The organism is uncultured Shimia sp. (assembly GCF_913054185.1).
In the GTDB taxonomy this organism is placed as follows: domain Bacteria; phylum Pseudomonadota; class Alphaproteobacteria; order Rhodobacterales; family Rhodobacteraceae; genus Shimia.
In genome coordinates this window covers 1-56,344 of record NZ_CAJXIV010000003.1, presented here as the reverse complement: position 1 = coordinate 56,344, position 56,344 = coordinate 1, and the positions used below count along the sequence as shown (strand labels likewise).

The window sequence follows — 56,344 nt, the reverse complement described above, 5'->3', positions numbered from 1 at the left end:
AATCTGATCAATCCGATGCTCGCCGAGGGGCAGGTGCATGGCGGCGTGGCGCAGGGCATTGGTCAGGCGCTGATGGAGCATGTTGTGTTTGATGACGACGGCCAGTTGTTGACGGCGACTTTCATGGATTACGCGATGCCACGCGCCAGTGATGTGCCGATGATTGGGTTCACCACCGAGGCGGTGCCTTCAACCGCCAATGTCATGGGCATGAAAGGCTGTGGCGAGGCGGGCACCGTTGGGGCGATGGCTGCGGCCGCCAACGCTGTGCAGGATGCACTGTGGGACGCAGGTGTGCGCCAGGCGGACATGCCGTTCACGCCACATCGCGTGTGGGAATTGTTGAAAGAGGCCAGAAATACAGCTGCATAGACGCATATCAGAGTGGCTGGCTGGTAAGTTCACCAGCAGCCATACTCCGGCAGGGCCTCGCCGAGGGGTTGTCACACATGTGATCATTTTGGATGGCACTATGTCCTCGCTTGCGCCGGGGCAGGAAACCAACGCCGGGCAAACTTATATGCTTCTGCGTGAGATCGGTGCGGCGGTGTCGGTCTACTATGAGGCTGGGGTGCAATGGCGGTCCTGGCGACAGACCTTGGATGTGCTGATGGGACGCGGTATCAATCGGCAAATTCGGCGGGCGTATGGCTATTTAGCAAGCCGGTATCGGCCCGGAGACAAAATTATCCTGATGGGCTATTCGCGGGGCGCCTTTGCGGTGCGCTCGCTGGCTGGGGTGATTGACCGGGTGGGTCTGCTGAGGGCTGACTGTGCCACAGAACGAAATATTCGTACGGCCTATCGGCACTATGAACTGACACCGGACAGTGCAGCGGCCAAGGCCTTTGCGGTGGCGCATTGTCATGAGGAAACGCAAATCGAGATGGTTGGCGTCTGGGATACGGTGAAGGCGTTAGGCGCACGGGTGCCGGTGTTGTGGCGCATCACCGAGCGGCGTCATGCGTTTCACAATCATCAACTGGCCCCTGTTGTGCAGCACGGGTTTCACGCGTTGGCGCTGGATGAGACGCGGCAGGTGTTTGAACCGGAGCTGTGGCGCTGTCCCGATGACTGGGACGGGCGGGTGGAGCAGGTCTGGTTTCGCGGGGCGCACAGTGATGTGGGCGGACAATTGGTCGGCTTTGACGCGGCGCGGCCGCTGGCCAATGTGTCACTTGTCTGGATGTTGGAGCGGCTGGCAATGTGTGGCGTTGACCTGCCAAGTGGGTGGCGGGACCGGTATGTCACCGATCCGGATGCGCCTATGGTTGGGACCTGGCGGTCGCTGGGCAAGTATTTCCTGTTTCGCTCGCCGCGCCTGGTCTGTGCGGATCGCTCCGAGAGCATTCACCCAACTGCGCTGCCATATGTGAGTTCTGGTGACGTCAAGGGGCAGGTGTTGCAGCGGACCTGAAGCGGCTCAGTCGCGCCAATCGACAAACTCGTCCAGCGCTGCGCGATCCGTACGGAAGGTGTTGATACTGGCGGCGTCATCCGGATGGCCAAAAGAAATGGCAGCCAAGACGTTTCGGTCTTCGGGGATGTCAAAATGTGTGCGGATTGTATCTGAGAAAAGCGACAAGGCGGCTTGTGGGACCGTGCCGATGCCCTGCGCTTTGGCAGAGAGGCAAAAGGCGGTGATGAAGCCGCCGCAATCGAGCACGCCGTAGGGGCCAAGTTCCTTGGGGCAGGTGATCACCGCCACATGTGGTGCGCCAAACAGCGTGTAGTTTTCTCGCATTTGACGGGCGCGGCCTTCTCGGTCCCCACGACCAATGCCCACGGCTTCATAAAGTTGAAAGCCGCAGGTGCGACGGCGTTCAAGATGTGCACCGGTGTAGGTGTCCGGGAAAGGGTAGTCCGGTGCCGCGGCGCCGTTGTCAAAGGCTGTGGCCGTGGCCTCGCGAAAGGCCTCGGTCTGAGAGCCCGAAGTGACAATAACCTTCCAAGGCTGGGCGTTGCACCAAGATGGGGCTCGTCCGGCATCATGTAGGATGTGTGTAATCACATCTTTTGGCACGGGGTCTGATTTGAATGCGCGGCAAGAATGGCGGGTGTGCAGAAGCTCTTGCAGCGTAGCGTGATGAGACATCTCGGATTTCCCCAACAATTATTGGTTTTGGGCAATGATATAGCCAATCACGCCCGCAGCAATAGCGGCAAGCAAAACCGCAAAGGCGATCTTCCATTTCGAGTAGGGGCGTTCCCCTTGCACGCGGCCGGTTTGTCCATTCACAACAAAGCGATAAGACGTGCCGCGATACTTATATGCCGCCATCCAGACCGGCAGCAGTATGTGTTTAAACGTCACGTCGCTAACCGAAGTGGAGATGTTGTGGATGCGCTGGCGGTCGCCGCCGATGTCAAAGGCCACGTCACGACGGATCACGCGATCCATATGGTCGCGGGCCTCGTCATAACCTTGCTCGAGTTCAATGGAGTAGCCTTCGGCTTGAAAGCCTGCGAGGAACTCGGGCGTGTAGGGCTCAAGGGCGGAGAGATCCCAAGGCTGCAGGTTGTCGGTGTATTTCTTTGGCAAGGCTTTGGAGCCAAGCACAAGTATATCGTCAAACCAGCGTTTGACGCGGCCAGACGCAGGCGACCAGCGGATTTTTTGCACCTGCCGTTGCTCGCGTTTGCCATCCACCATGACGGTTTCGGTGACATAATAGATCGTGCCACGTTCACCCATGTAGGAGGATTTGGTATCGGCATCATAGGTCCAATAGGGGACATAGACGCCGTCCATTTTGCGGCCCTTTTTCGCGTACTCCTGCAAGCCATTGGGCGCAAACCAGAGTTTACCCAGCCAATCGTTCATGGCTTGATGTGCGATTTTTTCCGCAATTTGAAACGGCAATACGGCGCGCGGTTTGATCAGGCGGTGGGTACCGGTATCGACCACAACGGGCGTGGCACAGAACGGGCATTCGGTGGCGTGGATGTCGCCTTCAAACACAACATGTGCAGCGCAATTGGGGCAGGAGGTGGTGCGGGCCTCCACCATTTCGGCGGCTGGGAGCTGTTTGGCAAGCGCAGCTTTGAAATCCAGCTCGGCAATTGCCGTTTGTCGGTCGCCTTGCTCAGTGGCTTCTTCGTGCCCGCAGTGATCGCAGATCAGTTTGCCTTCGTTGGGCGCGAAACGGTAGTCCGCGCCGCATTGGGCGCAGGGGAAACGGGTGGTCTCTTTTGGCGCGGGGGGCGGAGTGGCTGACATGAAAGGCTGCTTGCTTTGAAATGGCTTGGGAAGAACAGGTGAAGCCCCGGCTAGAAAGCCGGGGCAAGGGAGTTACGCGCCGGGCGGCGGGGGTGGCAGGATGGTGAAAAGCTGCGCCAGTTCAGCGACGTCTTCGGCGTGTTTCCAGCCATCCTGACCTGCGGTCCAGACGTGGGTTTCGCGGGTGATGTCTCCGCCGGTGGCCATGCGGCCCAGGGCAGCTTTGGAGAAGGGGCCTTTGGTCTGGCCGTTTTCAGCGATGTGCCAAACGTGTTCGACCGGCGGGGGCGGAGGTGGTGCGGCGTTGGTTTGCGGGGCTGGAGCGGCTTGTGGTGTTTGGGCGGCTGGAGCTGCACCCCATGGGCCGGTTTGCGCCATCTGTTGGGCCATTGCCATGCCCATACCCATCCCCATACCAGCGCCCATGCCGGAGTTTGGCGTTTGCGCGGCGGCAGTCATGGCTTCGGCGGCGGAGAACTGGGTGTATTTGCCCAGATCGCCGACAATACCCATGGAGGTACGCTTGTCCATCGCTGCTTCGACCGCGGGCGGGAGAGAGATATTTTCGATGTAGAGTTCCGGGATTGCGAGGCCGTATTCGGCAATGGTGCCGGAGATTTCGGCGGCGACCAGTTTGCCAAGATCGGCAGTGTTTGCAGCCATGTCCAGAACCGGAATGCCGGAACCAGCCACCACGCGGGAGAATTCCTGCACGATGATGTTGCGGATCTGGAAGCTGATCTCGTCCATGGTGAACTCGCCATCGGTGCCAACGATCTCTGTCAGGAAGCGGGCGGGGTCGACCACGCGGATGGCGTAGGTGCCATAGGCGCGCAGGCGCACAGGGCCAAATTCGGGGTCCCGTACCATAATTGGGTTTTTGGTGCCCCACTTCAAGTTGGCAAAGCGGGTGGTGTTGACGTAGTAGATTTCGGACTTAAACGGGCTTTTGAAGCCGTGGTCCCAATGTTGCAACGTGGTCATCACCGGCATGTTGTTGGTCTCAAGCATATAGAGACCGGGCGTGAAGACATCGGCCAGTTGGCCCTCGTGCACAAACACCGCTGCCTGACCTTCGCGTACGGTCAACTTGGCGCCGTATTTGATCTCATGCCCTTCGCGCTCAAACCGGAAAACCAGCGTGTCGCGGGTGTCGTCCACCCAATGGATTACGTCGATAAATTCGCCGGTGAGGAAATCAAAAATACCCATGAGGTGGTCCTTTCAAAAGGCTGGCCGCGGAGGCGCTCAGAAGTTCTGTGCGGTCTGCTCGCGGGCCAGAATGTAAACAATAGGGCGGGCGTCGTCCACGCTCATGCCGATGCTAAGCCGGTCGTCATAGAGCATAGAGAGCAGTTTTTCGTCATGCGTGGTGAGGAGGGCAAACTCCTCGTCGTCGTTGAAGATCGAGGGGCGGGCTTCGGGGCTGTCATTGGCCAAACCAAGCCCCTGCGCGATCTCTTCGTGAAAGCAGGATTTGCGCAAAAGGTCAGGGTGTTCCGCACGTACAAGGGCGACGGCGGACGTGTAAACGTTGGGAGTGCTGTCAGAGGCCAGCGCCACCACGAAGCAATAGATATTGCGTGGTGGATTGGCGAACAGCGCTCGCGTTTTGGGGGAGGCGTTTGGTAACAAACTGTCGAGGCGTCTGTTGACCGTATCGCGGTCGTCCGCGCCCATAACCAACACATGGAAGTTTGCCTTGCCGCTGCTTTGGCGAACGGCGTGGCCGGTTGCGTTTGCCAAACGCGAAACGTAGGCGGCCACAGTTGCACGGTCTTTGGCTCGCTGCTCTTCAGGAACCGAAGGGCCAAATTCGACATTTATCTTTAAGGGCCCATTCCAGCGGCGTAGCTGACCCGCTTGACCAGAGGATCTTTCCAACCCGCCACCGCTATTATACTCATCGTAAAAGGCGATACGTTCAAAATTGCGGGCAAGGATGTCTGGTGTGAAGGGGGTGTCTGGGCCGCCGCCGTCGGTGCGCAGCAATCCGCGCGTCAAAAGGTCAGCCTGAACCTTGCTGTAGTAAGAGCGCAGTGCGGCGCTGGCTTCAGACGGGGGTGCAGGCGTTGGTTTTGCCACCGGCGGCTTGGTGATGCCGCCGGTGTCTTCGCAGGCTGCCAAGGTGATCAGCAGCCCCAAACCTATGCCTGCAAACCGTTTCACGTCGCAGGCACTGCAGTGGCTGTTGTGTCGCCGAGGCCGTCCTTGCGGGCTTTGGCAGAGGCCAATGTGTCGCGCAGTTCAGCTTCCATTTTCTTCATGTCACCCTCCGCGGCGGCACGCTTGGCTTTGCCTTCATCCGCGATCTGCAACGACTCATTGATCGTGGCAATCAGCTCGGCGTTCGCGATTTTTACAGCCTCTATGTCAAACACGCCACGCTCCATCTCGGTGCGCACAGCTCTGTTGGTTTCACGCAGGTTTTTGGCGTTGGCGGTCAGCAGCTCATTGGTCAGATCGTTGGCATCGCGCACAGCGGCGGCGGCCTCGGCGGAGCGTTGGATGGTGACGGCTTGCGCCAATTGGGTTTCCCAGAGTGGCACGGTGTTGACCAACGTCGAGTTGATCTTGGTGACCAGAGATTTGTCGTTTTCCTGAACCAGTCGGATCGACGGCAGCGACTGCATAGTGACCTGACGGGTCAGTTTGAGGTCGTGCACACGGCGTTCCAGGTCATCGCGTGCGGCGCGCAGGTCGCGCAACTCTTGGGCCTTCATAACCTGTGCGTTTTCGTCTGCGGCAGAAACTTCAGCCTCTTTGGCGGGGATGTCATTGGCATCCAGATCGGCAATCTTCGCCTCTCCGGCTGCAATGTAGAGTGCCAGTTCGTCGTAGAATGCGAGGGTTTTCTCGTAAAGCACATCCAGCGATTTGATGTCTTTCAGAAGTTTGTGTTCGTGATCAAGCAGATCGTCGGTGACACGGTCGATCTGATCCTGCACGTCTTCAAAACGGGCGGTGAACTTGGCAAATGGCGCGGCCTTACCAAACAGTTTCTCCCAAAAGCTGCGCTCGCGGCGGATGTCCAATTCGGAGACGGAGAACCCGCGGATGGTGGTGACGATGTCGCGCAGGCTGTCGCCTGCTGGGCCAACATCTTTGTTGCGCACGTCTTGCAGCATGGCTTGCGAAATTGTCTGTAGTTCTGCCTGAGCACCGGAGCCAAAAGACACAATAGAGTTGGTATTGGTCATGTCCAGCTCGGCCATGCGCTTGGTGATCTCGGCAGAAACCGGCGCGTCCGCTTCGGCAAGAGGCACAATGGCGTTGGCCTCAACCGGTTCGGGAAGCGCAACGGTGGCTTCGGTAATTTCCGCCAAGGCTGCTTCGGCTTTTTGTTTTACGATTTCAGACATTTAAATCCACCCTTCCGGTAGGTCACATGTGTTGTCAGCTGTCGCGGCGCAGGCCTTCGCGCTCTAGGCGCTCGCGCAGCACATCAATTTCGATGGTCAGGTCGCCACGATCCTCAAGCAGGAGTTTCTGCGTGCGGGCGGCGAAGTTTTCTTCGAGATCGTCCAGCAGCGCGAGGTAGTCGGCACGGGCCTGCGCGTCCTGGGTTCGGCTGTAGATGTCGGCAAATTTCACGGTCGCGTCTTTGGCGCCCAACAAATAAACGCCGAGGTAGCGACGCGCTGCGGTTAGATCCCGTGGGTCTTCTTCGACCGTGCGAAAGAGGTCGCGGGCGGTGGATTGGAACGCCGCCACACGACGCTCCACATTACGGTCGCCGGCGCGGGCCACGGCATCACTCATGGCGCGCAGGTGCTCTTCGGCTTCTTCCACAGCGCGGGCAACGCGGTCGGTTTGGTGCCGGTTGGTGCCTTCCATGCCTTTGTCTGACATCGGGTCGAGGCCAAAGGCAAAGCTGTGCAATAGGCCGCCAACAACGGCAAAGATACCCGCTCCGACAAGACCATGGCTTGCAAAACCGGCGACAGCGAGGCCGAGCCCCGTGAGTACTGAGCCGAGCAGTTTGCGGGGCAAGGCGGGACGGCGGGCCACTTTGCGCGCGTCGTAGGCCTCTTGTGCAAACATGCCTTCGCGGGTCATCCACGCGGCAAGCAGCAGAGTACCAAGTGCCACCAGATACTGTGCCATCACGATGGGTTCAGATGTGAAGGCCTTCCAGATCAGTGGAAGGGGCGCGATAAAGAGCAGGTTGACCCGGCCCCCAGCGCGGCTGCGCTTAGCATTGCGAAAACCATCCTCTTTGGCAGAGGTCTGTGTGCCACTAGGGCTATATTTCCCACCAAATTTCTGAGCCATCAGCCGCCTCCTGTGAAGGAGACGTAGAAGATCAACAGAACCAACAGGCCGAAGGCCAGCTTCTGCAAACCGGTTGATGACATAATGGCTCCACCCTGCGCTAAGTTATGGAGAAATCTAAGAACTCTACCGCAAGATGGCTAGGGGGAAGTTTTGGTAAAGCGGCGCATTGCCGAGGCAGGGAGCCTGCGCACTTGATTAGTTGCGGCGGCGAATAGGTTTGCGACGCTTTTCTTCGGGCACTGCGCCTTCGAGGCCCAATTGGTCACGCACAACACGACGGCGCACCTCTTCGACTTCGCCGGATTTAAGTTGGCCAAGCTGAAATGGACCATAAGACACACGGATCAGACGGTTCACGGTCAGGTTGATGGCTTCCATGGCACGGCGAATTTCGCGGTTTTTGCCTTCGCGCAAGCCAATGGTCACCCAGGCGTTGGCGCCTTGTTGGCGGTCCAAGGTGATCTCCATCGGCTGAAACCGTTCTCCCTCCGCCACGATGCCTTTGCGCAAGGGCGCAAAAGTCTCTTCCGTTGGGCGACCGTTGATTCGCACGCGATATTTGCGCAGCCACCCTGTGCTTGGCAACTCCAGCTTACGCTTCAAGTCGCCATCGTTGGTGAGCAGCAGGAGGCCTTCGGAATTGAGGTCAAGCCGTCCAATAGTCATCACGCGAGGCAGGTTTTCAGGCAGGTGATCAAAGATGGTCTCGCGGCCCTTTTCGTCGCGGTTTGTCGACACAAGCCCGGTTGGCTTGTGGTAGAGCCAAATGCGTTCCGGATCAGGCTCGCCGATCGGTTTTCCGTCTACGGTGATGCGGTCTTTGGTCGTCACGTTAAGGGCAGGGCTGTCGAGCTTACTCCCGTTTACCGATACGCGCCCTGCTTCGATCATGCGCTCTGCGTCACGGCGTGAGGCTACCCCCGCGCGGGCCAGCACTTTGGCGATGCGATCGCCTTCGCGTTTGGGCGTGTCGGATGCCGGTTTTGCAGCTGCGCTACGCGGCTTGGATGGGCGCGATTTGGGCGCGTTTGGCTTCGCGGATGGGCGACGGGAGGAGGGAGGCTTTTGAGACATGTCCCCGTGTACCTGTGAAACGGGGATTGCGAAAGGGGGCTTGGCAGGGCAAATCATACAACATGACGTTCACAACCCATATGGATCTTGCGCTTGAGGAAGCCGGCGCTGCCGCGACGCGGGGAGAGGTGCCGGTGGGGGCCGTGATTGTCGGGCCGGATGGGGCTGTGCTGGCAACAGCAGGCAACCGGACACGGGAAGACTGCGATCCAACTGGGCACGCGGAAATCCTTGCGATGCGAGAGGCTTGTGCCAAGGTCGGCAGTGAGCGGCTTGTTGGCTGTGATTTGTACGTGACGCTTGAGCCGTGCCCGATGTGTGCCAGCGCAATCAGTCAGGCGCGGATTGCGCGGGTGTACTATGGGGCGTCTGATCCGAAGTCCGGCGGCGTGGCGCAAGGGCCGCGCGTGTTTGCACATCCGCAAAGCCACCACGTACCAGAGATCTATGATGGCCTTGCGGCGGAGGAATGTGAGGCGTTGCTCAAGACGTTTTTTGCGGAGCGTAGGTGACGCCAGCTACAGCTCAATAGCTTGCATCACTTCTGGCTCGATCACGTCCACTCCCGGCAGGCCGGCGGACAGCACGTCCGCGGATTGCGCCAAAATCGGGAAGGTCTTGTAGTGGCAGGGGACTACGGTGTTGAAATTGAAATAGCGTTTGGCGGCATAGGCTGCGCCCGCCATGTCCATAGTGAAATGGCCGCCAGCTGAAAGAATGCCCACGTCGGGTTTGTAGTAGTCTCCCATCCAATCCATGTCGGCCATGATATCTGTGTCACCGGAAAGGTAGATCGTGCGGCCTTCGGCGCGCAGAATATAGCCAACTTCTGAGCCTGCCGCCTTTGGGCCTTCGTCAGAGCCAAATGTTGAACTGTGTGAGGCTGGCACCATAGTCAGGGTCACATCATCGCTGAGATTGACTGTGCCGCCCTTATTGAAACCAACAGTCTCTAGATGCTCGTGTTCATTCCAGTAAGACATCAAATCGTACTGTCCAACGATCGGGCAGGACAGTTTGCGCGCCAATGGCAACATATCGGCGACATGGTCAAAATGCGCGTGGGTCAGGATCAGATGCGTTCCGCCTGCGACTGCGGCCTCGTGTTGGTTTTCGGGCAGGACCGGGTTGCCGGTGAGCCAGGGGTCGATCAGCAACACCAGATCGCCGGTTTCGATGCGAAATGAGCCATGTCCAAGCCAAATCAGTTTCATGTCAAAATCTCCTGTTGAATTGAGGTCAGAGTAACAGCGGCACGGCATTTGGAAAGGGTTTGCCGCAGCGCAAATCCGGCCAAGCGCTTGCACCATAATCCCGTGCACGCTAAAGGCTGAGGGCACGTCCGCAACGAGAGAGTCTTGCCCCATGTCGATTGACGAAAGCACCGCCGCCAAAGTGGCCAAACTGGCCCGTATCAAGGTTGAAGAAGATGCCCTGCCTGCGCTGGCACAGGAATTCAATGCCGTGCTGGGTTTCATTGAGCAACTCAATGAAGTTGACGTGGAGGGTGTGGAGCCAATGGTGTCTGTTACCCCGATGCGTTTGAAACGTCGTGAGGATGTGGTGACTGATGGCGACCAACAGGAGAAAATCCTGAGCAATGCGCCGGATGCGCGTGAAGGCTTTTTTGCCGTTCCCAAAGTGGTGGAGTGATCCGGTCCCGTGCCGTTGATCCCCTGACAATAGAATTTGCCCCATAAAGAGAGGCGCCCGATATGACCGATCTGACCAAACTCACTCTGGCCGAAGCCCGTGATAAGCTGCGCGCTGGTGATGTGACTTCCGTTGAGCTGACCGAAACCTTTCTGAAAGCGATTGATGACGCGGATGCGTTGAACGCCTTTGTGCACAAGACGCCGGAGATTGCGCTGGAGCGTGCCAAAGCGGCGGACGTGCGGATTGCTCAGGGTGATGCACCAGATATGTGTGGTCTGCCAATTGGCATCAAAGACCTGTTCTGCACCAAAGGTGTGCCAAGCCAAGCCGCAAGTGCGATTTTGGAAGGCTTCAAACCAGAGTATGAGAGCACCATCTCGCAGAAGTTGGAAGATTCCGGCGCTGTGATGCTTGGCAAACTCAACATGGACGAGTTTGCGATGGGCTCGTCAAACGAGACTTCGGTTTACGGCAATGCAATCAACCCATGGCGGCGCGGCAATGACGATGCGGCACTGACACCAGGTGGGTCGTCTGGTGGATCTGCCTCGGCAGTGGCCGCGGATCTGTGCCTTGCGGCAACTGGCACGGACACTGGTGGTTCTATCCGCCAGCCAGCGGCGTTCACGGGTATCACCGGTATCAAGCCGACCTATGGCCGGTGTTCTCGTTGGGGTGTGGTGGCCTTTGCTTCCTCGCTCGATCAGGCAGGGCCAATGACCAAAGACGTGCGTGACGCGGCAATCATGCTCGAAGCGATGTGTGGTCACGATGAGAAAGACAGCACCAGTGTTGATCTTGTGGTGCCAAACTTTGAAGCCATGCTAACCGGCGACATTCGCGGTAAGAAGATCGGTATCCCAAAAGAATACCGTATGGACGGCATGCCGGCGGAGATCGAAAAACTCTGGGCAGACGGCACCGAGATGCTGAAAGCGGCGGGGGCGGAGATTGTTGATATCTCCCTGCCGCATACCAAATACGCCCTGCCAGCGTACTACGTGATTGCGCCAGCAGAAGCTTCTTCGAACCTCGCGCGCTATGACGGCGTGCGCTACGGCCACCGCGCCACTCTGGCGGCGGGCGACGGCATCACCGAGATGTATGAAAAAACCCGTGCTGAGGGCTTTGGCCACGAGGTGCAGCGCCGCGTGATGGTGGGCACTTATGTGCTGTCCGCTGGTTTCTACGATGCCTACTACAACCGTGCCCGTCGTGTGCGGACGCTGATCAAGCAAGACTTCGAGAACGTCTTTGCCCAAGGCATTGATGCGATCCTGACGCCTGCGACACCGTCGGCGGCTTTTGGTCTAGGTGAAATGACCGATGCTGACCCGATCCAAATGTACTTGAACGATGTCTTCACCGTGACTGTAAACCTTGCTGGCCTCCCGGGTATTTCGGTACCAACGGGTGTGGATACGCAGGGTCTGCCACTTGGGCTGCAGCTGATTGGCCGTCCTTGGGAAGAGGGCGATTTGCTGAACACCGCCTACGCATTGGAACAGGCTGCAGGTTTTGTGGCCAAACCAGGCAAATGGTGGTAAAGCTGCTGCAAAACTAAGAGCAGTTAAGGCAGATCATGAAACGTAGCATTGGGGCCATTTGTGCGCTGGTAGCGCTTAGCGCGTGCCAGCCGCCTGTACCGGACAGCGCCGCAGGCGTATTTTATGACGAGGTGACGGGGGAGCATCGAAATACCGCGTTGCCTCCGGCCAATGCGGTGTCGCAGGAAACCATTCCGGATGCGCCACAAGTGGCGACGATCCGACCTGCTGCCCCTGCGCAAACAGCCGCTGCCACGCCGCTTATCACTACTACTACGGCCAAGCCGCAGACCGCTGCAGCAACGGCCAGTACCGTGCCATCTGCCAGCACCGTGGCACCTACAAACAATGATGCAGCCAGCATTGCCAGCGAAACCACAGCTGCACTGGCCGCGGCATCAGCAAATTCTGGCGTGCAGCCGCTGGACGCAAGTCCAAGCAATCCTGCGCCGCAGGTGTTTTCCAACCCGGGAATTTCGGACGAAAATGACTTTGCTGCTGTAGATGGCCGTCGCTCTATTGAGGCGGATGCAGCACGGCGCGCGCAAAACAAAGCCAATTATACGGTGATTCAGCCAACTGCGGTGCCGGTGCGCACGGGAGATGTTGGGCCAAATATCGTGGCCTATGCGCTGGAGACGAAACACCCGCGCGGGACCAAGATGTACAGCCGTCTGAAAATTGGCGGTGCGTCTCGGTATGACAAGGCATGCGCCAAATTTTCCAGCGACGAGGCTGCGCAGCGGGCGTTTCTGGAAAAAGGTGGTCCAAAGAAAGACCGCCTTGGCGTTGATCCGGATGGTGACGGCTATGCCTGCAAATGGGATCCCAGCCCGTTCCGTGTGGCGGCCGGCAACTAATCTATGCCCTCAAAAACGGACATTTTGCATCAGCCCTCGCCAAACTTTGGCGAGCGGCGAGATGGCCAACGGCCAGAGCTGATTGTGATCCACTACACGGCCATGGATAGCGCCCAGGCGGCGATTGACTGGCTGTGCAATCCAGAGGCGGAAGTGTCGGCGCACTATGTGATTGCGCCGGACGGGCACGTCACGCAACTGGTGGCGGAAGAGATGCGTGCCTGGCACGCGGGCGTCGGGAGCTGGCAGGGCCAAAGCGATGTAAACTCTCGCAGTATTGGTATTGAGCTCTCCAACAAAGGTGATCATCCGTTTTCGGCCAAGCAAATGGACGCGCTGGAGGTGCTGCTCAGAGGCATCAAGAAGCGCTGGGGCATTGGCCCGGACGGTGTGATTGGTCATTCTGACATGTCTCCGGGCCGCAAAATTGATCCCGGTCCAAAGTTTGATTGGCAACGGTTGGCCCGCCAGGAACTGGCCATTTGGCCGGATCAAGGGAATGCCGATGCGGATTGGGAGAGCTGTGCCAAGAATGTTGGCTATGATCTTGAGAATCCGAATTGTTTTGCCGCATTCCGAGCGCGATTTCGACCGTGGGCGGAGGGGCCGTGTGATGCTGAGGATGCGCGCATTGCAGCGCGGTTGGGGCTGGTTGCACGCAGAGATTGACGCCATTGCACCGAAGCCCTATTGCGGGGACGCGCAGAGAGCTGGATGGCCGTGGGGGCGTAAGCCCGCGAGGAAAGTCCGGACTCCACAAAGCAACGGTGCCGGGTAACGCCCGGCCGGGGAAACCCGAGGGAAAGCGCCACAGAAAACAGACCGCTCTCGCTTGCGAGAGTAAGGGTGAAACGGTGGGGTAAGAGCCCACCGCGCGGCTGGCAACAGCGGCGGCACGGCAAGCCCCACCGGGAGCAATGCCAAATAGGGACCGCGTGTGCGCAAGCACAGGAGCGCTTTGCTCCGAGCAGGTCCGGGTTGGCAGCTTGAGGTGTCTGGTAACAGGCACCCTAGATGAATGGTCATTGAACTGGCTTCGGTCGGGGAACAGAATCCGGCTTATAGGCTCTCTGCGCGTCACCTTCCCATTTTGCGCAAGACAAACAGAGGCTTGCCACAATAGGGTGTTGGCAAAACACATGAGGCCGCCATGAGTATTGTTGAAGAAATTGCCCTGCGTCAGAGCATCCGCTTGGGACTGCTTGTGGTGGGGCTATTGGCGGCAGTAATTTATGCGGTGGCCTTCTGTCACCGCCCACCAAGCATTTGGAAGACGGTGATAAAGACCATCCCAATGCCGGCCTTTGCGGCGGCTGTGGCGGTGAGCTTTGGGTCCTGGGCGGTGGTGGTCGCACTGCTGTTGTCTGCGCTCGGGGATCTGGCGCTGTCGCGAGATGGTGAGAAAGCTTTTCTGGTTGGTTTGATTTCCTTTGCGGCGGCGCATGTGGCGTATGTTTTCTACTTTTGGGACATTGGCACCGGGCCGCTGGCGATACCTGTACTGTTGGTGGTCTTGGTGGTTTTCGCTTTGTCGACGGAGCGTTGGCTGAGCCCCTTTACCGGTAATCTGCGCTGGCCGGTCAGAGCCTATGTTGTGATTATCTGTGCCATGGGTGCGACGGCCTTTGGGCTGGCGGATCGCCCTTTGGCGATGGCTGGTGCCATCGCCTTTATGGCCTCTGATTCATTGCTGGCGATTCAGTTGTTTCGCATGAAGCCGGATGCGGCCCTGCAACGCATGGTGTCGATTGCCCTATGGGTGCTTTATGCCGGTGGGCAGTTTTTGATTGTGGCAGGTGTGGGGTGGGCGACCCCGCTCTTTTAAATCCCCCCAAATCAGACTAACTGGAAGCAAGCAGTTCCGGAGACCACTATGGCGTTTTTCTCAAAGCTCAAAGACAAGCTGTTCAAATCGTCGTCCAAACTGGACGAGGGGCTTGAGGCGATTGTCGAAGATGGTGGTGAAGAGTCTGAAGCCGCTGAGGCTGTAGAACCCCCTGCAGAGCAGTCTGCGCCCGCGCCAGTTGAAGCGGTTACGGCGCCTGTTGTGGAAGAGCCGGCACCTCAACAGCCAAGTCTACTGGGGCGTTTGACTGGGCAAAGCCAAAGCAGGCCTGTGGTTAAGCGGGTTCTGGATGACGACATGCTGGAGCAGCTCGAAGAGTTGCTGATTGCATCAGATATGGGCGTGGATACCGCGCTGCGCGTGACCGCCAATATTGCGGAGGGTCGATTGGGGCGGCGCGTGTCTACGCAAGAGATTAAAGACATTTTGGCTACGGAAGTGGCACGGATCATGGAGTCCGTGGCGCGTCCAATGCCACTTTATCCCTCCAAGCCGCAGGTTGTGCTGGTTGTGGGCGTGAACGGCTCAGGAAAAACCACCACCATTGGCAAGCTGGCGAGCCAGTTCCGGTCGGCAGGAAAATCCGTGGTGATTGCGGCTGGGGATACCTTTCGTGCGGCGGCGGTAGAGCAGCTTCAAGTTTGGGGCGAGCGGGCTGGTGTGCCAGTACTGACAGCGCCAGAGGGTTCTGACCCGGCGAGCTTGGCCTATGATGCGATGACGAAGGCGGAAGCTGAGGGTGCAGACCTGCTGATGATCGATACGGCCGGGCGGTTGCAGAACCGGCAGGATTTGATGGAAGAGTTGTCCAAAATTGTGCGGGTGATTCGCAAGAAAAACCCGGATGCGCCGCACAATACGTTGTTGGTGCTGGACGCCACCACTGGCCAAAACGCGATTAGCCAAGTTGAAACGTTTCAAAAGTTGGCGGATGTGTCTGGCTTGGTGATGACCAAACTTGACGGCACTGCAAAAGGCGGAATTCTTGTAAGCCTTGCGGACAAATTTGGCCTGCCGATCCATGCGATTGGAGTGGGTGAGCAGATTGATGATCTGCAACCGTTTGACCCGGAAGAGTTTGCAGCGGCCTTGATTGGCTTGGAGCAAGGGTGAGTTTGCGCCGTTCCTGTGAGGGCATGACGTGAGCGCCTGGCTGGTCTCCTTGGAGGGCACGGCGTCTGGTCAGCAACTGGCCTTAACATTGGCCTTGCTCGCAGCTTTTCTGCATGCGGTGTTTGGCGCGCTTCAGAAAGGGCGGCATGATCCCTGGCTAACTCGCGGCGCGATTGATTTCAGCTATGCAGCAATGGCTGCGCCGTTTGCGCTGTTTGTCGTGCCTTGGCCGGAGCCACATATGTGGCTGATTTTTGCGGGCGCGTTTGTGATCCACACCGGGTACAAGCTGCTGCAAAGTTGGGCCTACACCAAAGGTGCTTTCACCGTTGTCTACCCGGTGGTGCGCGGAGTGGGGCCGTTTTTTACGGTCATCGGCGCCTATCTGATTTTTGGCGAGACCTTTAGTGGCGTGCAGTGGTTTGGGGTGGCTGTGCTGATGGCTGGCATTTTGGGGCTGGCGGTTTACAATATGGTGTTCATGACTGACGGGCGCGAAACTCTGGTTGCGGCAATGGTTATTGCCGTGTTCACCGGCTTTTTTGTCGCGCTTTACACCACGTATGATGCCTACGGCATCCGCGCGACCGCAGATCCATTCACGTTCCTGGCGTGGTTCTTCTTGATTGATGGGCTGGTTTTCCCTGTGCTTGCAACATTGAAATATCGCTCCATGGTCACACCGCCTACGCTTGGGCCTCTGATGGCACGTGGGTTTATTGGTGGTCTTGTGGCCTTTGCGAGTTTTGGCTCAGTGATGCTGGCAACGCGGTTGGACAATGTTGGCGAGGCGGCTGTGTTGCGGGAAACGTCACCGGTGTTTGCAGCACTGATTGGCTGGTTGGTGCTAAAAGAGACCGTTGGGCCGCGCAGGATTGCCTTGATGGCATTGATTGCGCTGGGGGCTGTGATAGTGGAAGTGGGCAGGTAATAGGAACGCGACATGGCTGAGAATACTTCTGTTAAAAAGATCCATCCGATGCTCAAAATGGGCTTGGAGCTGGGACCGATTGTGGTGTTCTTTGTCGCCTATTTGCGGCTGCGGGACCAAACCATAGAGATCGGCGGCACAGCCTATGACGGATTTATTGTTGCCACCGCCGGCTTTATCCCACTTTTGATCCTGACCACGGGGATTTTGTGGAAGCTGACTGGGAAGCTCTCAAAGATGCAGGTGGCCACTTTGGTGCTGGTGGTCTTGTTTGGTGGTTTGTCGGTGTGGCTCAACGATGAGCGGTTCTTCAAGATGAAGCCGACGATGATCTACCTGTTGTTTGGCGGTGCGTTGGGTGTGGGACTGTTGCGTGGACAAAGCTATTTGAAGATCGTGATGGAAGAGATGATGCCTTTGAAAGAAGAGGGCTGGTTGTTGCTCACCAAACGGTTGACGGCGTTTTTCATCGGGCTTGCGGTGCTCAACGAAATTATCTGGCGCACCCAGAGCACGGACACCTGGGTGTATTTTAAGACCTTTGGTCTGACCGCGGCGGTGTTTGTCTTCTTTATGACCCAAGGCAAAATCTTTCAGGACTATGCTTTGGAAGAAGAGGCGGAAGAAGGCTAGGGGCTCTGCCCCCGGTGCCGCAAGCGGCGCCTCCCCCGAGGTACTTTTAGAATGAGAAAGCTGTGCCTTTAGGTGTTTGCGCCAAAGAGGTCTTGTTGCACCCATGTGTCGGACCGGTCGGCGCGCAGATCTGCGTGTAATGCGCGGCCACGCCGTAGAGCTGGGCGCTCCCACAGCGTTTTGAGCCAACGGGCCATTTGAGGTTTGTCCTCCAGAGTTTGCTCTTGGCCTTCCCACAAAGAGGCCCAGCCCCACGCCGCCATGTCTGCAATGGAGAAGAAATCACCAGCGAGATATTCATTTTTGGCCAGGCGGAGATCCAGCACACCATAGAGACGGGCAGCTTCATCGCGATAGCGCGCCTTGGCGTAGGCAATGTTTTCTGGCGCGTATTTCAGGAAGTGATGGGTTTGGCCAGCCATGGGGCCAAGTCCACCCATCTGCCACATCAGCCATTCCTCAACGGCGACTCGATCCTGCTCTGACGTGCCCACAAATTGTCCGGTCTTACGCGCGAGGTAGAGCAGGATGGCGCCACTTTCAAAAACCGTGATCGGGTTTCCGTCTGGTCCGTTCGGGTCGACAATTGCAGGCATCCGGTTGTTGGGGGCGATTTTTAAAAAGCCCTCCGTAAACTGATCACCTTTGCCGATGTTGATGAGATGGGTGTTGTACGGCAGGGCCATTTCCTCCAAGGCAATGGAAATCTTCCAGCCGTTGGGGGTGGGCCAATAGTAAAGGTCAATGGGGTGCGACATGTCCGGTCCTCAGAAAGTGACCGTTATGATGCCGGTTTCAAGCTGTGCTGCAAGTGGGACTGTTAAGGTTGGGACGCACTGCGCCCAAATAGGTGCGCGGGGTCAGCTGTGCCTGAAGTGTATGCAGTGGTAACGACGTGGGATTGCGCAATAAATTCGCGTAAAACGCCATGGCGCCGGGGCGTAGGTATGGGGACCAGTGGCAAAGCCAATGTGCGGGTGGATCAATGACGTGCCCAAGGGCTGCGAGCCGTTTCAGGCCGGGCTGGTCGTCCAGCCGAATGGTCAGCGCGTTTGGCGCGTCAAAGCCACGGCCGATTGAGCGATCGTGTGCACGGCTTCGGCCCAGAAGTTGCTCAAACAGGATATCGTAAAACGCGTTTTCGCCACTGACTACATTGAAGAGCTCTGCGCCATGCCCGGCGTCCGTGCGCAGGGCTGCGGCGGCGGATGGGCGAAAGACTGCGCCGTTCAATAGAATGATCCGACCTATGTCGCCCTTTGAGAGGCGATGCAGGGCTTGAAGCGCAACGTAGGCGCCCATTGAGTGGGCCACCAAATTCACGGGGCGGTTCGGTTCCTGCCTGCGGAGCTGTTGGACCAGAATCGCCAGCGCATGAGACGCGCGGATTGCAGAGCGCAGCGCTTGTTTCAGGGAGCCGCGCGCATTCCAACCAAAGGCAACCCCAACACCACTGTCGGGTTTTGGAGAAAGGTATCCGAGACGTTTGGGCCAACTCACAACTTTGGAACTGGAAGCATCTAGCGGCGCAAAGATATGCGCATGTGGGCATCGGCCAGGGTCATAAGGGCGGAATTTGTACCCATGCAACATGATGGTCACGGGGCCACTGGTGTCCAGTGCACGGTTGAGCACAGGTAATAGCGGGGCATCGGTACCGTGTAGTACCGGTCTGCGGTGTTCTGCGTTGATCCGAATGAGCGCCATTGCTGCTCCCCCCTTCACCTTCAGGCAGTGTCGCGCAAAAATGTGCAGATTGGGTAAAGCCGGCGTAACGCAGTATCGAATGGGCCTGTGTGTCTTGACGTATCGGGCGTTGCGGCGTACTTCGCCTGTGTGGCGATTTGTTACCGGATTGCGGGCCACGTTAAAAATGCCGCTAAAGAGGTCAGGACGAAGGAGCCCCTTCCGCTTGGCCGGAACGGGGCTTTTTATTTGGGTCAGTGAGAGTGACCCGGGAGAGATAATATGAGCGATTGGAACAAACGCACAAAGCTGGTGCATGGTGGGACGCGGCGCAGTCAATATAATGAGGTGAGTGAGGCCATTTTCCTTACCCAGGGTTTTGTCTACGAAAGTGCGGAACAGGCTGAGGCTCGCTTTATTGAGACTGGCGAAGATGAGTTTATCTACGCGCGTTACGGCAACCCCACTGTTGCGATGTTTGAAGAGCGGATTGCGGCGCTGGAAGGCGCAGAGGATGCCTTTGCCACAGCCAGCGGTATGGCGGCGGTGAGCGGCGCATTGACCTCGATGCTGAAAGCTGGCGATCACGTTGTGTCCGCTAAGGCGTTGTTTGGTTCCTGTATTTACGTATTGCAGGATGTTCTGGGTCGGTACGGTGTGGAAGTGACTTTTGTGGATGGCACGGAGCTCGCGGCCTGGAAGGCAGCGATGCGTCCGGACACCAAAGCGGTGTTCTTTGAAAGCATGTCCAATCCGACGTTGGAGGTGATCAATATCACTGCCGTGGCGCAAATTGCCCATGAGGTTGGCGCAACTGTGGTGGTGGACAATGTGTTTTCCACGCCAGTGTTTAGCGAAGCGATTTCGCAAGGTGCCGACGTTGTGATCTACTCGGCCACCAAACACATTGACGGTCAAGGTCGCGCGCTGGGCGGGGTTGTGCTTGGCACCAAAGACTTCATCCGTGGCACGCTTGAGCCCTACATGAAGCACACCGGCGGCAGCATGAGCCCGTTCAATGCCTGGGTGATGCTGAAAGGCCTTGAGACGATCGACTTGCGGGTGCGGGCACAAGCCGAGAGCGCTTTGGCAATTGCCGCGGCTTTGGAAGGCCATCCAGCGTTGGAGCGTACGATCTATCCGGGCTTGGAAAGTCACGCACAGGCCGCTTTAGTGACCAAGCAGCTTGGCGGCAAAGGTGGTACTGTGTTGTCTCTGGATATCAAGGGCGGGCGCGAAGCCGCGTTTAAGTTTTTGAATGCGCTGAAAATTGCCGTGATTTCCAACAACCTTGGCGATGCGAAGTCGATTGCGACGCATCCGGCAACCACAACACACCAGCGTCTGCCTGATGAAGTGAAAGTGGACCTGGGCATCACACCGGGATTGGTTCGGTTCTCAGTTGGGTTGGAAGACACCGACGATCTGATCGCAGATATTCAGCGGGCGGTTGAGGCTTCACACGCCTAAAGCCTGGGTTTGGCAGCAAGTGTACAATGAGGCGCCCGGCAACTTGGTCGGGCGCCTTTTGCGTCTCTCGCGACGAGTTTGATCTAGGGTGTCGTTTTTTGGTTATGGGTTAACGAAATTGGCATTTTATCGACGGGCACACTAAGTTAATCAGGCGACAGCAGGGAAAAGGCGCTTGGCCATGAATGTTCAGACTTCCAAGACCCAAACACAATTGACGCGGGAAGACGCTGAAGAGGCGTTGGAGCGGTTGCGTGCATGGGCACAGCAGGCGTCGGTGACTGAGATTGCCGAGTTGGATCCGGCGGTTGCGCGTTTGCTTCCAGATCAGCCGCTTGCGAATTACCCAGAGTTGTCGCGCCAGTACCCCGGGGATTTTGAGGCGACGCCAGAGTATCGGGCGACTTTGCCGGATTTGCAAAACGGCCCTGAGAGTCTGATCAAAGGCGAGAAGCAGCAAATCCAGCACGTCGGGATTTCGAACTTCCGCCTGCCGATCCGATTTCATACCCGGGACAATGGCGACATCGCGCTGGAAACCAGCGTGACAGGAACAGTGAGTTTAGAGGCCGACAAAAAGGGCATCAACATGTCCAGAATTATGCGGTCGTTTTACAAACACGCGGAGAAGACGTTTAGTTTTAGTGTGATGGAAGCCGCGTTGGCGGATTATATTACGGATTTGGAAAGCTTTGATGCCCGACTTCAAATGCGGTTTTCTTACCCGATGAAGATCAAATCCCTGCGCTCTGGGCTCGAAGGATATCAATACTACGACATAGCGTTGGAAAAGGTACAGCAAGGTGGCGCGACACACAAAATTATGCACTTGGATTACGTGTATTCGTCAACTTGTCCGTGTTCGTTGGAACTGAGCGAGCATGCACGCATATCTCGTCGCCAGTTGGCGACACCTCATTCGCAACGCTCCGTGGCGCGGATTTCGGTAGAGATAGTTGACCGTCCCCGTGTCTGGTTTGAAGACCTGATTGACCTGGCGCGGGAAGCCGTGCCCACTGAGACACAAGTCATGGTTAAGCGGGAAGATGAGCAGGCTTTTGCGGAGTTGAATGCAGCCAATCCAATTTTTGTGGAAGATGCGGCCCGGCTATTTTGTGAAAAGTTGAAGGCGGATCCGCGGATCGGGGATTTCCGCGTCATTGCGAGCCATCAGGAGAGCCTGCATAGTCATGACGCTGTGTCGGTTCTAACCGATGGCCCGTTGTTTGCCTCACAAAGTATCGATCCAAAACTGTTCACAACGCTGTTTCACGTTGGGTAACGCGGCACCGTAGCCTGTAAGCGTTGTATTGTTTACACACAAGAACAGAGGGTTAGGTAATGCGCGTTGACACCATGTCCGTCAAACGCGCTTGACAGCGGCTGGCGCAACCGCCAACCCTGCGCCCATGCTGGACTTACGACCCGTTGGATATGTGATCGGCCTTTTGGTGGCGATGTTGGGCGTGGCCATGTTTGTGCCCATGTGCGTTGATCTGTTGGATGGCACGGCCCATTGGGAAGCCTTTTTTGTTAGTGCTACCGTCACTTGCCTGTCCGGCGGCATGGTGGCCCTGTCCTGTCACAATGGACGGGGCGACGGCTTGTCCTTGCAGCAGACCTTTTTGCTGACCACTGGCGTCTGGCTTGCGCTTCCTATGTTTGGCGCCTTGCCATTTATGCTGGGTGCGACGGAAGCGCGGGTGGTGGATGCTTTTTTTGAAGCGATGAGCGGGCTGACCACCACTGGCTCCACAGTGTTTTCTGGATTGGATGAACTGCCGCGTGGGATGTTGTTGTGGCGCGGTCTGCTTCAATGGCTTGGTGGCATTGGTATCATTGTTGTCGCCATGGTGTTTTTGCCGGAATTGCGGGTTGGCGGCATGCAGATATTTCGTAGTGAGGGGTTTGATACCTTCGGGAAAATTCTTCCGCGTGCCACGGAAATCAGTAGCCGAATTTCGGTGATCTACATAACACTCACCGTGGCATGTGCTTTGGCCTATGTCATTACAGGCATGACCCCGTTTGATGCAGTGGTGCATGCGATGACCACCATCGCGACAGGTGGGTTTGCCAACTACGATTCTTCGTTTGGCGCCTTCTCCATTGGGACAGAATATGTTGCGGTGATCTTTATGCTGCTCGCGGCGCTGCCGTTTGTGCGGTTTGTTCAAATGACCGCGGGCAGTGCCAAACCTCTTCTGCAAGACACGCAGATCCGAGTGTTTTTTATGACCGTTGCCGTAATTGTGATTATGCTGACCAGCTGGCAGGTGCTGAGCAATGGGCTTGGCAGTGAGGCCGGCTTTCGCAAGGTGCTGTTTAACACCACCTCAATTGTGACGGGCACAGGCTACGCCAGCGCCGACTACATGCTGTGGGGTGGCTTTCCCGTTTCGGTACTGTTTTTTGCTGGACTGATTGGTGGTTGCGCAGGGTCGACGGCCTGTTCGATTAAAGTGTTCCGCTATCAGCTTCTGTTTGCCACGATCAAAACGCAAATCCTCAAAATTCAGCACCCAAGCGGCGTTTTTACACCAAGTTTCCAAGGGCGCAAAATTAACGATGACGTGTTGAATTCCGTTATGAGCTTCTTTGTGTTCTTCACGGTGACACTGGGTGGACTCGCAGTGATTTTGGGCATGACCGGGCTGGATTTCACAACATCGCTGTCCGGAGCGGCTGCCGCGCTTGCCAACATCGGTCCAGGGCTGGGTGACATCATCGGCCCTGCGGGAAATTTTGCGACGCTAAATGATGCGGCCAAATGGCTGTTGGCGGCGGGTATGCTGATCGGCCGGCTAGAGCTTTTGGCGGTCTATGTACTCTTTACGGTTCAATTCTGGAGGGCCTGATGGCGGCAATTGATCAGGAGATGCGTCCTTTGGGCGCGCAGATTTCTCACATGCTCAAAGCACGCGGCGTGGATGTCATTTTTGGTATTCCGGGTGTGCACAATGTGGAGTTGTATCGCGGCATTGAAGAGGCTGGGATCACCCATGTTTTGGCGCGTCACGAGCAAGGTGCGGGTTTCATGGCGGACGGCTATGCGCGGGCCAGCGGCAAGCCGGGGGTGGCTTATGTCATCACAGGACCGGGGGTGTGTAATATCATGACCCCGCTAGGGCAGGCCTATTCCGATAGTGTCTCGGTGCTGACGCTGGCGAGTTGTCTGGATGACCATGTTGGCCATCGTGGTCAGTTGCATCAGATGCGCGATCAACGTGCAGCAGCAGCAACCGTGTGTGATTGGGCAGAAGAAGCGCGTAGCGAAAGTGCAGCCTATGGTCTGATCGATAGGGCTTTTGTGGAGTTCAGCACAAAGCGGCAGAGATCGAAGTACATTCAGGTGCCGATTGCCTTGTTGGGAAGCCTGGCAAATGACGCGCCAAAAAAGGCACCGGGGGACCACGCCAGCAGCGGAGGGCAGCAGGTGCCTGTGTCATTGGGTGGCTTTGAGCAGGCTTTGGCGGACGCCGAAAGGCCGTTGTTTGTTTTTGGCGGCGGACTTGTTCAAAACGGGGCGCCAGCCGATCTGACACCAATTGAAATTCTCGTGCGTGATCTGGTACGGCGCAGTGGTGCGGCTGCCTTCATGACCTATGCCGGATGCGGGCTGTTAAGTGCGGAAGAGTCGCTGAGTTTTGGCACGTATTTGGGACGTGCCGAAAGCAAACGCATTATTGGCGAATCGGATTTGGTCATAGTGATTGGGTCAGAACTCTCTGAATGTGACTTGTGGCGTGATGAGTTGGGCCACAAAGGTATGATGGTTCGGGTCGATATTGATGCTGAAGTTTTGGCAGATCGTCATCGTGCGGATATCACCTTCCACTGCGAAGGGCGTGCATTTGTGGAGACCATACTGGCAGCATTGCCGGCGGAAATCGCGGAGCCAAGGTGGAGCGCAAGGGACATCGCAGCTGCCAAATTACGCTTCCGTGCGGAGACCGATGCGGAGCGTCCAGGTATTGTGGGCATTTGCGACGTACTCGCAGAGGTGATGCCGGATGATGCGATGATCTATTCGGACATGACGCAATTTGCCTATGTCGCCAAAGAGGTGTGGGAGATGTCCCGCCCCGGGCACTGGCACCATCCCAGTGGGTTTGGCACGCTGGGCTATGCGCTGCCCGCCTCGATTGGTGGCGCAATGGCACGGTTGGGGAAGCCAACGGTGTGCATCGCTGGCGACTATGGCTTTCAATACTCGGTGCAGGAGTTGGGCGCTGCAGTGGAGATGAAACTGCCAATCCCGATTCTGCTGTGGGACAATCACAAGCTCAAAGAGATCGAAGATAGCATGGTTGCAAGCCAGATCGCGCCCAATGCCGTGGTCGCCGTGAACCCGGATTTCTGTAAGCTTGCGGAGAGTTATGGTTGCTTGGCGACGGAACCAAAGACTTCAGAGGAATTACAAACTGCGGTGACACAGGCGTTCGGCGCGGATCGCCCGACGTTAATCCGGATGACCGCTGCGCTGTCAGCATCCTAGGAATATCATCGGTCACAATTGAAAAGGGCGACTCTGTAAAGAGCCGCCCTTTGTTGTTTTCATTGAGGTGGCGGCTACCAGCAGCTCACCAGCACAGTCATGTCACTGGCCTGTTTGGTCAGATCTTCGGGCGCCATGGACGCGCCATTGGACGACAGATCGGCCTGAATACCTTCCTGCGCCAGTAGCGTGCGGATGGCGTCGCTGTTCACGGCAAAGTTCACTTCTTCTGGCAGTTGCTGCGCAGACTGTGCGTCGCGTGGCAACAGCATGCCGAATACGGAACCGCCCGCGTCAAACACAGGGCCACCCCAGTCACCTGGCTGCACGTTGAGCGCTAGGCGGGTGAGCTCTTGTTCTCCACGCAGGCCTTTTACGTCGGCGAGTTGGCCAAACGTCAGGGTTGGGGCGCCAAGCGCGCCTTCGTAGGAATAGCCTGCAACAGCCACTTCTGATTGGATGCGCGGCGCACCTTCACGCAGCGTGGCCACGTCGATTGGGGCCAGCGAAGAAGTTGGGCTCAGGATTGCAATACCAAGCGCCTCGTCGATGACAGCAACCTGCGCGTCATAGTCTTCTTCAATGGTTACTTTGGTGCAGTTCTGCACGGCCTCGGCTGTGGTCACAACGTGGCCCTTGCGATCAATGAAGAAGCCGGAGCGGGACTGCTTGGGCTTGCGCACCTGCAGGCCGGAGATCAGGTCGATGTTCTGTGCCGTGTCATCTCCGGCGGCTGGATCCAGCACACCGCCAATGCGGGTGAAGCTGGCTTTCATCTCGCCAAGAATGCGGGTGCGGCGCTCTTCGTCACCTGCGGGCCAAACCAAAGTGAAGCCTTTGATGTGGCCATCTTTCAGAGAAACCTCTGTGTGGCTGACGGTGTTGGCGTTTTGACCGGTAAGCACGAAACTAGACTTCTTGCGTTCGCGTGGACCGTCCAGCGGGACAATCTCCAGCGTCTGCATAATGTCGTAAAGTCCAAACAGCGTGTTTTGATCGCCTTCCTGGCTGATCAGTAGGACCTGAGCAGGAATGTTGCCTGCCGCTTCATATTGCACGAAGGGATACTCGGAGGTGGTTTTTTGCACCGCGCCCATTGGCACAATCATCTCAATGCCTGCATCCAGATCGCTGACCAATTGCAGGTTCATGCCCTTGAGCACAGCAAAGTATTGTTGGCGCAGGGTGTCGCGCTGCAGTGTGGTCATCACGCCAGTTACGTCAAAACCGTTGTCGGCCTGCCAGTTGGACATGGAGGCGCGGGTGCCACGCCCATATGAGCCATCGATGGCGGAATTGTAGTAGCCTGCCCACTTCAGCCACTCTTGCAGGAATTTCTTTTCGTCACGGGACAGAGCGGCTTCACTGGCGCGGGCTTCGCGGACAGTTTCATCCGGCTGCTGAGGAACCACTGGGGCCACTTCCGGTTCCGGCTCAGCTGGTGTTTCCACAATCACAACTTGCGTGTCTTGTGTCACATTTTGCACCGATTGCTGGCCAGAAAGCGCAGCTTGCGGGTTGTTCAACTGGTTGGCACCTACAGGCCAGAACTGGCTGCGGTACTCACGCGCAGTGGCCAAATAGGCATCCACAGGAATTACACCCTCGGCGCGATAAACGCGCAAAACGTTTTCCGCATCTGCGCGAAGGTAGGGGCCAAGTGCGACGGCATACCAGCCGCCACCAAGGGTAAAGCCGTTTACATCATCCATACGTTGGGCATAGGAGCGGATGTTTTCGCTGGCTTGCGTCAAGCTGGGTTGGGCTTCGAGCTGTACCCAAACGATGTCATCTGAGGATTGAGCAATGGCGGAGGTGACACTGAAAAGCAGTGCCACAAAAAGCGACAGAATAGTGCGCAGCATGTTGGTGGTAGTCCCTGAAACGCGTGACAATTGTTAATTAGAGGCTCTTCTATCAGGTTCGGCGCAGCTTGCACTCATAATTTGGTGAACTCTGGCTTTGTCGCCATGTTGACCCCGTGCAAGCTTGCGCATAAGCAAGACCCGCGTTTGGAAAGGGCTTTCACCATGGCACATAACGACAGCAAACCACGTAGCTTCCAAGAGATCATTTTGCGGCTCCAGAATTACTGGGCCGAAAAGGGCTGCGCAGTGTTGCAGCCTTACGACATGGAAGTGGGCGCTGGTACCTTTCATCCGGCGACAACTTTGCGGTCGCTGGGCAGCAAGTCCTGGGCGGCGGCCTATGTACAACCGTCGCGTCGTCCCACTGATGGCCGCTACGGCGAAAATCCAAACCGGTTGCAGCACTACTACCAGTATCAGGTGCTGATCAAACCAAGCCCACCCAACCTTCAAGAGCTGTATCTCGGCTCGCTTGAAGCAATTGGTGTCGATATGGAAACGCACGACATTCGTTTTGTTGAGGACGACTGGGAAAGCCCGACGCTTGGCGCGTGGGGCCTTGGCTGGGAGGTTTGGTGTGACGGCATGGAAGTCAGTCAGTTTACTTATTTCCAGCAGGTTGGCGGCCACGACTGTCACCCGGTGTCGGGCGAGTTGACCTATGGTCTGGAGCGTCTGGCAATGTATGTGCTGGGCGTCGATCACGTGATGGACATGCCGTACAACAATCCACAATCTGAGGTTGCCCTGACCTATGGCGATGTGTTCAAGCAAACTGAGCAGGAATACAGCCGCTGGAACTTCGATGTGGCCAACACGGACGTACTGCTGAAGCAGTTCGAAGAGGCTGAGGCAGAGTGTGAGAAAGTTCTCGCGCAGGAGCACGTCGATCCGAAAACTGGCAAGCGCATCATCATGGTTCACCCTGCTTATGATCAGTGCATTAAGGCGTCCCACCTTTTTAATCTGTTGGACGCGCGCGGCGTGATTTCCGTGACCGAACGACAGGCCTATATTGGCCGCGTGCGCGCGCTTTCAAAGCAATGCGCCGATGCGTTTGTGCAGACAGAGGCCGGTGGCTACGCGGCGTGAGCCAATTAGGCCAAACCTGGTAGCAAGACTTTAGCGCCGTCGGCCACCATACCGACGGCGATTGCAATCAGCACCATTCCCATCAGGCGCGTCATGATGGTGCGGGCTGTGTTGCTCAAGTAGCGACCAATGTTGCCGGCAAAGTAAAACACAACGGCGATCATCAGTAGCACCAACAGGACACAGCCTGAATAAATCGCCCAGTCAGAGGGTTGTTTCACTTGTTGCGCATAAAGGATCAGCGTGGTGATCGTTCCCGGTCCAACCAGCATGGGAAAAGTCATCGGGTAAAAAGCTATGCTGTCCGCGTCAGCTTTTTGCATGACTTCGCGCTCGCGTTCGGTGCCGTGGTGGGCCGTGCTGCGCCGTCCGTTGAGCATGACAAAGCCAATTTGCACCAGAACCATGCCACCCGCTACGCGGAACGCATCAACCGAGACGCCAAAAAAAGTAAGGATTGCGGTGCCAGAAATTGCGATGATCACACAGGACACAGCGGTGTAGGTGAGGATTTTGGTGGCTGCGCTGCGTTGCTCGGATTGGTGCAGGTCTTCCGTCAGGCCAAGGAACACCGGCAAGTTGATGAAGGGGTTCATAACGGCAAATAGGGCACCAAACATGGCGATGGCAAAGCTTTCGGACATGTATACCCCTTTGAAGGTCGTGCAAAATCGCTTAGATCAGCGCCAACAGTGCCGTGGTCTTACCCACCACGCAATAGAAACAATACCCGTTGGGGGAAGGTAAGAGCATGACAGGAAAACTATTTGGAGGGCTTATTGTGCTGACAGCTTTGGTTGGTGGCGTCGCCATGTATTGGTTGCAAGTCTATGGGTATTACGATGCCGTGCCCGCATCGGATATGCAGGATGACGTGCAATTGACCCTTTTGGTAAATGGTCAAGCCGAGCCCATTCTGTATGAGGACTTTGAAGCCATCGACAGCGAGAGCTCTCCTATTCGCTATCGTGCGTGTTTCACCACCTCGATGAGCGAAGCCCTGCTGACCGAAACCTACGAGATGCTGGAGAAAGCTGAGCCGCGCAATGCACCGAAGTGGTTTGAGTGCTTCGATGCCAAGGAGATCGGGAAGTCGCTGGAAAACGGCAAGGCACTGGCGTTTTTGGGTGAAAAAGACGTGTTGTATGGGATTGACCGCATTGTTGCGATCCTGCCGGATGGGCGCGGGTTTGCTTGGAATGAAATCAACTCCTGCGGCGAGATTGCTTTTGACGGCAAGCGTTTGCCCGCGCATTGTCCTCCTCGACCAACGGAGTGAGCTTTATGGATCAGGTGTTTGTTGTCCCGGAAATGATCACGGCAACCTTAGGGTTCGCGGTGTTTTTGTTGGGTGCGCGCCTGACGCGAAAAGTTGCTTTCTTGCGGGAGTTCAATATTCCTGAGCCAGTCACAGGGGGGCTGATCGCGGCCGCGATTTTCGCGATCTTTACCGCCGTGTCCGGCGTGGGGTTGAGCTTCGAGACGGCTGCGCGCGACTACTTTCTTGTTGTGTTCTTTGCAGGCATTGGCTTGAACGCGCGATTGTCCGACTTGTTGTCTGGCGGAAAAATCCTTGTGCTGCTGTTGGTGCTGACACTGGGTACGATCATTGTGCAAAACGTAGTGGGCATTGCAGGGGCCACCATGTTTGGGTTGCCTGCGCAATCGGGGGTTTTGTTTGGCTCAGCAGCCTTGATTGGTGGGCATGGGACAGCCATCGCATGGGCGCCAAATGTTGCTTCCGCGACGGGTTTGAACAGTTCTGCGGAGCTTGGCGTTGCAATGGCAACTCTTGGATTGATTGCAGCGTCTTTGGTGGGCGGACCAATCGCCAAGTTGCTGGTTGGCCGACACAGGTTGAAGTCGACCCATGAAGGGGAAGGCGATGTGGTGGGGGTGTCTTTTGAGGAAGAAAGTAATGCAACCGAGATCAGCCATGTGACTCTGATGCGGGTGATGTTGTCGCTTCATGTCGCGATCATCCTAGGCTACGTCTTACATGAGGTGCTTGAGGAAATTGGCCTGATGCTTCCGCTGTTCGTGCCGTGTTTAATTGTCGGTATTATCCTCGGTAATGCGCGCATGTTACTTGCCCCTAAAGCGCCTCCAGTGGCGCGCACGCCAACACTGGCAGTGCTCTCCGAATTTGCATTGGGTGTGTTTTTGGCGATTTCCTTGATGACGCTGGATTTTTCCACATTGAGTGGCGCCGGTTTGGCGATTATGGCCACGGTGGGAGCACAAACGCTCATCACTGTGGTTCTCGTCATTTTTGTCTTATTCCCAATTTTGGGACGTAACTACGACGCGGCTGTTCTCGCTTCGGGATTTGCCGGGTTTTCACTTGGCGCGACCCCCACGGCCATTGCCAATATGACAGCTGTGACCAAACGATACGGTCCTGCGCCGATTGCTTTTGTCGTTTTGCCCTTGGTTTCAGCCTTTTTTGTCGATATCGCGAACGCGATTGTTATCCAATCCATCGTGAACTTCTAAGGACCCGTCATGCCTGATCTGTTGATCGAACTTTTCTCCGAAGAAATTCCCGCGCGTATGCAGGCGCGGGCTGCTGCTGATCTCAAGAAAAAGGTCACGGATGGTTTGGTTGACGCCGGTCTGACCTATGCCCATGCGCGAGCCCTTTCCACGCCGCGCCGTTTGACGTTGGCGATCGAAGGCCTGTTGGCGGAGAGCCCAACGGTGAAGGAGGAGCGTAAGGGGCCAAAGGTTGGCGCGCCTGATAAAGCCATCGAAGGTTTCTTGCGGGGCGCTGGTGTATCCCGCGATGATTTGGAAGAGCGCGACACGCCAAAAGGGGCGGTTTACTTTGCGAGCATCACCAAGTCCGGTCGCCCGGCGGCGGACATCGTCTCGGAAGTATTGGAAGACGCCATTCGCAACTTTCCATGGCCTAAGTCGATGCGCTGGGGCACAGGGAGCCTGCGTTGGGTCCGTCCATTGCACTCCATCCTGTGTGTTCTGAGCGCGGAAGATGGGCACGCGATTGTGCCACTTGATATTGATGGCATCAAAGCGGGTGATACCACAGAAGGTCACCGGTTTATGGGCAGCGGTCGTTTCACCGTACATGGGTTTGAGGACTATGAGGTCAAACTCAAACGAGATCATGTGATCCTGAATGCCGAAGAACGCGCTGAGACCATCTGGAATGACGCGACCAACATGGCGTTTGCGCAAAGTTTGGAGCTTGTCGAAGATCAGGGATTGCTTGCGGAAGTGGCTGGGCTGGTTGAATGGCCGGTTGTGCTGATGGGCGACATTGCTGAGGATTTCCTTGGCCTGCCACCTGAGGTTCTGCAGACCTCGATGAAAGAGCATCAGAAATTTTTCTCGGTGAGGAACCCCAAAACCGGTCGCATTGAGAAGTTTGTGACCGTGGCCAACCGCGAAACCAAAGACAACGGCGAGACCATTCTGGCCGGAAACCAGAAGGTGCTGTTTGCGCGCCTGTCGGACGCAAAGTTCTTCTGGGAGAACGACATTCGCGTGGCCTCTTCCGGGGCGGAGGCATGGCTCGACAGCTTGAACAACGTGACCTTTCACAACAAGCTGGGCAGCCAAGGTGATCGCATCGCGCGCATCGCGGCCCTGGCCAGCGAAGTGGCACCTGTGACCGGAGCCTCCTTTGGCGAAGCGGATAAAGCTGCACGTTGGGCCAAGGCGGATCTCAGCTCCGAGATGGTCTACGAGTTTCCGGAACTGCAAGGCCTGATGGGGCGTTACTACGGAGAAGCTGCAGGTCATTCCGCAGCAGTGGCAGCAGCAGCGGAAGAGCATTATTCGCCGCTTGGACCATCCGATGATGTGCCAACTGCGCCGGTGTCAGTGGCGGTTGCCATAGCGGACAAGCTTGATACGCTGACCGGTTTCTGGGCGATTGATGAAAAGCCAACCGGCTCCAAGGATCCGTTTGCGCTGCGTCGCGCCGCGTTGGGTGTGATCCGATTGGTGCTGGAAAACAACTTGCGCCTTTCGCTGGATGCGCATTTTGATCGTCAGCTGTTGCGTCACAAGGCGCATGAAACACAAGACGACAAACTGGCGGCGGTTCTGGCCAAAGATTTGGAGCAGGAGATCGCGGAGCATGGTGTGCTGGGTGCCGTTGTGCACACTGTAAAAGCAGCCATTGACGGTGATCTACCAAAGCACATTGAAGCACTGCGGGAGACCCTGCCGGATACATCTGCGGATCTGCTGTCGTTCTTCCATGATCGTTTGAAAGTTTACCTTAAAGATCAAGGCATTCGACACGATGTGATCGACGCATGTATTGCCATGCCGGGCAACGATGATCTTGCGCTGCTGGTCGCACGAGCCAAAGCATTGCAGGACTTTGTTGGCACCGAAGATGGTGAGAACCTGCTGCAAGGTTTCAAGCGGGCCAACAATATTTTGAGCCAAGCCGAAGAAAAAGATGGCGTGGAGTACTCCTATGGCGCGGATGTGAAATTTGCCGAGGACGACAGCGAAAAGGCATTGTTTGCGGCGCTGAATACTGCGGAAGAGGCAATTGCGTCGGCCCTTAAAGCAGAAGACTTCGCCTCGGCGATGGGAACTATGGCCACGCTACGTGCGCCAATTGATGCGTTCTTTGAAGCCGTGCAAGTGAACAGCGACAATGACATTGTGCGCCGCAATCGCCTGAACCTGCTGTCGCGCATCCGCGTGATTTGTTTGCAAGCCGCAGATCTCACCCGCGTCGAAGGCTAACAACCTCAAAATTGTCGCGGCGGAACAGCAAAGGCTTGTTTCGCCGCGACGGCCGACTATGCTGCGTTGCACAACAAAAAGGTGCCGCAGTGCAGCAAAGCGATCCGCATATCACCCTGATCACCCCTGATGCGCCCCTGAGCGCCGCCACACATGGTGGACGGGCCAAGTGCTTGCAGCGACTTGTGCGATTGGATTTGCCGGTGCCAAAGACTGTTGCGCTGTCCTTTGATGCGGTGCATGGGCTCGCTGCGGGCGATGTTCCGGATATGACTAATGTGCTCGCGGCGTTTTCGAAGCGCCAACTGCTCTGCGTGCGCCCAAGCTCGGAAGATCCCGACTGGGGTGGCCCAGGAGCCATTCTCAATATTGGGATGAACGACAAGCGCCTCTCAGAATTGAGCGACAGCATCGGAGCAGAAGCTGCAACGAAGCTCTATTTGAAGTTCATTCAGTCTTACTCGACCCATGTGGCAAGGCTTGATCCGGATATCTTTGATGATCTGAACAGTGGCGCGCCGGACGCGGTCGCCGATTTTTTGGCGGCTTATGAAGATGAAGCCGAAGAGGCCTTTCCACAGGATTTGGACACCCAGTTGGCTGGCGTATTGCGATCTATGGCGCGAGCCTGGGAAGGCACTACTGCACGGCTGTTGCGCCAGGCCAAAGGTGCCCCGGCGGATGCTGGGTTGGGCCTGGTCATTCAGGCAATGGCGCTAGGTGTTGGTCGTGGCGAAAGCGGCAGTGGTGTTTTGCAGTTGGTAAATAGCGACACAGGGCTTCCACAGTTCACCGGACGTTACCTGAGCCAGTCGCAGGGGCGCGATGCTTTGCAGACAGGGGCTGCTGCTCTGTTTTTGCAAAAAGACGACCGTGGGCCTTCGTTGGAAGAAAAAGCGCCGACGGCGTTTGCGCAGTTGACCGAACATGCGGCGTTGATGCGACGCAAGTTGCGCGAAGAGATGCAGTGTGAATTTACCTTGGAAAATGGCGAAATCTGCATTTTGGATGGCGTACGCGTGCAACGGAGCGCTCGGGCTGCGGTGCGGATAGCGGTGTCATTGGCCGAAGATAATATCATCCCCCGTGAAGAAGCGGTGATGCGGATTGAACCCCGTGCGCTCAATGAGCTGCTGCATCGGCAAGTTGACCCCGACGCGGAGCGCGACGTGGTTGGCACTGGGATCGGCGCGAGCCCTGGGGCTGCGACCGGCAAAATTGTATTCACTGCCGCCGAGGCGCAAGCGAGCGCGGCGCGCGGCGAGGCATGTGTGTTGGTGCGTCGGGAAACCAACCCTGAGGACATTCGCGGAATGCATGCCGCAAGTGCGGCTCTAACCGAGCGCGGAGGCATGACAAGCCATGCGGCGGTGATTGGTCGTGGGCTTGGTTTGCCGTGTGTCGTTGGCGCGACCTCTATGAGGTTCCAAACCCGCAAGAAGCGGATCGTGGCGGCTGATGGACGTATCTTCAAAGAAGGTGATGTGATCACCGTGGACGGTACGAACGGGCAAATTTTGGGTGGAGAACCTCGGATGCTCGAGGCGGAGTTGGACGATTCCTTCCAAACCTTGATGGATTGGGCGGACGAAAGCCGTGACATTGGGGTGCGTGCCAATGCGGACACGCCCGCAGACGCAAGAACGGCTCTCGCCTTTCAGGCAGAAGGCATCGGCCTGTGCCGCACCGAGCATATGTTCTTTGAGGCCGATCAGCTGATTGCGATGCGCGAAGTCATTTTTGCCAATGGGCCCGAAGATCGCAGTGTGGCGTTACAAGCTTTGTTGCCGATGCAGCGCGACATGTTTGTTGAATTGTTCAAACTCATGGCGGGGCGTCCGCTGTGCATTCGTCTATTTGATCCGCCTTTGCACGAATTTCTCCCGACAGATCGATCCGGCCTGCGTGACTTGGCTGAGGCGTTGAATTTGCCGTTATCGGATGTCACTCGGCGCGTTGAAGCGCTGATGGAATACAACCCGATGCTTGGCATGCGCGGCGTTCGTCTTGCGATAACTGTTCCGGAGATTCTCGACATGCAGGCGCGAGCTATTTTTGAAGCCACGCTCGATTCCTGCGGCGACAATGACCCGGTTGTTCCAGAAATTATGATCCCATTGGTGTCGGCCAAACGTGAGGTCGAATTGGTCAAGACGCGGATTGATGCAATTGCGGCCGCTGTGAAGACAGAACGGGGGCGGGAGTTTGAGTATCGCCTTGGCGTCATGGTGGAAACCCCGCGGGCGGCGTTGCGGGCCGAGGACATTGCCCCGCATTGTGAGTTTTTCAGTTTTGGTACCAACGATTTGACACAGATGACTTATGGGCTGTCGCGCGATGATGCCGGGCGATTTATGAGCCCCTACGTGCAGCAGGGCGTTTTCCCGGAGGATCCTTTTCACACGCTGGATCAGGAAGGCGTTGGCGAATTGCTGCGATTGGGAGCTGAGCGAGGCCGCCGCGCGCAACCGAACCTAACCTTGTCGGTTTGCGGGGAACATGGCGGGAGCCCCGAATCGATTGCCTTCTGTCGAGAGATTGGGTTGGACTATGTGTCCTGTTCGCCGTTTCGTGTACCTGTTGCCCGACTGGCAGCAGCACAGTTGGCAATTTCAGATAAGCTGCAATAAAATAAGAGAAAAACTGCGAAGTTTACGATGAATCTGTGCCGTGCCCTTGGTGCGGCATCGTGCGTAATTGGACCATTTGCATTTTTTCCTTTAAGAGACGGCTCGTTAACAGCTGCCAGGGGCGACTTGCCCGCTAAGAGGTTCCGATGCGTCGATTGATTGTTTGTGTTATTGCATTTGCTTTGACGGCCGGAATGGGTGCCGCCGAAGCTACGCCTTCTAATGTCAAAAACAAAACAAAGCCGCGCCAGCTGGTGCTGTTTGATGGCAAGTCGTTGCGCGATATCTTTAGCTCAAAGAAAGCTAAGCCTACCGAGATTAGCTACAGCCGCGCGTTTATTGATAGCCTGCCAAAGGTGGGTGACGAACACCGCAGCGCGGAATGGCAATGCCTGTCGGAGGCGCTTTATTTTGAAGCACGTGGTGAAAGCGTAAAAGGGCAGTTCGCGGTGGCAGAAGTCATTATGAATCGCTCAACGCACACGTCTTTTCCAGCCAGTGTTTGTGGCGTGATCAACCAAGGCACCGCCAGCGGTCGCAAATATCAGTGTCAGTTTACCTACAACTGCGATGGCATCACCAACAAGGTCCACGAGCGGGATGCTTATGAGCGTGTGGGCAAGGTTGCACATTTGTTGCTCGACGGCGCCCCAAAGCAGTTGACGGATGGGGCAACCCATTACCACACCAAGGCTGTCAATCCCCGTTGGGCGCGCACCTTCCCGCGAACCACAACAATTGGCGTACACCATTTCTACCGTATGCCGACCCGTCTTTCTAAAAACTAACGTTTTACGAGAAGCTAGGCGGTTCAACGGTGTATTGTGCCGTTTTCCCCTATGGTCCGAGCCGATTTGTCCTGCTAATTGCTGCGCATCCCTCGTTGGATGTAGCTAAACTGCGTGGACCAAACACATGAGCAACGAAATTCGCCTGGCATTTGCCCATCCCTCGGAACGTGCGGAGGCGACATCTGGGGCGGACCCCTTGGATCGGATTTCGTTGCGGGACCACATCGTTGAGGTCGAGATTGGCGCCTTTCAGGCGGAGCGGGGCGCAACACAACGTGTGTGTTTCAACGTTGTTGTCGAAGTGCTGCCGACAAGTGCCGCTGTTGCTGACGATGACGTGGATCGCATCCTATCCTATGACAAAGTCACAGATGCCATTGCTTACGAGTTGGCGGCGGAACGTTTAAACTTATTGGAAACACTTGCCGCACGAGTGGCTGATCGCGTGCTTTTGGAGCCCCAAGCACAGCGGGTTTTTGTGCGAATTGAAAAGCTGGACCGAGGCCCGGGTGCTCTTGGTGTAGAAATTGTGCGCTCACGAAAAGCGCATTTGGCACCGGTCGAGACATTGACTGAGGAAAGGCCACCAACGCCTCGAGTTGTGTTTTTGACCAATGAAGCACGGAGCTCCGAAAACCTGAATGGTTGGATTGGCCAATTGAAAGCTGCTGAACACCCGTTGATTTTGTGTGTGGGTGCGCCCGAAGCAGCGATACTGCAGACCGGTTTGGATCTGACACAGCGGCGGATAGATCTGTTGTCCATTGAGCAAAATGCTTGGATGTTGGCGACCCGCGACAAACGGTGTGTGGTTGTCGCTACACGGACAGAACTTGATTGGGCCATGAAAAATGGCCAAATATGTGTGTGGGCTCCCTCCAAAATCGTGCTGGATGCGGTGGATGGGCCAAGCGCTCCGCCAAGTGATGCCTTAAGGCTTGCCGCTTGGTTCGCGGCCGAGATGCAAGCAGCTGATTTTTGGGTAATTGGTGAAATTTCGGATGATGAGTTTGCGGCTGAGACCGCTGCACACCAAATTAGCTGCACTCAGAAAGTGCTTTGACACTTGTTTTTTGACCTTGGTTTTTGCAAGCAGCGGATATGAAAACCTATTATCGCCCGATTGTTCAGACAGATCTTGCCCGCCCAGCGGATGCCAAGACACTTGCGGGCGGATGGTGCTGGTTTACCGAAGTAGAGACACTCATGCGTGGTCAACACGCCCAGGTGTTGCCAGCAAGAGCAGTGCCGTCAGATGTGTTGGCACGCCTTTGTACGCCGCGTTCCTCGATTTGTGACCTAGACATGTCGGTGCCTCATCTCATGGGGATACTGAATGTTACGCCTGATAGCTTCTCGGATGGTGGGCGGTTTGAAGAGGCTGATGCGTCGCTTGAGCAGGCTCGCAGCATGGTTGAGGCGGGCGCCGATTTGATTGACGTGGGGGGCGAAAGCACAAGGCCTGGCGCGACGTTGGTCCCCGTAAGTGATGAAATCGCGCGCACGAGCCCAGTCATTCATGCGATTGCCGATAATTTTTGCGTCCCAATCAGCATCGACACCCGAAAAGCGGAGGTAGCAAGCGCCGCCGTTGCGGCAGGGGCATCTCTGATCAATGATGTGTCCGGCTTCACCTATGATCCTGATTTAGCGCAAGTGGCCGTTGATGCGGGCCGGCCTGTTTGTGTCATGCATGCACAAGGTGATCCGGCAACAATGCAGGAAAATCCGACATACGACGATGTGTTGCTCGACGTTTATGACTTTCTTGAAACACAAGTTGAGCGGCTTGCCAACTTGGGGATTGCACGGGAAAAAATTGTTATTGATCCGGGTGTTGGATTTGGAAAAACTCTTGCGCATAACCTTGCGTTATTGGCACGTGTGAGCTTGTTTCACGGCTTGGGCTGCCCAGTCCTTATCGGGGTATCACGAAAGAAATTCATCGGTACAATCGGCAAGGCTTCGCTTGCGCAAGATCGTATGCCGGGATCTGTGGCGGTTGCGCTTGAAGCAGTCGCGCAAGGGGCGCAAATTGTGCGTGTACATGACGTGGCGGAGACCCGTCAGGCTTTGAAACTGTGGCAGGCAGTGACGACAGGAGACTACAATGACGCGTAAGTTTTTCGGGACCGATGGGGTTCGCGGAACCGCCAACATCTATCCGATGACAGCAGAGATGGCATTGCGCATTGGCGCGGCGGTCGGGCGATATTTCCGCAACGATGGCACCAATCAGCACCGGGTGGTGATTGGCAAAGACACGCGATTGTCTGGCTATATGTTTGAGAACGCTCTGACCGCGGGTTTAACCTCCACCGGGATGAACGTGTTTTTGCTTGGCCCTGTGCCAACGCCGGCTGTGGGGTTGCTCACGACATCCATGCGGGCCGATTTGGGTGTTATGATTTCCGCGAGTCACAACCCAGCGGATGACAATGGCATCAAATTTTTTGGACCTGACGGGTTTAAGCTGTCTGATGAAGTCGAGCTTGAGCTTGAGAAGTTGATTGAAGCTGGTGTGGAGCCAGCTCAGGCTCCCAACATTGGCCGCGCACAACGAATAGACGACGGGCGTTTTCGCTACATTGAGCGGGTGAAAAGCTCACTGCCACGCGACTTGCCGCTGCGCGGCGTGAAAGTGGTGATCGACTGCGCCAACGGCGCGGCTTATCGCGCCGCGCCGGAAGCACTGTGGGAGCTAGGGGCGGAAGTGATCACCGTTGGTGTCACGCCAAACGGTTACAACATAAACGAGAATTGTGGGTCCACCAGCCCGCGTACCGCACAGGAAGCCGTTGTGGCGCATGGCGCGGACGTTGGGATCTGTCTTGATGGCGATGCGGACCGGGTGATGATCATCGATGAAAAAGGCAAAGTCGCCGATGGTGATCAAATCATGGGGCTTCTGGCCAGCCAATGGGCTGAACAGGGGCGTCTCAAAGGTGGCGCACTGGTGGCAACTGTGATGTCCAACCTTGGGCTTGAGCGGTTTTTGGACTGCAAAGGCCTGCGCCTGGAGCGCACGGCTGTGGGCGACCGATACGTGGTCGAAGCAATGCGCAAAGGTGGTTATAATTTGGGTGGCGAGCAATCCGGGCACATCGTGATGACGGACTACGCCACCACTGGCGACGGTCTGATGGCCGGCCTACAATTCCTCGCGGCAATGGTGGAAAGCGGGAAAAAGGCATCGGAATTGGCGCAGGTGTTTGAAACCGTGCCGCAGATGTTGAAGAACGTACGCTATGGTGCTGGACAGACACCGCTGGATGCCGCGTCTGTTAAGGCTGCCATTGCGGATGCCGAAGCCGCTTTGGTCGGTCAAGGTCGTCTGCTGATCCGCAAATCCGGCACAGAGCCACTTGTGCGAGTCATGGCTGAGTGTGAGGATGCGCAGCTATTGGAGTGCACCGTTGACAGTGTTGTCGATGCAGTTCAGGCAGCCGTGGCCTGATCCATTACACGTTTTTTGATCCAAACAGTCGTCGCAAAGCACCGAGTTGGCTCAACGCAACACCTGACAAAATTAGAAGCGTTGCCCAGATCATCGATCCGGGCAGCGGCTCGCCCATCAAGGTCACACCAAATACGACGGACCAGAGCGGCACTTGATAGTTGGTCAGGCTCATGAACACAGGCCCAGCAGTGCGGATCACCACGATGCGTAACAGACTGGCCCCGGCGGTGGGCACCAGGCCCAGAAGTGCGACCAAAGCCAGGCCTTCCATAGGCGGCATTGGTGGTGGTCCGTGTTGCACAAAGGCGATGGGGATCACGACCAAGCTGCCAAAAATCAACGTTGCTGCTGAGAGACCAACTGGATCGAGCGGAGGCAATTTACGGAGGATGATGGAGGAGACGCCGTAACAACTCGCGGCTGCCAGGCAGGCGATTTGTCCAAACGTTTCCAACGGGCTGCCGGTCGTGGCAAAGGCCGTTGGGCCAATCAGAACCAAGACACCTGCAAAACCGATCATAAACCCGAACGTACGCCGGAATGACATACGCTCCCCAGGGACGAAGAAATGCGCAAGTGGCAAGACGATCAATGCCACGGCCGCCATTGATACACCGGTGAAGGCAGAGGTCACGTATTGCTGCGCCCAGGCCAAAAACATGAAGGGAACGGCGGCGCTGAACACCGAAACAAAGGCGAGCCGGGGCCAATCTTGTGTATCGGTGATGAAGATGCGGCCACCACGCAGTTGCCAGATCACGACGGTGATGATGGCAGCGAATCCAATGCGCCCTGCCGCAACCCAGAAAGGCGGCATGTGGCTAAGCGCGAGTTTTTGCACCATGAAAGTGCCGCCCCAAATTAGGCCAAGCAGCGCGACCATAATCCAGCTCTTGAGTGTAATCTCTGGCGTAGACGTCATGTGCCGCTCGTGAAGAGGGCGCGCGTGAGTACCGCAAAAAGTGCGGTATGTCCTAGGGTCAAAAGAACGCCCGCAATTTTCCAACCAATGGGAGTGGGTACTCCGGGGGTGGAGCGCCAGACAGCAATCGTGAGAGTAAATTGGTATACAACAAGCAAAGATGTGAGTGCACCGGGAATGACGGCATTAATCGGCAATACCAACAAGAGCGCCATAAGCGGTTGATGAAATAAGGCGGTACCGTAATTGCCAACCCAAAAGGTTTCACCGGTTGTCCGCTCGCCGCGAAGCAAAGCGCGCAACCATTCAGGTGTGAATAAACGCATTTGGGGGTGAGTGCCGTCGGTCATGGGGGTTCCTTCCACCTGAAGCTGGACCATGCATTTCCATCGGGGAAAGGTCAAATAGATGCATGCGGCTGGCAGGCTCAATTGCTTGCCTTGTTCATGGGCGCGTGGATAACGCCGGTCGCGGCCTTAAGTTAAAAAAACAAAAAAGGGGAGCAATCGCTCCCCTTTTCCTAAGTCTAAGCGGGGCTTAGTTCTTTTCTTTGTCGACCATCTTGCCAGCTGAGATCCATGGCATCATGCCACGCAGCTTGGCGCCGGTTTCTTCGATCTGGTGCTCGTCGTTGGCACGACGCGATGCTTTGATGGTTGGCTGACCAACAGCGTTTTCCAGCATGAAGTCACGAACGAATTTGCCAGACTGGATGTCAGACAGAACGTCTTTCATGCGGGCTTTGGTTTCGTCGTAGTTCAGAATTCGTGGGCCGGTGACGTACTGACCGTACTCAGCAGTGTTCGAGATCGAGTAGTCCATGTTGGCGATGCCGCCTTCATAGATCAGGTCAACGATCAGCTTCACTTCATGCAGACATTCGAAGTAGGCCATTTCTGGTGCGTAACCAGCTTCAACCAGAGTTTCAAAACCACAGCGGATCAGTTCTACCAGGCCACCACACAGAACAGCTTGCTCGCCGAACAGGTCGGTTTCACACTCTTCACGGAAGTTGGTCTCAATAATGCCAGAGCGACCGCCACCAATTGCGGAACAGTAGGACAGGCCGATTTCCAGCGCTTTGCCGGTCGCATCGTTGTCCACAGCAACCAGGCAAGGCACGCCGCCGCCTTTGGTGTATTCGCCGCGTACGGTGTGACCTGGGCCTTTTGGCGCCATCATGATTACGTCAACGCCTTCTTTGGGCTCAATCAGGCCAAAGTGAACGTTCAGGCCGTGGGCGAACGCAATTGCGGAGCCCGGCTTGATGTTGTCGTGGACGTATTTCTTGTAGGTTTCAGCCTGCAGTTCATCGGGCATTGTGAACATGATAACGTCACACCAGGCAGCCGCTTCGGCGATGCCCATAACTTTCAGGCCTTCGCCTTCAGCTTTCTTGGCCGATGCAGAACCTTCGCGCAGTGCAACGACGAGATTCTTGGCACCTGAGTCACGCAGGTTCAGCGCGTGCGCGTGGCCTTGCGAACCGTAGCCCAGGATGGCTACTTTTTTGTCTTTGATCAGGTTGATGTCGCAATCGCGATCGTAATAAACGCGCATGATGGGCGCTCCCTTAACTGGTTTCTGGAGGTAGAATACGGATAAATGGAGTGTGGGCGACCACGTTTGGCTGGATGTTTCACAAAATTTGTGTCTATTCATTCTTCAACGCCTAGATTTCTGGAAGATTCATGCTTGACGATCTTGATCGCCGTATTCTGCGCTATATGCAGACGGACCCCACTCAATCTGTTCCCGACTTGGCGGACCGTCTGTCGTTGACGACTTCTCGTCTAACACGACGGGTTGAGAAGCTTAAAGAAACTGGTGTCCTGCGCGGGCAGAGGGCCGTGATTGACTGGCAAGCTTTGGGATATGCGGTGGAGGTGTCGTTGCGGGTGACGTTGGACAAGACACAGGCGCGGGCGTTTGATGAATTTATCGAAGCTGCACGAGACATTCCGGAAGTCACGGAAATTCAAACCTTTTTGGGTCGTGTCGATGTGCGTTTATCGGTGATTGCAAAAGACATGGGGCATTATCAGGAAGTGTACCGCAGTCGCATTCTGACCCTGCCGCATATCGCAGATATTGAATCCTTGATGCATGTGGCGCGGATAAAGTCGGATGAAAGTCTGCCGATATGATTGAACTGGATGAGATAGACCGAAGCCTTCTCAAAGCGTTAGCAGAAGATGCGACCCAGAATGCAGGCGCGTTGGGGCGGCGATTTGGGTTGTCGCAGCCGGCGACGTGGCGGCGGATCAAGCGGTTGCAGGACAGTGGGGCGATTGCAGGGCGGAAGCTGGATCTGGATTATGAAAAGCTGGGGTTTGGCGTAACGGTGTTTCTGGGGGTGAAGCTGGCCACCAAAGGGCGGGTGAGCTTGGACGATTTTGAGCGGGCTGTTTCGGCCATTCCAGAGGTGCAAACGGTGGAGCATGTGCTGGGACTGTATGATTACCGATTGCGCGTCACTGCCCGCGATATATCTGATTTTGAACGGGTTTTACGGCGTCGGGTGATGACGTTGCCCGGTGTTGGCAACGTTGAAGCCAATGTGTTGTTGAGCGAAGAGAGACGGCCGGGACCCTTGTAAGCGCTTGATGGACATGACGAAGGGTCTTGAAGGCTTTGAGTGATTGGTTGGCGCGCCATTTTGGTCTACACCATAGGTAACATGATAAGGAGTTTCCCGATGGCACATGACATCGATCCCGGTGGGTTGAGCGAGTTTTCCGTGGTTTTCACGGATCGGTCGTTGAACCATATGTCCAAGACTTTTCAGCAGGTTATGCGTGATATTTCGGGCCTCTTGAAGGAGGTTTATAACGCAGACGCGGTGGCTTTAGTGCCGGGTGGCGGGACTTTCGGCATGGAAGCTGTGGCGCGGCAGTTCGCGGCGGGGCAGAAAACGCTGGTGGTGCGCAACGGGTGGTTCTCTTACCGTTGGAGCCAGATTTTTGAAGCTGGTGGCTTTGCAGCCGAGAGCACGGTGATGAAGGCTCGGCAAACCGGAAACGGGACCACAGCGCCGTTTGCACCGGCGCCGATTGCGGATGTGGTTGCTGAAATTCATAAGCAAAAACCACAGGTTGTCTTTGCGCCGCATGTGGAAACCAGCGCCGGTGTGATCTTGCCGGACGACTATATCAAGGCCATGGCAGAAGCCGCGCATGAGGTTGGGGCCTTGATGGTTCTGGACTGCATCGCGTCTGGTTGTGTCTGGATCGACATGAAGGCGCTGGGTGTGGATGTGTTGTGCTCCGCGCCGCAAAAAGGCTGGAGTGCCTCACCGTCCGCTGGATTGGTGATGATGTCGGATAAAGCTTTGGCACGGTTGGAAAATACCCAATCTGACAGCTTTGCGCTCGATCTGAAAAAGTGGCGTGACATCATGGTGGCTTATGAAAATGGCGGCCATGCCTACCATGCGACTATGCCAACAGATGCGCTGCGGGCGTTCCGCGATACGATGCTGGAGACCAAAGAGTACGGCTTTGACAAGCTGCGGATGGCGCAGTGGGCGTTGGGTGATGGCGTGCGTAACCTGCTGAAAGACAAAGGCATTCAATCGGTTGCGGCGGATGGCTTTGGCGCGCCGGGTGTGGTGGTGAGCTACACCAGTGATCCAGGCGTTCAGAACGGCAGCAAGTTTGCCGCGGTGGGCATGCAAATTGCCGCGGGTGTGCCGCTGGCCTGTGATGAGCCTGAAGGCTTCATGACCTTCCGGCTTGGGCTGTTTGGATTGGACAAGTTGTACGACGTAGACGCGACAATAAATCGTTTACGAAATGTGCTTGATACGGTGATTTAGCACGTCGGTATAGCGTCTGTATTACGACTGTTTTGCGGAGGTGGCGTTTTTGGCGCTGCCTCCGTTTGATTTTGGTGTTTGTTTTGCAAAATTGACGGCTTGGGGGGAGTGCCCCTATCTGCGACGCCGGTTGATGTTGCTGTTTTGAGGCAGTCCGTAGCGGAGGGTTAGGACGATCACTCCCATACTGATCACCAGCCAGAGCCCGCCCCAGAACAGTGTCGAGCCGCCAACGTGTTCGGCCAGAATACGCGCGTCAGAGCGCAGGTGGGCCCGACGGATGGTGTCGTCAAAGATGTCGAGGGGCGCGTAGATCATGCTGCTGATCCCGATGGTGCGCAGGATCATATCGTTGATTTCGAGGCTGAGATAGAGGCTGGCCAATAGCATGGCGGCGCCGGTGGCAAGAGTGAAGCCAAGGGCAAAGAGATCGCGCACATAGAAAGCCGCCACCAACAGGGTGATTAAGCCGAACATAGCGATGATGGTCCGGTCCCAGTGGGTGCGCAGTGCAAGGATGAAAAGCGCAGCGCCGATCAGGAGCGAGCCGAGGTATCCGGCGGAGGTGATCCAGAACGGGTTCCCGCCGCGCGCGGTGACCAAACCGCCTTCGTTAGGGCTTACGGACAGGCCGAGGACTTCGCCACCGGTGACTATTGCGGCGACTGCATGAGAGAGCTCATGTAGGAACACCGTGAGGATGCGCAGCGGCAAAAGCACATCTGTGTTCCACAAGAGCGTGATCAGCAGCGTCAGGGTCAGAAGCTGCCAATGATTGCTGATAAACGTGCGGAGGGCGCGCATCGGTTAGCGCACGCCCAGCCCCATTTGCATGAGGGTCTTGCGAACCGGCCCAAGAGAATAGAGCGCATTGAGGCCAAGGGCGCGGGCGTTGCGCAGCGGTTGGGCTTCGGCCATGGAGGCGCGGTTGAGCAGGTCGATGCCTTTCACGCGCAGTTTGACCTCGGTGAAGCGTTTGCGGTGGTAGCGTTCCAGCATGCGGTCGCTGCCCAGATCAGATGGGTCGGCCTTGGCCAGTTCCAGCAGGACCCGCATGTCGCCCAAGCTCATGTTGAGACCCTGTGCACCTATGGGTGGCACCACATGGGCGGCTTCGGCCACCAGTGCGAGGTGTTGGCTGTAAAGCCGGTCGGCGGATTGCGAGATGATTGGCCAGATGGTGCGGTTGGACGCCAGAGTGAGCGGGCCAAAGAGAGCGCAGCTGCGCTCTGTCATTTCCGCCTCAAATTCGGCCTTCTCCATGGCGAAGAGTTCTTGGGCCCGCGGGCCACGTTCCATCCAGACCAGCGCAGAAGAGGGCATGCCATTGTGGTCCGGCAGCGGAACCAATGTGAATGGGCCGCCGGAGCGGTGGATTTCGGTGGAGACATTGGCGTGCGGGATGGGATGGGACACCGCCAGCGCCAGGGCTTTTTGCCCGTAACGCGTGGTTTTGGTGCCGATGCCAGCGGCCTCCCTCATAGGTGAGTTGCGGCCATCAGCGGCAATCACCAGACGCGCGCGGGTTTGACTGCCATCGGACAGGCCAACGCGGGCTTCATGTGTGCGGGTGAACAGCGTGGTGGTACCACAGCCCATGCGCAGATCGACATTGGGCAACTCTTCCAAACGGGCGATCATTTCGCGGCGCAGCAGCCAGTTTGGCAGGTTCCATCCAAACGGTTGTTCGGAGATGTCGGAGGCGTCGAAATCTTTGACAATGCGGGGTTCGGCCACTTCGCCACCGGCATCGACAATGCGCATGATTTGCAGTGGGGCGGCGTGGGTGTCGAGGCGTTGCCACAGGCCGGCCTCTTCGAGCAGGGTGCGGGCCGGTTGCAGGAAGGCGGTGGTGCGCATGTCGGCGCCAGCGGCGTCCCGCTCGGTCACGGGCGGGGCCGGGTCGACGCACTGCACGGAAAATCCAGCAGCGCCAAAAGCGGCGGCGGCAGTCAGACCGGCGATGCCGCCACCGGAAATCAGGATGTCCACTTGGGTTGTCTCAGTCATGGCAAAGGCCTCCTGCGCGGCACCTTACGCCTGGCTCAAACCAGTTCCAAGGGGATGAAATGTCACCCGCGTGAAATCAGGATCAGGGCGAGATACACAACCGGCACCATGGCCACAGCCGGGATATAAAGACCAGGTACGCCAAACATGGCAATGGAGGTGCCCCAGAGTGCGACAAGCAGGGCGATGCCGGCCCAAACCCAGGTGGCCGGGTCCAGTTTGGTTTTGGTTTTTGGCGCGGAAATGTCAGAGGCAGAGGCGAGGCTCATAATGGCAGTCCTTTACAGGGCCCGCGCCGGGGAGGGGCGGGGAACAGGGAGGATAACGCTAAAAGATAGCACTGTGGGGCACGACACTGCCGCGCTCCCCCGATCTTTCAGACCTGTCAGAAAGGCTCTCCTGCCGCATGCGTTAGATATTCATCTGGGCTGCATGTTTAAACTGGCACCTTGTCGCACTGCGACCACATGCCCGACCCGACTTTTAGCGTAGTTTTGACAGAAAGGCGGTGAGATCGTCGGTGTGGAAGTGGATGTGATCGTGGTCCAGAGGATCTGGCGCGACGTGCACAGTGCGCATGCCCATGTCGTGGGGGGCTTGCAGGTTGCGCGGATCGTCTTCGAACATGGCGGCGGTTTGGGTGTTCACACCGTCTTTCGCGAAAATGGTTTCAAAGGCGGCGCGTTCCGGTTTGGGCAGGAAATTGGCGTGCTCGACGCCGTAGATCGCGTCAAACAAGTTGTCCAAGCCGCGAGAGGCCAGCACGCGTTCGGCATAAGGCGCGGTGCCATTGGTGTAGACAATGCGGCGGCCCGGCAGCTCTTTGATGTATTGTGCCAGCAGGTGGTCGGCCTGCATGTGGTCGAGTGAGATATCGTGCACATCAATCAGGTAGGGTGCGGGATCGACATCATGTTCGCGCATCAAGCCGGTGAGCGTGGTGCCGTAGCGCGCCCAGTAGTCTTGCCGCAGCTGGTTGGCTTTGGGGCGATCAACGCCAAGGGCCTCCATCACATAGTTGGTCATCCGCACCTCGATCTGATCAAACAGACGGGCCTCGGGAGGGTACAGGGTGTTGTCGAGATCAAACACCCAGGTGGTGACATGTGAGAAAGACTGCTTTGGCATGAGGGTGTGATACGCGGGGCAGTGGTCTGGCGCAACGGGGAAACAGATTCTCCAATGTGCCGTTGGGGTTGCATCAATTTGCTCAGCGCGTAGTCTGACCTGCAAGACACAAAAGGACCGCGCCAGATGTCGCAGACGACCCGCCCGAACAAAGACGCCTATACGCTGATTCTCGAAGCGATTGATGTGGGGGTGTACAAACCCGGTGACCGGTTGGTGGAAAGCGATTTGGCTGAGCGGTTTGGCATGTCGCGCACCCCCATCCGAGAGGCGTTGCAGCGGTTGGAAACCCAGTCTTTGCTGGCGCGAGACGGGCGCAGTTTGATTGTGAACTCACTGGATCACAACCAGATGGCGGAGCTTTATGTGGTCCGCGGTGAGCTGGAAGGGCTGGCGGCGCGACTGGCGGCACATCATGCAACCAACGAAGAGGTGCGGGTGTTGCAGGACATGGTCGAGGCGGACAAAGCTCGGGTGGATGACTCCTCAGCTTTGGCGCGCTCCAACCGGCGTTTTCACAAGCAGATCCATTTGGCGAGCCACAACCGCTATTTGGTGCAGCAGCTGGATTTGGTGCACCGCTCCATGGCCTTGATGGCAACCACGTCGATTGCTGTGGAAGGGCGTGGCGAAGACACGTTGGTGGAGCATCAGGCAATTGTCGATGCGATCACTGCGCGGGATGGCGATGCGGCGGATGCGGCGTTGCGGGCGCATATTTCGACGGCGTTTGTGACGCGGTTGAAACAGGAAAATTCAGAATAATCTAGCTGTCTGCCTGTTTGGGTTTGGATGGTGCTGAGAGGTCGTGGTCGATGGCCTCGACGGTTTTGCCGTGGCTGGTTTTGTCCCAATAAAACGGGGCGACAAGCATTTCGACCACTCCTTTGTAGGCCGCAAGTGTGGCCAGTGGAAAATATAGCCACATCGATAACACCCACGGATAGAGGCGGGGGCGGTTGCTGATGTGAGCGGCGGCGATCCAGAGGGCGCCGTTGGTGGTGCCGGACAGCAAAAGGGTTGTGGCCAGAACCAGCATGGCGTTGGGGCCGAGTATGTTGATCATCGGGTGAGGCAGGCCAAAAGCCGCCCCCCAAAGAAGCCAAAGGAACGGGGCCAAGAGAAACTGGCTGATGGTGCAGAGAAACAGCATTTGAAAGCCAAGAAACTGCCGAGGGCCAAGCTCATGCAGCAATTTGCGGGGGCTGCGCATGTGCACAAGGTAGGTGGCCATATACCCTTTGAGCCAGCGAGAGCGTTGCCGGACCCATGCGATAGGGCGGCAGTTGGCCTCTTCTTGTGTGATGGTGTTGATCAGCTCGGTCCGGTAGCCACGCCGGGCCAAGCGCATGCCCAAATCAGCATCTTCGGTCACATTGTGACTGTCCCAACCGCCAACCTCTTCGATCACATCTCGGCGTAGGAACAACGTGGTGCCACCAAGCGGCACCGGGAAGCCAAGACGGGTGAGGGTGGGCAATACCAGTCGAAACCACGCGGCATATTCGATGGCAAAGCAGCGCGAGAGCCAGTTGGTGTAGGGATTGTAGTAATCTAGGACGCCTTGCAGGCAGGCCACATCTGGCGCGGCGTGGGCAAAATGATAAGCGACGTGTTCAAGCTGATCGGGCGCGGGGGCGTCTTCTGCGTCCCAGATGCCAATGATCTCACCCCGGCAAAACGGCAGGGCGTAATTGAGGGCGCGGGGTTTGGTGGTCAGGCCCGATCCCGCGGGTACTTCAACCACACGCATCCATCGCGGCAAGCGCGTGCGGGCGATGGTGGCTCGGGTAAGCTGGTCTTTTTCTTCCAGCACGAGGACCACATCAAGCAAGGCACGGGGGTAGGACAAGCGGGTTAGACGTCGGATCAAGACGGAGGCAATTTCGGTTTCGTGAAACAGTGGCACCATCATAGAGATGCGCGGCAGACGCGCGCGTCGGCCGTTGCGGGTGAGGTGCGCCGGCAGCGTGAAGGGGGCCGCGGGGCTCCAGCGCAGAGGCGGCACCGGAGGGGCGCGGCTGGTGGGCCAAAGGTGGATGAAAAGCGCAGCGATCCGGAGGCTTGTGGCTGCAATGAGGGTGACAACGGTCCACCATGTCAGCAGGTGCAGGCCCAAATTCGGAATTGGGCTGACGGTGAAGAGTAGCAAGATCGCCAAGCTGACCAGGAGGCATTTTTGCAATGCGGCTCCTTTGGTGAAGCCGCGGCAACTGTCTTTGTCCGCCACCGAGGTTTCTGCGGCGTTGGTCAGAAAGCGGCGGTGGTGGAGGGTGATGTGGTCCTGAAGTTGGCGCTCGTCTGCGAGGGCAAACAGGGCGTCTTTCAGGTTATTGGGCATTGCGGCGCGCAGATCATCCAGATGGTCCGCGCGACCTGTTACAAAAATTACGGTTGTGCCAAGCTTGGCCCATGGCAGCACGCAGTGCTTGAGGCAAAACTCTGGTGTCAGCAGTGCGGCGGTGTCTTTGGAGGGCGGGGTCCGCGCCAAATCCACCTGTCTGAGGTCGTTGCTGTGCGCTTTGAAAGTGTTGAGATCGGACTCCGTCACCCAGCCTTGAGCCGCGAGGATTTCCGTGAGGGTGGCATTCCATGAGGATTGACAGCGCAAGGCAAAGAACAATTGCCAAGGGGTCACCAACCCGTACTCGATCAAGGCGCGGGCCAATGGCAAGCGCGCCGTGTCTTGGGAGGGAGTTCGTTTGGGTAGTTCGCGCAGTCTTGTGGTGCTCATACCGCCCACCTGCCAGCTAAACCGAGGGTTTACGGTGCGCGTGTATGGTTAATGCAAAGTTAACGTATGGCGGGATTTTCGCCATACGTCTGGATTTCCAGACCTGTGGGTCAGGCGCGCGCGGCCATGGCGGCGGCGAAATTTTCAAACAGGTAGAAGCTGTCCTGTGGACCTGGGGAGGCTTCTGGGTGGTGCTGCACGGAGAACACCGGACGGTCAGCCATGCGGATGCCGCAGTTTGAGCCGTCAAACAGAGACACGTGGGATTCCACCACACCCTCGGGCAGGGATTGGCCGTCCACTGCAAAGCCGTGGTTCATCGAGGTGATTTCCACCTTGCCGGTGTCATGGTCTTTCACCGGGTGGTTGGCACCGTGGTGGCCGTGGTTCATTTTGATGGTCTTGCCACCCAGCGCCAGCGCCAGCATTTGGTGACCAAGACAGATGCCAAACACCGGAATGTCGGCTTTCAGCACGTCTTGGATCATCGGCACAGCATATTCACCGGTGGCCGCGGGGTCGCCAGGGCCGTTGGAGAGGAACACGCCATCCGGATTGTGCGCGAGCACTTCTTCGGCGGTTGCGGTGGCTGGCAGGACGGTCACGTCACAGCCAACAGAGGCCAAGCAGCGCAAGATGTTGCGTTTTGCGCCAAAGTCCACCGCCACAACTTTGTGTTTTGGTTCGGTCAGCTTTGGGTAACCATCCGGCCAGGCCCAGCGCATTTCGTTCCAGTGGTAGCTTTGCGCGCAGGTGACTTCTTTGGCCAGATCAAGGCCTTCGAGGCCGGAGAAAGCGCGGGCCTTTGCGACCAGAGCCTCGGTGTCAAAGTTGCCATCCGGGTTGTGGGCCAGGGCGACGTGCGGTGCGCCTTGCTGGCGGATCGCGCGGGTCAGGCGACGGGTGTCGACACCGCCAATGGCGATGCGGCCACGGGAGGCCAGCCAGTCAGACAGGGTGTTCACAGAGCGCCAGCTCGACGGGGTGGTTGGATCCCACTTCACCACCATGCCTGCGGCCACCGGATCTGCGGTTTCATCGTCTTCCGGTGTCACGCCGGTGTTGCCGATGTGCGGGAAGGTGAAGGTCACCACCTGACCGGCATAAGATGGGTCGGTCATGATCTCCTGATAGCCCGTCATGGCTGTGTTAAAGCAGAGCTCCGCCACTGTTTCGCCGGTGGCGCCAAAGCCACGTCCGTAAAACAGGGTGCCATCAGCAAGAGCGAGGCAGGCGGTCGGGTGATCGGGGGTCGAGGCGGTCATGGGCGAGTCTCCGGCTGGCAAATTGGCCGATCCATATGTCGGCGGGCGACGGGCGTCAAGCAGATGTGCATTCTCAGTGACCCCTTATTTTAAAGGGCTTCTTCAAAAAATGCGATGGTTGCGAGTCGCTGGGCGTTTATATAAGGTCTCATGCTTATGTTTGACAGCAATTGGCAAGAAGAATGGCACTTAGAGAAGACATCAACAGCGCGCTGAAACAAGCGATGCGTGACCGCGCGGCGGACCGGCTCTCCACTTTGCGCCTGATCATGGCCGCAATCAAGGACCGCGACATTGCGGCCCGCGTGGAAGGCGAAGAGGGCGGCGGTGTGTCCGATGCGGATATCCTGTCGATTCTGGCCAAGATGGTGAAGCAGCGCCAAGAGAGTGCACGCACCTATGAAGAAGGTGGTCGGCTGGACCTCGCAGAGCGGGAATTGAGCGAAATCACCATCATCGAAGAGTTTCTGCCCAAGCAGTTGAGCGACGATGAGGTTGTGGCGGCCGTGAAAGCTGCGGTGGCCGAAGTTGGCGCGGAATCGATCCGCGACATGGGCAAGGTCATGGGGGCGCTCAAGGCAAAATACACTGGCCAAATGGATTTTGGCAAAGTGGGCCCGATGGTGAAAGACCAACTCGCCAACGGCTAAGGTGATCTTATGAGATTTTGAAACGGCCTCGCCTGAACTGGCGGGGCCGCTTTTTTGTTTGGGGTTAGTCCACCACGCCTGCGCCGGAGAAGCCACATTCATCCATGGCTTTCACATAGGCTGCGGTAAAACCGTCCAAGAAGAAGCTGGAAAACACGTGCCCGCCGACAACCGCGTCCAGTTGGTGGTTTTTGCGCATGGCGCGCAGCACCCATTGGCTGTCGGGATGGTCAAAGCGGAAAAAGGCTTTGGCAAAACCCTCTTCGTCAAAGTAGGCGCCGACCACGGCGTCCATGCTGTCTTCGTCGTCAAAGCGGATATAGACGGCTTGGCCGTCTTGCATCACGGTTGGATAGCCGCGGATGGCGCTCTCTCTGACTTCGACGCCCGGGAAAACGCCGGGCGGACCGCCATCCCCGTTGCTGATTTCGATGCTGAGGGACGGTTCACCGTCCCCGCCGGTCAGAGCAGTGCAGGTGCGGCGGAGATCTTCGCCGGTGTCGATGGTTTCCGCAAACACACGCCAGGAGCCGTATTCCCAATAGCCGCTGTCAATTGGCGTTGGGGCTGGCGGCGGCGCGCTGTTGGTTGGCGCTTGCGCCGGAGCTGAGGTGTTAGCGGTGAAGGCCAAAAGGCCGGCGGCAAAAAGCTTCATCGTAATGCGTTCCTAATTCTGTCTGGTGTCAGGGTTTCAGAAAAACCCTGACAAACCTTTGACGAGAATAGAGCTTTGCGCGTCTTTGCCTAGGATTGTTTTGAGCCACGGGGCCATAGCATTGGGAACCAGTCTTCACGCAGTTTCTGACCTTCGATCATGTCGTGGCCAGGGAAGGGCGGCGAGGTCGGGCCGGGGCGTTCGACATAGCGGGCATCGTCGCCAAGCAGCCGCAGGGAGAACGCGCGGCGGCGGGTGATGGCGGTGTTGCCACGGGCGCCGTGCAGGATGTGGTAGTTGAAGGCCACGGCGTCGCCCGGTTCCATCTCCCATTCCAGAACGCGCATGCCTTCAGCATCCGGATCGGGGATGGGCATGTAAGTGTCTTCATTGGGGAAAAAGCTTTCCTCGGAGACCCAGCGGGTGGGCAGGACTGGTTTTTCCCATTTGTGGCTGCCGGCGACCATGCGCAGGGTGGCGTCTTTCACCGGATCAAGCGGGGACCAGAAGCTGACCGTTTGCTGACCTTCGACAAAATAGTATGGCCCGTCGGTGTGCCATGGCGTGGCCATGGATGTGCCGGGCTCTTTCACCAGCACATGATCGTGGAACATCTGCACGGTTTGGGATTGCATGAGAGCGGCGGCAACTTCCGCGGCGTCGGAGGTTTCAACGACCTGCTGAAATTCCGGGATGCGCTGCCAGTTGCAGTAATCGTCAAAGAAGCGGCCGGTTTGGCCTGCTTTTTCGTTGTTGGAGGCGTAAGGGCCTGGCTTCGACATGTTGCGTTCAACCCCTTTGCGCAGGGTCTCGACGTGGTCTGCAAACAGGCCGCGGATCAGGACAACGCCGTCCTGTTGGTAGGTGTCGATGTCTTTGTCGGTGATCGTGACCATGATGATGCCTCCCCAAAAGTGCGACGGCCACGGTGGGGTCGGATGAGGGAGGCGTCAAGCGGTTTTAGATTTGGGTTGCGTGTAGACGCAGCGACTGCGCAATTTCCAACAGGCGTGGGCCTAGGTCGTTTTCCATACGGTCTTTGGTCAGCGAGGAGGCGGGGCCGCCAAGGTTCAGCGTCATATCGGGCGCGGCGTCACTTGCCATTGGGAAGGGAACGGCAAGGGAGTGTACGCCTTCGTGCCAGTCGCCATAGTTCACGTAGAAGCCTTTTTCGGCGATTTGCGTCGCGGCAGCGTTGATGCCATCCAAAATGGCAGGCCAGCGCTCCGGGCCGTGGTGGTTAGCCAGCGCTTCCAAAATGTCAGCACGTTCGTCTGGCTTGCAGCCAGCGATATAGGCGCGGCCCATGGCAGAGCGGGCCAGAGAGATGCGGGAGCCAACGCCAAGTTGCAGCGACATCATACCTTTTTCAGCGCGGGCACAGGCGAGGTAGGTCACTGTGTGATCATCACGCGCGCCAAGAGCGACCTGCACGCCGTCTCCCGCGTAATCAGCAAGCCGCTGCATGGGTTCTTTGGCGGCATCGCGGATTGGCATGGAGCCCAGACAGGCAAAACCAAGGCTGAGCGCGGGCACACCAATGCGGTAGCGGCCGGTTTGCTCATCATAGAGTAGGTAGCCGGTTTGCAAGAGCGTGTAGGTCAGGCGCGAAATTGTCGAGTTGGGCAAGCCGGTGCGGTCTGCGATGTCGCGGTTGGACAGGCCTGCGCGGTCCCTTGGGCGGAAACAACGCAACACTTCAAGTCCACGCGACAAGGCGGTGACAAATTGGCGGTCCGTTTCGGGAGGGGTAGCGTCGCTGGCGACAGATGTGCGTTTTCTCATTGGGCTGTGTCTATTTCCGCATGGTGGAATTTTCTATGCGTCATGAGAGCTCTTTCCACAAGACCTTGCCAACGCCGGATTTGGGCAAAGCGTCGATGAATTCCACGATTGTGGGGCATTTGTAGGCGCTCATTTGGGTTTTGCACCATTGGATGATGGCGTCTTCGGTGAGTGTGTCGCGGGCCTCGGGTTGAGGCACCACAAAGGCTTTCACACATTCGCCGCGCCGGGGATCTTTGGCGCCGACCACACAGCATTCGGCAATATCTGGGTGGTGCAACATCAGCATTTCGATCTCTGCTGGCCAGACTTTGAAGCCTGCGGCATTGACCATGCGTTTCACACGGTCGACCATGAAGAAGTAGCCATCGGTGTCGCGATACCCGATGTCGCCGGAGCGGAAAAACGGCACACCCTCGATCTCGACAAAAGCCTCCGACGTGGCTTCGGGCCGTTGCCAGTAGCCGGTGAAGTTTTGCGGGGCGTGCATGACTATCTCACCCACTTCACCATGGGGCAGCTCCGTGTCGCCGCCAATTTCCAGAACCCGGCTGTCGACCTCATAAATTGGTTGACCGAGGCATTGGCGTTTGGGGGCCTCAATGGGGTTGATGTGGGTGGCGGCCATTGTTTCCGACAGGCCGTAGCCCTCGATGTAATCCAGCCCTGTCATGTCCTTGAGCCGTTTGGCAATGGCGTCGGGCATGGCCGCGCCGCCGCCGCCAATCATCTCCAGCGTGGAGAGGTCGTAGCTGTCAAAGTCAGGGTCGTTCACCAGATCGATGGCCATGGTGGCAATCGAGCGCCAGCGGGAGATTTTGTAGCGTTTGATCAGTCCTGCCGCCAATTTTGACGACCAGCGCGGCAGGATCACATTGCGCCCACCGGTCAGAATTGGCGCGCACATACCACCGACCATGCCGGTGACGTGGAAAAATGGCAGCGCGGCGAGGTGCACGGTGTCTTCATGCGGCGGGTTCCAAAGCGCGCTGGCATAGAGGGAGGCCAAAAAGGTGCGGTGCGTGTGCATGCAGCCTTTGGGCTGGCCGGTTGTGCCGGAGCTGTAAGGAATGACGGCGAGGTCATCGCTGGTGGTGTTGCGGGGCGCGGGCACATGGCCCGCGTCCAGTGCGGCTTGGAAGCCTGTGATGCCAAGAGTTTCGGCATCTTGTTCGGACATGGCTTGTGCCAAGTTGGGAGGGATTAGGTCGAAACCCGCTTGGCCCATGTCAGTCATGCGGGTACCGATCAGGGTCGTGAGGTTGCCGCGCTTGAGGGCTGGCAAAATGTGCTCGGACAGCTCCAGTGCGCAGATGGCGATTTTGGCGCCGGTGTCTTCGACGAGATAGTCGATTTCCGCTTGTTTGTTCATCGGATTAACAGGCACCACCGCGCCGCCTGCGCGCAAGATGGCAAAGAAGCTGATGATGTATTGCGGGCAGTTTTGGGTGTAGAGCAACACCCGGTCACCTTTCGAAAGGCCGACGTGTTGTAGATATCCTGCCAGTGCGGTCACGCGGATGGCGATGTCACGATGGGTGTAGTCAGCGCCGTTGTATGTCACGGCGATGTGGTCGCCCCATTTGGCCACGGCCTCATCCATGCTCACGTCAATTGGTTGATCAGGCCGCGCAAAGGTCCAGTCTTTGCCGGTGGGCCAGAAATCCGGAATGCGGGCGTTTGGGTGTGGCATGGTGCCAGGTCCTTTGGTCTTTGTGTCGCCGCACAGGGCGTTAGGTAGCCTAGCGCGGCTTGGCGAGTTTTCAGCGGGAAATTTTGCGCAAGTGTCGTCGCGTCGTTTTTTGCAGGAAGGCTGCGAAACAGATGTTCGCATGGCCGAAGCCGCCGTAGACTAAGGACAACAAGTGTATGCGAGGGAGGCTCACGATGGGCGAGAACAAAGTCACCGTGGAATTTGTGGAAGATGTGGCGCTGATCTGCATCAACAACCCGCCTGTGAACGCCAGCGGTGTGGCTGTGCGGCAGGGGATTGT

General features: G+C 57.1%; 54 protein-coding genes, 1 other RNA gene and 1 riboswitch (1 of these 56 cut by a window edge). Of the genes, 30 read left to right on the top strand and 25 right to left on the bottom strand.

What is annotated here, in order from left to right; genetic code table 11:
• Positions 1-372 carry the 3' portion of a xanthine dehydrogenase family protein molybdopterin-binding subunit gene (locus QZ517_RS01330; RefSeq protein ID WP_294220834.1) on the top strand. The gene continues 1,926 nt to the left of window position 1, outside the view, so 372 of the gene's 2,298 nt are visible here — the last part of the coding sequence; its start codon lies off the left edge, out of view; its stop codon occupies positions 370-372.
• Between the two features lie 16 nt (positions 373-388).
• Entirely contained in the window at positions 389-1,417 is a 1,029-nt protein-coding gene (locus QZ517_RS01325) for a DUF2235 domain-containing protein (RefSeq protein ID WP_294220912.1), read from the top strand.
• 6 nt (positions 1,418-1,423) lie between these two features.
• On the opposite strand, the gene QZ517_RS01320 is transcribed toward QZ517_RS01325, so the two are convergent.
• The 7 genes from QZ517_RS01320 to QZ517_RS01290 all read right to left on the bottom strand — a co-directional run bounded on the left by QZ517_RS01320 (position 1,424) and on the right by QZ517_RS01290 (position 8,572).
• Positions 1,424-2,095 (bottom strand): nitroreductase, encoded by a 672-nt coding sequence (locus QZ517_RS01320; RefSeq protein WP_294220830.1) that lies wholly within the window; start codon positions 2,093-2,095, stop codon positions 1,424-1,426.
• An 18-nt stretch (positions 2,096-2,113) separates the two neighbouring features.
• Complete coding sequence (locus tag QZ517_RS01315) at positions 2,114-3,220, bottom strand: TFIIB-type zinc finger domain-containing protein (RefSeq protein ID WP_294220828.1); 1,107 nt, start codon at positions 3,218-3,220, stop codon at positions 2,114-2,116.
• 72 nt (positions 3,221-3,292) lie between these two features.
• On the bottom strand, positions 3,293-4,432 hold the full coding sequence (locus tag QZ517_RS01310) for an SPFH domain-containing protein (RefSeq protein ID WP_294220826.1): 1,140 nt from the start codon (positions 4,430-4,432) through the stop codon (positions 3,293-3,295).
• A gap of 36 nt (positions 4,433-4,468) precedes the next feature.
• Positions 4,469-5,389: a DUF2927 domain-containing protein gene (locus QZ517_RS01305; RefSeq protein ID WP_294220824.1), complete on the bottom strand. Its 921-nt coding sequence runs from the start codon at positions 5,387-5,389 to the stop codon at positions 4,469-4,471.
• Positions 5,386-6,582, bottom strand: a complete 1,197-nt coding sequence (locus tag QZ517_RS01300; RefSeq protein ID WP_294220822.1) for a toxic anion resistance protein — start codon at positions 6,580-6,582, stop codon at positions 5,386-5,388. The genes QZ517_RS01305 and QZ517_RS01300 overlap by 4 nt, the downstream gene beginning before the upstream one ends.
• A 34-nt stretch (positions 6,583-6,616) precedes the next feature.
• Positions 6,617-7,495 (bottom strand): 5-bromo-4-chloroindolyl phosphate hydrolysis family protein, encoded by an 879-nt coding sequence (locus QZ517_RS01295; RefSeq protein WP_294220820.1) that lies wholly within the window; start codon positions 7,493-7,495, stop codon positions 6,617-6,619.
• A gap of 198 nt (positions 7,496-7,693) precedes the next feature.
• On the bottom strand, positions 7,694-8,572 hold the full coding sequence (locus QZ517_RS01290) for a pseudouridine synthase (protein ID WP_294220818.1): 879 nt from the start codon (positions 8,570-8,572) through the stop codon (positions 7,694-7,696).
• 62 nt (positions 8,573-8,634) lie between these two features.
• On the opposite strand from QZ517_RS01290, the gene QZ517_RS01285 reads away from it, so the two are divergent.
• Positions 8,635-9,084 (top strand): nucleoside deaminase, encoded by a 450-nt coding sequence (locus tag QZ517_RS01285; protein WP_294220816.1) that lies wholly within the window; start codon positions 8,635-8,637, stop codon positions 9,082-9,084.
• A 6-nt stretch (positions 9,085-9,090) separates the two neighbouring features.
• Here the strand turns inward: QZ517_RS01285 and QZ517_RS01280 are convergent, their stop codons facing one another.
• Entirely contained in the window at positions 9,091-9,786 is a 696-nt protein-coding gene (locus QZ517_RS01280; RefSeq protein WP_294220815.1) for a metal-dependent hydrolase, read from the bottom strand.
• Positions 9,787-9,937: 151 nt separating this feature from the next.
• On the opposite strand from QZ517_RS01280, the gene gatC reads away from it, so the two are divergent.
• From gatC to QZ517_RS01235, 9 genes are all read left to right on the top strand, one after another.
• The gene (gene gatC, locus QZ517_RS01275) at positions 9,938-10,225 is read left to right on the top strand and encodes an Asp-tRNA(Asn)/Glu-tRNA(Gln) amidotransferase subunit GatC (protein WP_294117807.1); all 288 of its coding nucleotides are present in this window, start codon (positions 9,938-9,940) and stop codon (positions 10,223-10,225) included.
• A gap of 62 nt (positions 10,226-10,287) precedes the next feature.
• The gene (gene gatA / locus QZ517_RS01270; RefSeq protein WP_294220812.1) at positions 10,288-11,775 is read left to right on the top strand and encodes an Asp-tRNA(Asn)/Glu-tRNA(Gln) amidotransferase subunit GatA; all 1,488 of its coding nucleotides are present in this window, start codon (positions 10,288-10,290) and stop codon (positions 11,773-11,775) included.
• Between the two features lie 35 nt (positions 11,776-11,810).
• Complete coding sequence (locus QZ517_RS01265) at positions 11,811-12,635, top strand: hypothetical protein (RefSeq protein WP_294220808.1); 825 nt, start codon at positions 11,811-11,813, stop codon at positions 12,633-12,635.
• A gap of 3 nt (positions 12,636-12,638) precedes the next feature.
• Entirely contained in the window at positions 12,639-13,304 is a 666-nt protein-coding gene (locus QZ517_RS01260) for an N-acetylmuramoyl-L-alanine amidase (RefSeq protein ID WP_294220805.1), read from the top strand.
• 33 nt (positions 13,305-13,337) lie between these two features.
• Positions 13,338-13,713: RNase P RNA component class A (gene rnpB / locus QZ517_RS01255), an RNA gene on the top strand.
• Positions 13,714-13,785: 72 nt separating this feature from the next.
• Entirely contained in the window at positions 13,786-14,460 is a 675-nt protein-coding gene (locus QZ517_RS01250; protein ID WP_294220802.1) for a lysoplasmalogenase, read from the top strand.
• 48 nt (positions 14,461-14,508) lie between these two features.
• Positions 14,509-15,594, top strand: coding sequence for a signal recognition particle-docking protein FtsY (gene ftsY / locus QZ517_RS01245; RefSeq protein WP_294220799.1), 1,086 nt, complete (start codon positions 14,509-14,511; stop codon positions 15,592-15,594).
• Positions 15,595-15,622: 28 nt separating this feature from the next.
• Positions 15,623-16,525, top strand: coding sequence for a DMT family transporter (locus QZ517_RS01240; RefSeq protein ID WP_294220796.1), 903 nt, complete (start codon positions 15,623-15,625; stop codon positions 16,523-16,525).
• Positions 16,526-16,537: 12 nt separating this feature from the next.
• Positions 16,538-17,158 carry an inner membrane-spanning protein YciB gene (locus QZ517_RS01235; RefSeq protein ID WP_294220793.1) on the top strand — a complete coding sequence of 207 codons (621 nt, stop codon included), beginning with the start codon at positions 16,538-16,540 and terminating at the stop codon, positions 17,156-17,158.
• A gap of 68 nt (positions 17,159-17,226) precedes the next feature.
• Here the strand turns inward: QZ517_RS01235 and QZ517_RS01230 are convergent, their stop codons facing one another.
• Entirely contained in the window at positions 17,227-17,916 is a 690-nt protein-coding gene (locus QZ517_RS01230; protein ID WP_294220790.1) for a glutathione binding-like protein, read from the bottom strand.
• Positions 17,917-17,953: 37 nt separating this feature from the next.
• Entirely contained in the window at positions 17,954-18,865 is a 912-nt protein-coding gene (locus tag QZ517_RS01225; RefSeq protein WP_294220787.1) for an alpha/beta fold hydrolase, read from the bottom strand.
• Between the two features lie 119 nt (positions 18,866-18,984).
• A riboswitch (SAM riboswitch) is annotated at positions 18,985-19,062 on the top strand.
• A gap of 64 nt (positions 19,063-19,126) precedes the next feature.
• On the opposite strand from QZ517_RS01225, the gene metZ reads away from it, so the two are divergent.
• The 4 genes from metZ (at position 19,127) to QZ517_RS01205 (ending at position 24,812) form a co-directional block, all read left to right on the top strand.
• Positions 19,127-20,314 (top strand): O-succinylhomoserine sulfhydrylase, encoded by a 1,188-nt coding sequence (gene metZ / locus QZ517_RS01220; protein WP_294220784.1) that lies wholly within the window; start codon positions 19,127-19,129, stop codon positions 20,312-20,314.
• Between the two features lie 181 nt (positions 20,315-20,495).
• Complete coding sequence (gene folE2 / locus QZ517_RS01215) at positions 20,496-21,596, top strand: GTP cyclohydrolase FolE2 (RefSeq protein WP_294220781.1); 1,101 nt, start codon at positions 20,496-20,498, stop codon at positions 21,594-21,596.
• Positions 21,597-21,723: 127 nt separating this feature from the next.
• Entirely contained in the window at positions 21,724-23,172 is a 1,449-nt protein-coding gene (locus QZ517_RS01210; RefSeq protein WP_294220778.1) for a TrkH family potassium uptake protein, read from the top strand.
• Positions 23,172-24,812 carry a thiamine pyrophosphate-binding protein gene (locus QZ517_RS01205; RefSeq protein WP_294220773.1) on the top strand — a complete coding sequence of 547 codons (1,641 nt, stop codon included), beginning with the start codon at positions 23,172-23,174 and terminating at the stop codon, positions 24,810-24,812. The genes QZ517_RS01210 and QZ517_RS01205 overlap by 1 nt, the downstream gene beginning before the upstream one ends.
• 74 nt (positions 24,813-24,886) lie before the next feature.
• Here the strand turns inward: QZ517_RS01205 and QZ517_RS01200 are convergent, their stop codons facing one another.
• Complete coding sequence (locus QZ517_RS01200) at positions 24,887-26,677, bottom strand: serine protease (RefSeq protein WP_294220770.1); 1,791 nt, start codon at positions 26,675-26,677, stop codon at positions 24,887-24,889.
• Between the two features lie 165 nt (positions 26,678-26,842).
• Between QZ517_RS01200 and QZ517_RS01195 the strand changes: the two genes are divergently transcribed.
• A complete protein-coding gene (locus QZ517_RS01195) occupies positions 26,843-27,772 on the top strand; it encodes a glycine--tRNA ligase subunit alpha (RefSeq protein WP_294220767.1) in 930 nt (309 codons plus the stop codon).
• A 5-nt stretch (positions 27,773-27,777) separates the two neighbouring features.
• Here the strand turns inward: QZ517_RS01195 and QZ517_RS01190 are convergent, their stop codons facing one another.
• Positions 27,778-28,416, bottom strand: coding sequence for a MarC family protein (locus tag QZ517_RS01190; RefSeq protein WP_294220764.1), 639 nt, complete (start codon positions 28,414-28,416; stop codon positions 27,778-27,780).
• 107 nt (positions 28,417-28,523) lie between these two features.
• Between QZ517_RS01190 and QZ517_RS01185 the strand changes: the two genes are divergently transcribed.
• The 8 genes from QZ517_RS01185 (at position 28,524) to glmM (ending at position 39,381) form a co-directional block, all read left to right on the top strand.
• Positions 28,524-29,051, top strand: coding sequence for a DUF6446 family protein (locus QZ517_RS01185; protein ID WP_294220761.1), 528 nt, complete (start codon positions 28,524-28,526; stop codon positions 29,049-29,051).
• Positions 29,052-29,056: 5 nt separating this feature from the next.
• Positions 29,057-30,268, top strand: a complete 1,212-nt coding sequence (gene gltS, locus QZ517_RS01180; protein ID WP_294220759.1) for a sodium/glutamate symporter — start codon at positions 29,057-29,059, stop codon at positions 30,266-30,268.
• 9 nt (positions 30,269-30,277) lie between these two features.
• Positions 30,278-32,503 (top strand): glycine--tRNA ligase subunit beta, encoded by a 2,226-nt coding sequence (glyS, locus tag QZ517_RS01175; protein ID WP_294220756.1) that lies wholly within the window; start codon positions 30,278-30,280, stop codon positions 32,501-32,503.
• An 89-nt stretch (positions 32,504-32,592) separates the two neighbouring features.
• Positions 32,593-35,133, top strand: coding sequence for a putative PEP-binding protein (locus QZ517_RS01170; RefSeq protein WP_294220752.1), 2,541 nt, complete (start codon positions 32,593-32,595; stop codon positions 35,131-35,133).
• Between the two features lie 146 nt (positions 35,134-35,279).
• Positions 35,280-35,921: a cell wall hydrolase gene (locus QZ517_RS01165; RefSeq protein ID WP_294220749.1), complete on the top strand. Its 642-nt coding sequence runs from the start codon at positions 35,280-35,282 to the stop codon at positions 35,919-35,921.
• Between the two features lie 127 nt (positions 35,922-36,048).
• Positions 36,049-36,987 carry a dihydroneopterin aldolase gene (locus QZ517_RS01160; RefSeq protein WP_294220744.1) on the top strand — a complete coding sequence of 313 codons (939 nt, stop codon included), beginning with the start codon at positions 36,049-36,051 and terminating at the stop codon, positions 36,985-36,987.
• A 38-nt stretch (positions 36,988-37,025) separates the two neighbouring features.
• Complete coding sequence (folP, locus tag QZ517_RS01155) at positions 37,026-38,045, top strand: dihydropteroate synthase (protein ID WP_294220741.1); 1,020 nt, start codon at positions 37,026-37,028, stop codon at positions 38,043-38,045.
• On the top strand, positions 38,035-39,381 hold the full coding sequence (glmM, locus tag QZ517_RS01150; RefSeq protein ID WP_294220737.1) for a phosphoglucosamine mutase: 1,347 nt from the start codon (positions 38,035-38,037) through the stop codon (positions 39,379-39,381). The genes folP and glmM overlap by 11 nt, the downstream gene beginning before the upstream one ends.
• A gap of 4 nt (positions 39,382-39,385) precedes the next feature.
• On the opposite strand, the gene QZ517_RS01145 is transcribed toward glmM, so the two are convergent.
• The 3 genes from QZ517_RS01145 to ilvC all read right to left on the bottom strand — a co-directional run bounded on the left by QZ517_RS01145 (position 39,386) and on the right by ilvC (position 41,866).
• Entirely contained in the window at positions 39,386-40,306 is a 921-nt protein-coding gene (locus QZ517_RS01145) for a DMT family transporter (RefSeq protein ID WP_294220735.1), read from the bottom strand.
• Entirely contained in the window at positions 40,303-40,656 is a 354-nt protein-coding gene (locus QZ517_RS01140) for a hypothetical protein (RefSeq protein ID WP_294220733.1), read from the bottom strand. The genes QZ517_RS01145 and QZ517_RS01140 overlap by 4 nt, the downstream gene beginning before the upstream one ends.
• Before the next feature lie 187 nt (positions 40,657-40,843).
• Positions 40,844-41,866 (bottom strand): ketol-acid reductoisomerase, encoded by a 1,023-nt coding sequence (gene ilvC / locus QZ517_RS01135; protein WP_157022927.1) that lies wholly within the window; start codon positions 41,864-41,866, stop codon positions 40,844-40,846.
• Positions 41,867-41,997: 131 nt separating this feature from the next.
• On the opposite strand from ilvC, the gene QZ517_RS01130 reads away from it, so the two are divergent.
• From QZ517_RS01130 to QZ517_RS01120, 3 genes are all read left to right on the top strand, one after another.
• Positions 41,998-42,453 carry an Lrp/AsnC family transcriptional regulator gene (locus tag QZ517_RS01130; protein ID WP_294220718.1) on the top strand — a complete coding sequence of 152 codons (456 nt, stop codon included), beginning with the start codon at positions 41,998-42,000 and terminating at the stop codon, positions 42,451-42,453.
• Positions 42,450-42,905, top strand: coding sequence for an Lrp/AsnC family transcriptional regulator (locus QZ517_RS01125; RefSeq protein ID WP_294220715.1), 456 nt, complete (start codon positions 42,450-42,452; stop codon positions 42,903-42,905). Before QZ517_RS01130 ends, QZ517_RS01125 begins: the two co-directional genes overlap by 4 nt.
• 99 nt (positions 42,906-43,004) lie before the next feature.
• Positions 43,005-44,123: an aminotransferase class V-fold PLP-dependent enzyme gene (locus QZ517_RS01120; protein ID WP_294220712.1), complete on the top strand. Its 1,119-nt coding sequence runs from the start codon at positions 43,005-43,007 to the stop codon at positions 44,121-44,123.
• Positions 44,124-44,237: 114 nt separating this feature from the next.
• Here QZ517_RS01120 and QZ517_RS01115 read toward each other — a convergent pair whose 3' ends face one another.
• The 4 genes from QZ517_RS01115 to QZ517_RS01100 all read right to left on the bottom strand — a co-directional run bounded on the left by QZ517_RS01115 (position 44,238) and on the right by QZ517_RS01100 (position 47,261).
• The gene (locus QZ517_RS01115) at positions 44,238-44,927 is read right to left on the bottom strand and encodes a M50 family metallopeptidase (RefSeq protein WP_294220709.1); all 690 of its coding nucleotides are present in this window, start codon (positions 44,925-44,927) and stop codon (positions 44,238-44,240) included.
• A 3-nt stretch (positions 44,928-44,930) separates the two neighbouring features.
• On the bottom strand, positions 44,931-46,133 hold the full coding sequence (locus tag QZ517_RS01110) for a UbiH/UbiF family hydroxylase (RefSeq protein ID WP_294220706.1): 1,203 nt from the start codon (positions 46,131-46,133) through the stop codon (positions 44,931-44,933).
• A gap of 62 nt (positions 46,134-46,195) precedes the next feature.
• On the bottom strand, positions 46,196-46,402 hold the full coding sequence (locus tag QZ517_RS01105) for a hypothetical protein (protein WP_294220703.1): 207 nt from the start codon (positions 46,400-46,402) through the stop codon (positions 46,196-46,198).
• A 214-nt stretch (positions 46,403-46,616) separates the two neighbouring features.
• Positions 46,617-47,261: a pyrimidine 5'-nucleotidase gene (locus tag QZ517_RS01100; protein ID WP_294220700.1), complete on the bottom strand. Its 645-nt coding sequence runs from the start codon at positions 47,259-47,261 to the stop codon at positions 46,617-46,619.
• Between the two features lie 126 nt (positions 47,262-47,387).
• Between QZ517_RS01100 and QZ517_RS01095 the strand changes: the two genes are divergently transcribed.
• Positions 47,388-48,026: a GntR family transcriptional regulator gene (locus tag QZ517_RS01095; protein ID WP_294220697.1), complete on the top strand. Its 639-nt coding sequence runs from the start codon at positions 47,388-47,390 to the stop codon at positions 48,024-48,026.
• A 1-nt stretch (position 48,027) separates the two neighbouring features.
• On the opposite strand, the gene QZ517_RS01090 is transcribed toward QZ517_RS01095, so the two are convergent.
• Positions 48,028-49,995 (bottom strand): glycosyltransferase family 2 protein, encoded by a 1,968-nt coding sequence (locus tag QZ517_RS01090; RefSeq protein WP_294220695.1) that lies wholly within the window; start codon positions 49,993-49,995, stop codon positions 48,028-48,030.
• Between the two features lie 110 nt (positions 49,996-50,105).
• A complete protein-coding gene (gene carA / locus QZ517_RS01085; RefSeq protein WP_294220692.1) occupies positions 50,106-51,260 on the bottom strand; it encodes a glutamine-hydrolyzing carbamoyl-phosphate synthase small subunit in 1,155 nt (384 codons plus the stop codon).
• A 182-nt stretch (positions 51,261-51,442) separates the two neighbouring features.
• Between carA and QZ517_RS01080 the strand changes: the two genes are divergently transcribed.
• Positions 51,443-51,910, top strand: coding sequence for a GatB/YqeY domain-containing protein (locus QZ517_RS01080; protein WP_294220689.1), 468 nt, complete (start codon positions 51,443-51,445; stop codon positions 51,908-51,910).
• 64 nt (positions 51,911-51,974) lie between these two features.
• Here QZ517_RS01080 and QZ517_RS01075 read toward each other — a convergent pair whose 3' ends face one another.
• The 4 genes from QZ517_RS01075 to QZ517_RS01060 all read right to left on the bottom strand — a co-directional run bounded on the left by QZ517_RS01075 (position 51,975) and on the right by QZ517_RS01060 (position 56,043).
• Positions 51,975-52,565, bottom strand: coding sequence for a hypothetical protein (locus tag QZ517_RS01075; RefSeq protein ID WP_294220687.1), 591 nt, complete (start codon positions 52,563-52,565; stop codon positions 51,975-51,977).
• Positions 52,566-52,654: 89 nt separating this feature from the next.
• On the bottom strand, positions 52,655-53,461 hold the full coding sequence (locus QZ517_RS01070) for a phytanoyl-CoA dioxygenase family protein (protein ID WP_294220685.1): 807 nt from the start codon (positions 53,459-53,461) through the stop codon (positions 52,655-52,657).
• 64 nt (positions 53,462-53,525) lie between these two features.
• Complete coding sequence (locus tag QZ517_RS01065; RefSeq protein ID WP_294220682.1) at positions 53,526-54,350, bottom strand: IclR family transcriptional regulator; 825 nt, start codon at positions 54,348-54,350, stop codon at positions 53,526-53,528.
• A 40-nt stretch (positions 54,351-54,390) separates the two neighbouring features.
• On the bottom strand, positions 54,391-56,043 hold the full coding sequence (locus QZ517_RS01060; protein WP_294220677.1) for a long-chain-fatty-acid--CoA ligase: 1,653 nt from the start codon (positions 56,041-56,043) through the stop codon (positions 54,391-54,393).
• Positions 56,044-56,344 lie beyond the last annotated feature (301 nt).

Excerpts from the sequence above, each read along its gene's own strand:
- QZ517_RS01320 (WP_294220830.1), bottom strand. The coding sequence starts at position 2,095 with ATGTCTCATCACGCTACGCTGCAAGAGCTTCTGCACACCCGCCATTCT.
- QZ517_RS01315 (WP_294220828.1), bottom strand. The coding sequence starts at position 3,220 with ATGTCAGCCACTCCGCCCCCCGCGCCAAAAGAGACCACCCGTTTCCCC.
- QZ517_RS01310 (WP_294220826.1), bottom strand. The coding sequence starts at position 4,432 with ATGGGTATTTTTGATTTCCTCACCGGCGAATTTATCGACGTAATCCAT.
- QZ517_RS01300 (WP_294220822.1), bottom strand. The coding sequence starts at position 6,582 with ATGTCTGAAATCGTAAAACAAAAAGCCGAAGCAGCCTTGGCGGAAATT.
- QZ517_RS01295 (WP_294220820.1), bottom strand. The coding sequence starts at position 7,495 with ATGGCTCAGAAATTTGGTGGGAAATATAGCCCTAGTGGCACACAGACC.
- QZ517_RS01290 (WP_294220818.1), bottom strand. The coding sequence starts at position 8,572 with ATGTCTCAAAAGCCTCCCTCCTCCCGTCGCCCATCCGCGAAGCCAAAC.
- QZ517_RS01285 (WP_294220816.1), top strand. The coding sequence starts at position 8,635 with ATGACGTTCACAACCCATATGGATCTTGCGCTTGAGGAAGCCGGCGCT.
- QZ517_RS01280 (WP_294220815.1), bottom strand. The coding sequence starts at position 9,786 with ATGAAACTGATTTGGCTTGGACATGGCTCATTTCGCATCGAAACCGGC.
- gatC (WP_294117807.1), top strand. The coding sequence starts at position 9,938 with ATGTCGATTGACGAAAGCACCGCCGCCAAAGTGGCCAAACTGGCCCGT.
- gatA (WP_294220812.1), top strand. The coding sequence starts at position 10,288 with ATGACCGATCTGACCAAACTCACTCTGGCCGAAGCCCGTGATAAGCTG.
- QZ517_RS01265 (WP_294220808.1), top strand. The coding sequence starts at position 11,811 with ATGAAACGTAGCATTGGGGCCATTTGTGCGCTGGTAGCGCTTAGCGCG.
- QZ517_RS01260 (WP_294220805.1), top strand. The coding sequence starts at position 12,639 with ATGCCCTCAAAAACGGACATTTTGCATCAGCCCTCGCCAAACTTTGGC.
- QZ517_RS01250 (WP_294220802.1), top strand. The coding sequence starts at position 13,786 with ATGAGTATTGTTGAAGAAATTGCCCTGCGTCAGAGCATCCGCTTGGGA.
- ftsY (WP_294220799.1), top strand. The coding sequence starts at position 14,509 with ATGGCGTTTTTCTCAAAGCTCAAAGACAAGCTGTTCAAATCGTCGTCC.
- QZ517_RS01235 (WP_294220793.1), top strand. The coding sequence starts at position 16,538 with ATGGCTGAGAATACTTCTGTTAAAAAGATCCATCCGATGCTCAAAATG.
- QZ517_RS01230 (WP_294220790.1), bottom strand. The coding sequence starts at position 17,916 with ATGTCGCACCCCATTGACCTTTACTATTGGCCCACCCCCAACGGCTGG.
- QZ517_RS01225 (WP_294220787.1), bottom strand. The coding sequence starts at position 18,865 with ATGGCGCTCATTCGGATCAACGCAGAACACCGCAGACCGGTACTACAC.
- metZ (WP_294220784.1), top strand. The coding sequence starts at position 19,127 with ATGAGCGATTGGAACAAACGCACAAAGCTGGTGCATGGTGGGACGCGG.
- folE2 (WP_294220781.1), top strand. The coding sequence starts at position 20,496 with ATGAATGTTCAGACTTCCAAGACCCAAACACAATTGACGCGGGAAGAC.
- QZ517_RS01210 (WP_294220778.1), top strand. The coding sequence starts at position 21,724 with ATGCTGGACTTACGACCCGTTGGATATGTGATCGGCCTTTTGGTGGCG.
- QZ517_RS01205 (WP_294220773.1), top strand. The coding sequence starts at position 23,172 with ATGGCGGCAATTGATCAGGAGATGCGTCCTTTGGGCGCGCAGATTTCT.
- QZ517_RS01200 (WP_294220770.1), bottom strand. The coding sequence starts at position 26,677 with ATGCTGCGCACTATTCTGTCGCTTTTTGTGGCACTGCTTTTCAGTGTC.
- QZ517_RS01195 (WP_294220767.1), top strand. The coding sequence starts at position 26,843 with ATGGCACATAACGACAGCAAACCACGTAGCTTCCAAGAGATCATTTTG.
- QZ517_RS01190 (WP_294220764.1), bottom strand. The coding sequence starts at position 28,416 with ATGTCCGAAAGCTTTGCCATCGCCATGTTTGGTGCCCTATTTGCCGTT.
- QZ517_RS01185 (WP_294220761.1), top strand. The coding sequence starts at position 28,524 with ATGACAGGAAAACTATTTGGAGGGCTTATTGTGCTGACAGCTTTGGTT.
- gltS (WP_294220759.1), top strand. The coding sequence starts at position 29,057 with ATGGATCAGGTGTTTGTTGTCCCGGAAATGATCACGGCAACCTTAGGG.
- glyS (WP_294220756.1), top strand. The coding sequence starts at position 30,278 with ATGCCTGATCTGTTGATCGAACTTTTCTCCGAAGAAATTCCCGCGCGT.
- QZ517_RS01165 (WP_294220749.1), top strand. The coding sequence starts at position 35,280 with ATGCGTCGATTGATTGTTTGTGTTATTGCATTTGCTTTGACGGCCGGA.
- QZ517_RS01160 (WP_294220744.1), top strand. The coding sequence starts at position 36,049 with ATGAGCAACGAAATTCGCCTGGCATTTGCCCATCCCTCGGAACGTGCG.
- folP (WP_294220741.1), top strand. The coding sequence starts at position 37,026 with ATGAAAACCTATTATCGCCCGATTGTTCAGACAGATCTTGCCCGCCCA.
- glmM (WP_294220737.1), top strand. The coding sequence starts at position 38,035 with ATGACGCGTAAGTTTTTCGGGACCGATGGGGTTCGCGGAACCGCCAAC.
- QZ517_RS01145 (WP_294220735.1), bottom strand. The coding sequence starts at position 40,306 with ATGACGTCTACGCCAGAGATTACACTCAAGAGCTGGATTATGGTCGCG.
- QZ517_RS01140 (WP_294220733.1), bottom strand. The coding sequence starts at position 40,656 with ATGACCGACGGCACTCACCCCCAAATGCGTTTATTCACACCTGAATGG.
- ilvC (WP_157022927.1), bottom strand. The coding sequence starts at position 41,866 with ATGCGCGTTTATTACGATCGCGATTGCGACATCAACCTGATCAAAGAC.
- QZ517_RS01130 (WP_294220718.1), top strand. The coding sequence starts at position 41,998 with ATGCTTGACGATCTTGATCGCCGTATTCTGCGCTATATGCAGACGGAC.
- QZ517_RS01125 (WP_294220715.1), top strand. The coding sequence starts at position 42,450 with ATGATTGAACTGGATGAGATAGACCGAAGCCTTCTCAAAGCGTTAGCA.
- QZ517_RS01120 (WP_294220712.1), top strand. The coding sequence starts at position 43,005 with ATGGCACATGACATCGATCCCGGTGGGTTGAGCGAGTTTTCCGTGGTT.
- QZ517_RS01115 (WP_294220709.1), bottom strand. The coding sequence starts at position 44,927 with ATGCGCGCCCTCCGCACGTTTATCAGCAATCATTGGCAGCTTCTGACC.
- QZ517_RS01110 (WP_294220706.1), bottom strand. The coding sequence starts at position 46,133 with ATGACTGAGACAACCCAAGTGGACATCCTGATTTCCGGTGGCGGCATC.
- QZ517_RS01105 (WP_294220703.1), bottom strand. The coding sequence starts at position 46,402 with ATGAGCCTCGCCTCTGCCTCTGACATTTCCGCGCCAAAAACCAAAACC.
- QZ517_RS01100 (WP_294220700.1), bottom strand. The coding sequence starts at position 47,261 with ATGCCAAAGCAGTCTTTCTCACATGTCACCACCTGGGTGTTTGATCTC.
- QZ517_RS01095 (WP_294220697.1), top strand. The coding sequence starts at position 47,388 with ATGTCGCAGACGACCCGCCCGAACAAAGACGCCTATACGCTGATTCTC.
- QZ517_RS01090 (WP_294220695.1), bottom strand. The coding sequence starts at position 49,995 with ATGAGCACCACAAGACTGCGCGAACTACCCAAACGAACTCCCTCCCAA.
- carA (WP_294220692.1), bottom strand. The coding sequence starts at position 51,260 with ATGACCGCCTCGACCCCCGATCACCCGACCGCCTGCCTCGCTCTTGCT.
- QZ517_RS01080 (WP_294220689.1), top strand. The coding sequence starts at position 51,443 with ATGGCACTTAGAGAAGACATCAACAGCGCGCTGAAACAAGCGATGCGT.
- QZ517_RS01075 (WP_294220687.1), bottom strand. The coding sequence starts at position 52,565 with ATGAAGCTTTTTGCCGCCGGCCTTTTGGCCTTCACCGCTAACACCTCA.
- QZ517_RS01070 (WP_294220685.1), bottom strand. The coding sequence starts at position 53,461 with ATGGTCACGATCACCGACAAAGACATCGACACCTACCAACAGGACGGC.
- QZ517_RS01065 (WP_294220682.1), bottom strand. The coding sequence starts at position 54,350 with ATGAGAAAACGCACATCTGTCGCCAGCGACGCTACCCCTCCCGAAACG.
- QZ517_RS01060 (WP_294220677.1), bottom strand. The coding sequence starts at position 56,043 with ATGCCACACCCAAACGCCCGCATTCCGGATTTCTGGCCCACCGGCAAA.